This is a genomic window from Fulvivirga imtechensis AK7 (assembly GCF_000331535.1).
GTDB lineage: Bacteria > Bacteroidota > Bacteroidia > Cytophagales > Cyclobacteriaceae > Fulvivirga > Fulvivirga imtechensis.
The window spans coordinates 1-57,671 of the sequence record NZ_AMZN01000070.1; the positions used below are offsets into that span (position 1 = coordinate 1).

Sequence of the window (57,671 nt, forward strand, 5' to 3'; positions counted from 1 at the left end):
AGTTGATTGATTATCAATGTATTGCACAACTTGTCATTGGTAGGGCAACGAGGGATCTTGCTCAGTTTCAAAGGCAGAATTAAGAATCTCAGGAAAGTTCTTCCTTCGTCAGAATGACTATTAAATTAAATTTTTGACTTATAAAACACCTTCTAATTCTTTTTACCTACCAACCTATGTCAACTTTACATTTTTAAATATTATATTTAAAAATTTTAAAGTTAGTCTTTAAATTTACAAAAAAGTGAGACATTGAAGACACCATACCAAGAAAAATAACTCCTGCTCTTCTTAATGCACTAAAAGTAAATCCGGTTATCTTCCTTAATGGCGCCAGACAGGTTGGAAAAAGTACACTTGTTCAGAGTATACGAAACGATATAGGTATTAAAAATACTCCTGCAGATTATGTATCATTCGATCGCCTACTCTAATGGCGGCCGCTGCTACTTCACCTGAATCCTTTCTTACCGGTTATAACAATACTTTAATTATAGATGAGTGCAGATGGTACCTGAGCTATTCAGGGCGTTAAAAACAGTGGTGGACGATTTAAGACTGAATGATCGTTCTCAGGCAAACGGCAGATATTTACTTACCGGCTCGGCCAATATACTGGCCATTCCACAGCTTTCCAATGCCTTGGTTGGCCGCATGAGCGTCATGACGCTTTATCCTTTTTGTACAGCAGAGGCATCCAAAGGAAAGGGGGGCATCATCCATCGCATAATTAATATGGATTTTTCCGGCATGAATGATCGTGGAATAACCACGCTTGAAGCTATTAAACTCGGCACCTTCCCGGAAATATCAGGCAAGACCACAGATGATCAACGCATTTGGTTTGATGGCTATCTCACTACTATTTTACAGAGGGATGTTCGCATGTTAGCTGACTTAGAGAAAATTGCCCTACTTCCCTCCATTTTAAGAATATTGGCAACAAGAACGGGCAATCTAATTAACGACTCTGACATTTCAAGAGATGTAGGGCTCCATTCAGTCACCGGGAAATTTTACCGGAACATTTTGAAAATGATGTTCCTGAACTTTGATATCATTCCCTGGTACAGAAACATAGGAAAAAGGCTTGTTAAATCTCCAAAAGGGTATTTAACAGATACTCTCATGCTATGCCATCTATTGGGTTTGAACATCGACACCCTGATCATTAATAAACCTGACCTCTTTGGACATATTTTAGAAAATTATGTTGCCACAGAACTTGTGAAACAATTATCGTTCAGTAATATAAAAGCCCAACTTTTTCACTTTAGAACAAGTGATGGAAAAGAAGTTGATTTTATCCTGGAAAGACCTGACGGAGGAATATTTGCCATTGAAGTCAAAGCTAAAGAGTCTGTTAGCATACAAGACTTTAAAGGAATACAAGTACTGGCATCATTAATAAAAAATGATTTCAAAGGGGGTATTGTCCTTTATCCCGGCAGGGAATCTATTCCGTTTGTTCAAAATCTTTGGGCTGTACCGCTATATTCGCTATGGCAGTAACAACGAATTTTACATATCAAAATATAACCAAGCCCCCGGATTCATCTATAAACACCAGGCTTCCGGCTTGTATTTTTTTCTTATTTTAGTGATGCCATTGCTCAAGCGGTGGCATCACTTATTTTAAAACATATCAATATGCCAAAAATATTAATTATTGATGATGAGCAGAGCATCCGGGATACACTCAAAGAGATCCTGGAGTATGAAAAGTATGACGTAGCGGAAGCAAAAAATGGAGAAGAAGGATTGAAACTACTTACCAGGGAAAAATTTGATGCTGCACTTTGCGATATAAAGATGCCCAAGATGGATGGGCTTGAGGTACTTGAAAAAGCTGTAGAGCAAGGCGTGGATACCCAATTCATAATGATCAGCGCCCACGGCACCATCGAAACAGCCGTGGAAGCCACAAAAAAAGGAGCTTATGACTTCATACAAAAGCCCCCGGACCTCAACAGGCTGCTTGTAACACTGAGAAATGCACTCGACAAGTCTACCCTTGTCAATGAAACCCGCGTATTGAAAAAGAAAATCTCCGATAAATTTGATATCGTAGGTGAGTCTGGAGCTATCAGGCAGGTAAAAGAAGCCATCGAAAAAGTAGCTCCCACCGAAGCCAGAGTATTGATAACCGGGGAAAACGGAACCGGTAAGGAGCTTGTGGCTCGCTGGATACATGAAAAAAGTGGTCGTGCAAAAGGGCCTATGATAGAGGTAAACTGTGCAGCTATACCTTCCGAATTAATAGAAAGCGAATTGTTCGGCCATGAAAAAGGCTCGTTCACTTCAGCCATTAAGCAACGTATTGGCAAGTTCGAACAAGCACATGGCGGCACTCTTTTTCTGGACGAAATAGGAGATATGAGCTTATCTGCTCAGGCCAAAGTGTTACGAGCGCTACAGGAAAATAAAATTACCCGTGTAGGTGGAGATAAGGAGATAAAGGTAAACGTAAGAGTAGTGGCAGCTACAAACAAAGACCTTAAAGCAGCTATTGAAGAGAATAAATTCAGGGAAGACCTTTATCACCGGCTTAGCGTGATCTTGATCAAAGTACCTGCACTCAGAGATCGTAAAGATGATATACCTTTGCTGGTAGAACGGTTTTTATCCGATATTGCCGCTGAGTATGGTATAAAGCCAAAGAGCATCAGCGACAAGGCTGTCGAATTACTTCAGAAACATGAATGGACAGGAAATATCAGGGAGCTCCGAAATGTTGTTGAACGCTTAGTAATAATGTCCGGGCAGGAGATCACCACTGAAGATGTTACCAAAAACGTAGATATTAGGTAAAATAAAACAGAGACAGGAAAGAAAGGATATTACATTCTTTCTTTCTCACTGGTTACTTCCTTCTTCTTTACATCTTTCTTAGCGTACGTAGGGCAGGTATACTGGCTGCAAGCCGAAAGCCCAAAAACAACTAGAAGAACGACAGCTAATCTTAGTTTCATTGTTAAAGGTTAGGTTAAGTGATTTTTGACAAAATATAATCAAAAGTATTAAACTCAATTCAATTTTTCAAACTTTTTAATCAAATATAACACTTGTAACACTTATCAATTGATCAGAACACCATCAAATTACACCCTCTGATATCCGAGTTATCAAAGCGACCGACAACTTCAAAACCACCTCCTGGGCTCATTTTTCCGACATCTTGCGTCTCTATGAATGCACAGCTATCAATATTTGCCAGATCAATAATATTTATTCCCCCGGATGATTTTCTTACATCCAGGTCAAAAGGGTCATTCACATCCCGCAGAATGATTTTCATCCATTGTGGAGTGTGAAACACTCCCTGATCATGCGAATAGGCTTGAGACAACAGCTCCGTCATCCCATATTCCGAATGAACTTTCTCAACATTCAACCCCTCCTTCAGTTCATTATGCAACTCTTCCCGGATCATTTCCTTTCTTCTGCCTTTCATGCCTCCTGTTTCCATTACTATCACACCTGACAAGTTGGGGTTATATCTTTCCGCCAGGTCCAGCAAAGCAAAAGACACGCCTATCAAGAGTATTTTTCTATTGTCATTGATCCTTTCAATAGTTTCCAGCAACTGATCATGGTTATTGAGGTAAAAGCCACTATAAGATGATCCGGTTAATTCAATGAAATGTTCGGCCATCATCACGAGGGAGGAATTGACTCGCTCCAGATAAGACGGCAAAAGAGCTAATATATGAAATTGACTAAGGTCTCCATAATAGTATCTAAATATGTAATGTGCATTTTTAAGATAAAACTGCTTATCTTTAACAAAATGCTTACTCGTGACTTGTCCTGTTGTGCCGCTGCTTTCGAATACTGCTTCAGCAGCCCAGCTACCCGTGGTCACCTGCTGAGTTTTAAAAAAAGAAATGGGAAGGAATGGGATCTGTTTTACCTCCTTAACATGAGTTGGATTAATACCTAAATTTTCTATGTAGGATCTATATACAGGATTAGCAACAGCCTGATATTGAAAGATGTTTAATGCCAGTTCATCAAAATTTGATTTATTTACATTAAAGATATCCTGATAAAAACTTTTAAAAGAATTCAATCGTTTAATATTTTATGCGTTTCTCCTGTATCAAGTTTCAAACAATGAAGATAAACAGTTTAATACTCTTTATTGCGGGATTGAGCCTGACATCTTGTTTTGATGCTCCAGATTATCCTGATACTCCAAAAATAGAGTATAATGATGTTCTTTTTAAAGTGGTTGGCGACAATAGTGACCCGGATAGTCTGATCATTGTTATCAAATTTGAAGATGGTGATGGAGACCTCGGCCTTAGAGCAACAGAATCAACAGCTCCATACAACCTAAAAAACTATTATAGCAACAAAACCGGTAAACTCTTTGACTTCGCTAATGAAGGCGCTGAAGACCTCATGACTATTGATGACATTGGTGTGATCGATACCTTACCGCCCTTTGAGGGCTTTTATAAATGTATCAGTTGGGATACACAGCCGGAGATTTACTATCAGGATGGCACACAGCTTGAAGATACTGTATACTTTCAATTCAATAAAAGATACCACAACATATATATAGACTATCTGATACTGGAAGCCGGAGAATTCAAAAAATTTGACTGGAGAAGGGAAATTGATTGTAGCATAGACTATAACGGGCGATTCCCGCTATTAAACGATACACCCGACAAAGCACGGGTATTGGAAGGTTCATTACGCTATGGCATGGTATCAACAGGATTCAAACCGCTTTTTACCGGCAAAACCATGAAGTTAAGGATACAGATCATTGACCGTAAAGGCCATTTCAGCAACGTAGTAGAAACACCTGAATTCAGACTAAGCGAAATTCAGGTGAATTAGTATATATCCGGATACTTATCAGGGTTTGCTTCGGCCATCAGGGCATATACCTTATCGAACACCTCTTCTGTGTTTGGCTTAGAGAAATAGTCGCCATCTGAAGCATATGCTGGTCTGTGTTCCTTACCGGTTATGGTTATTGGTTTCGAATCCAGGCATTTGTAACCATTCTGTTCCTCAAGTACCTTCTGCATCATAAATGCACTGGCGCCACCCGGCACGTCCTCATCGGCAAAAACCACCCTGTTGGTTTTCTTCAATGACTCAACAATGGTGTGATCGATATCAAAGGGCAACAAAGTTTGTACATCTATCACTTCACACGAAATACCTTCCTCGTTTAGCTGTTCTGCTGCCTCCATTACTACACGGCACATAGAGCCATAAGTAACAATGGTCACGTCTGTACCGCTGCGTAGTATTTCCGGTTTCCCCAGAGGTACAGTAAACTCACCTATATTTTGAGGTATCCTTTCTTTGAGCCTGTAACCATTCAAACATTCTATGATCAGAGCCGCATCATCAGACTTAAGCATGGTATTATAGAAACCAGCAGCCTGAGTCATATTTCTGGGCACCAATACATAAATACCACGAATGCTATTTAATATCATACCCATAGGTGACCCGGAATGCCATACACCTTCCAGCCTGTGTCCCCTCGTTCTTATGATCAAAGGAGCTTTTTGTCCACCCCGCGTTCTATATTGTAAAGTCGCCAGATCATCCGATAATATCTGGATGGCATACAGCAGATAGTCCAGGTATTGGATTTCAGCAATAGGACGCAGACCTCTTAAAGCAGCGCCTATGCCCTGCCCTACGATAGTACACTCGCGAATACCCGTATCGGTAACTCTAAGCTCACCGTATTTTTCCTGCAGGCCGGCAAATGCCTGATTCACATCACCAATCTTCCCTACATCCTCGCCAAAGGCAAATACCCTTGGATCTCTTGCCAAAGCTGCATCAAAACAAGCCTGAAGCACTTCACGTCCATCCACTACCTTTGCTTCCTCGTCAAATCTGGCCTTAATTTCCTCTACTTTCAGAGCGCTCAGAGCAGATTCACTATACAAGTGAGAGCTAAATCTTTCTAAATTCTCGGCTTCAACACGTTTAACCCATTGCTGAAGTTGTTTCCTTACGGGTATATCCTCTGCCTTTATCAACCTCAAAGCTCTTTTAACAGCTTTAATGCTATCCAGCCTGATAGAATTCAAAGTACTTTCCAGGTTGGTTTTGACAGACCTCAAAGCAGCAGCGTTTTGGCTTTGCTCAATGGCCTGATCTAACAGATCAAGCGCCATTTTCTCATCATCTTTTATGGAAGCCATAAAAGCCTTCCAGGCAGCATTTTTTGCCTCTTTTGCCGATTGCTTTGCCTGCTCTTCGATATTATCCAGCTCCTCAGGCTCTACCCAGCCATTCTCTAATATCCACTCTCTGAACTTAACAATACAATCGTATTCCTTTTCCCACTCCAGTCGCTCCCTGCTCTTATATCGTTCGTGCGATCCACTGGTAGAGTGGCCCTGGGGCTGGGTCATTTCCAGCACATGCACTAGTGTAGGTACATGTTCTTCCCGTGACACACGAGCCGCTTTCTGATATGTTTTAAGCAGGTTTTCGTAATCCCACCCTTTAACAGTGAAAATTTCAAATCCGGCATTTTTCCCATTCCTCTGAAAACCGGCCAACACCTCTGAAATACTACCCTTCGTTGTGTGATATTCTTTAGGCACGGAAATACCATAATCATCGTCCCATACCGACATGAGCATAGGGATTTGCAAGACCCCCGCTGCATTGATAGCTTCATAGAACATTCCCTCAGAAGTGGAAGCATTACCTATGGTTCCGAAAGCCACTTCATTGCCATGTACAGAGAGATTTTTAAAATCTTTTAGCCCATTGTTTTGCCTAAACAATTTTGAAGCATAGGCCAGCCCGACCAGCCTGGGCATTTGTGCAGCAGTGGGAGAAATATCAGAGCTACTATTCCTTTCTTTGCATAGTTCTTTCAATTCACCGGACTCATCGAGCATACGGGTGGCGAAGTGCCCGTTCATAAGCCTACCCGCAGAGGCTGGATCCGCCTCTACATCCGTATGTGCGTACAACTGAGCAAAATACTCCTGCATATTAAGTTCGCCAATGGCGAACATAAATGTCTGATCTCTATAATATCCGGACCGGAAATCACCTGGCTTAAAAGCCTTTGCCATAGCAATCTGGGCCAATTCCTTTCCGTCACCAAATATGCCGAATTTGGCCTTGCCCATAAAAACTTCCTTCCTTCCCAACAAGCTGGCTTCGCGACTCTCACAGGCCAATTTATAGTCCTGAAGTATCTCACTCACGTTTTTAGAAGTTTTCCCGATGGTCTTAGTAGTACTCAAATTGTTTCGGTTTTAATGCATTTTACAATTGATCACTTCTTTGTGAAGGGTAACAAAATTAACGAAAAAGCCCAAGCTTTCAAATTTACTTCAAGTGGCAGAATATAGCGCATTAAACTACAAACGCAAGTTGCAACACTTAATTTTGATAAAATCATAAAGGTTTATGATAAATTCTGCATACCACAAAAACCTAAGAATTTTATTTTTAGCAAAAAAATCATCCATCTAAAACCCGCTTTAAAATTCATTGCAAACGTCTGCATAATGTGTTGTGACTTACTATATTTGTAGCCCTTAATAAAATAACAAGTCATGATAATAGGTGTACCTAAAGAAATTAAAAATAATGAAAACCGGGTGGCACTAACTCCTGCCGGAGCAAAGGAGTTGATCAAAAGAGGCCATACTGTGTATGTACAATCCTCTGCAGGCGAAGGAAGTGGTTTTCCCGATAGTGAATATCAATCGGCTGGCGCTCAAATGTTACCTACCATTGAAAAGACCTATGAGATCGCTGAGATGATCATGAAGGTAAAGGAGCCGATAGAGCCTGAGTACAAGCTCATAAAAAAGGATCAACTGGTATTTACCTATTTCCATTTTGCCTCTTATGAGCCATTAACGAAGGCCATGATGGAGAGCAAAGCGGTATGTCTTGCATACGAAACCGTTGAGAAAGAAGACAGAAGTTTACCGCTGCTTGTACCTATGTCAGAAGTTGCAGGGCGTATGTCTGTTCAGGAAGGTGCGAAATACCTCGAAAAACCGCTTAAAGGCCGTGGAATCCTACTTGGCGGAGTACCTGGTGTAAGGCCGGCAAAAGTACTCATACTGGGTGGTGGTGTAGTAGGTACCAACGCTGCAAAAATGGCCGCAGGGATGGGTGCTGACGTAACTATCATGGATGTTAGCCTGCCTCGTCTGAGATATCTGGATGATGTAATGCCTGCTAATGTGAATACATTTATGTCAAACGAATATAACATAAGAGAGCTTATCGGCAGTCACGACCTGATCATTGGAGCAGTGCTTATACCCGGAGCAAAAGCGCCAAATCTAATCACCAGAGATATGCTAAAAGACATGAGGCCTGGCACTGTATTGGTAGATGTAGCGGTGGATCAAGGTGGTTGTATAGAGACATGTAAGCCGACAACCCATGAAGACCCTACTTATATCATCGATGATGTAGTTCACTACTGTGTGGCCAACATGCCAGGAGCGGTTCCTTATACTTCGACTTTGGCTTTAACAAATGCTACCCTCCCTTACGCTATTCAGTTGGCCAATAAAGGCTGGAAACAAGCCTGTAAGGATAATAATGAACTAAAATCAGGTTTGAACATTATCAATGGAGAGATAGTCTACAAAGCTGTTGGTGAGGCATTTAACCTGCCTTCAACAGGGGTAGAAAAATTCTTATAAGATCAGTTTAACTGTTAAAGCTGTGGTCGGTACAGGTTACCATCCACAGCTTTTTTATTTAAAGGCCGGAAAACTATCAATGAATTTCATTTTACCGGCACCATGATCAAACTCACAGCAATAATGGATTAACCCGTTGGAGACCATGGCGAATTGAGCTCCCAACTGTTTATTATATATCGACACCTGATTAAGCGTAGCCTGACTTATACTAACATCATAGGATTTGCATTCAACAACGAGAAATGGCCGTGCCATTCTGTTATAAACTAAAATATCCGAGCGTTTTTTTAACTGGTTGTACTTCAGCCCTGATTCCACTCTAATCAGCGATCTGGGGTAGTCCCGTTGAAAGATCAGAAAATGAACAATGTGCTGCCTCACCCACTCCTCAGGCGTCAGTGCAACAAATTTCTTTCTGATCACATCAAAAATCTCAATTTTCCCCTCTTTTTTTCTAATATTGCAGTCGATCTCCGGGAGATTCAATTCAATCATTTTCAAATGTACTGAATTAGTGTTTGTAAGAAAACTCTATGTGGCTTTAAGAAAACGGCAAGGTCAAGGCTTGCGAAGTGCAAAAAAGTGGAGCGTACTGGGGTACGTGAGCATTTTTGGAGCGAGCGTAACGCAGACATTGGCGTTTTCTTAGAGACACGAATTAGCCAAAACAGATGAACGAATGAGGCTCAAGATTTTTAATCGCACCTTTCACCAACAACAAAAAAGAATTGATTTTCAATAATATCCTTTCATTGAAAGGTGATAATAATTTAATATTTAATAAATGAAGACAAAAAAAGAAATAGTCGATAACTGGCTCCCTCGTTATACCGGTACCCCCTTGGAAGAGTTTGGCAAGTATATTCTACTGACCAACTTCATCAATTACGTTCATATGTTTTCTGAAAAATTTGGTGTGCCGGTGTATGGTTTGGATAAACCGATGCAAACAGCCACGGCAAATAACATTACGATCATCAATTTTGGTATGGGCAGCGCTATGGCAGCCACCGTTATGGACCTGATATCAGCAATAGAGCCCAAGGCAGCCCTTTTTCTTGGTAAATGTGGAGGATTAAAGAAAAAAACCAAGCTGGGAGATCTTATTCTCCCCATAGCAGCTATAAGAGGGGAAGGCACAAGCAATGAGTACCTGCCGCAGGAAATACCTGCCCTCCCATCGTTTAGCCTTCAGCGAGCCGTGTCTTCAATGATAAAGAAACATGAACTGGACTACTGGACAGGCACGATCTATACCACCAACAGAAGAGTATGGGAACATGATAAGGCATTTAAAAAATATCTGCAGGAAATTAGGGTAATGGGTATAGACATGGAGACGGCCACTTTATTTACAGTAGGGTTTAAAAATGAAATACCACGAGGCGCTCTTCTGCTTGTTTCCGATAACCCAATGATACCCGAAGGTGTTAAAACCTCTGAAAGTGACAAAAAGGTAACAAATCACTTTGTTAATAGTCACTTACAAATTGGTATTGATGCACTGATGGAGCTTATCAACTCCGGTGATTCGGTAAAACACCTTAGATACTGAACTGTATGAATTTTATACCTTCGGATGTCCAGCCTTATCTAGTACTCGGCATTATTCTGTTATTATTTATCTCCATCTATAAAGAGTGGTTTAAGCCAGCAGTAAGCTTTTTATTTGCTGCCCTGCTTCTGGCTCTTTTTGGCGTAATAACTCCTCACGAAGTACTGGAAGGTTTTTCAAACCAATCCATTGCCAGTGTGATATTGCTCATACTGATTACGGCTGGTATCAGAAGTAACTTTAATGTGGAGGTGTTCCTTGACAAGGTATTCGGAAGAACCAAAACTTATCGCGGTTTCCTCATTTCAATGATGAGCAAGGTCGCTGTTATGTCATCATTTGTCAACAACACCCCGGTAGTAGTATTGATGACACCCTATGTATTTAGCTGGGGAAAGAAGAACAACATTTCGCCTTCCAAACTATTGATACCGTTATCGTATGCCACCATTCTTGGCGGGATGATCACGCTTATTGGTACCTCCACCACACTGGTACTAAATGGATTTATGCATGAGCAGGATTTGGGAGGTATCAAACCTATTGACTTGCTTATTACCGGATCGATCGTAGCAGTGGCATGCCTGATATTCTTAATGTTATTCAGCAACAAATTACTCCCTAACAGAACTGATATCATTGATAAATTCGAAGCCAATAAACGAGAGTATCTTATAGAAAAACGACTGAGTGAAAATAGCCGCCTGATCGGAAAATCTGTTGCCCAAGGGGGGCTTAGAAACCTCAATGGAGTGTATTTGGTAGAGATAGTCCGGGATGATATGCTCATTTCACCGGTTGGTCCCAAAGAAATTATTCAGGCCAATGATATCCTGATCTTTGCGGGCAACACAGATAATATTGTAGACCTTACACTTACTGATATCGGGGTGGAGTTGCCAGGACAAGTTAACCCCGTCTACCAACGGCAAGCTACGGGTTGTTGAAAGTGTGGTTAGCGCTAATAGCAGCCTGATTGGTAAGACAATAAAAAAATCTAACTTCAGGGAAAGATATGATGCAGCCGTCATTGCCGTTCACCGTAATGGAGAAAAATTAAGCGGTAAGATCGGCCGCATTACTATTAAAGCAGGGGACGTGCTGTTACTTTATGTCGGAGACGAGTTCAAAGACCGCGTTGACCTTTATAAGGATCTCTACATTATTACAGGTGCCAACAAGGAGATAGAAAGGGGAAAGAATAGCATATACAAGCTCTATATTGTACTGGTCCTGGCAGCAGGTCTTGTAGCCAGTCAGACCTTCAGCTTATTTGTTGCATTGTTGATCATATTTACCGCCATGGTAGGGATGAAGCTTATTACTATCAAGAATATGAAACGCGATCTGGACGTCAATCTGGTCGCTATTCTGGTACTATCTCTTTCTGTTGGCGAGGCAATGATCAATACAGGTGCAGGACAGTTGGTGGCAAAACACGCTTTAAGCCTTCTGCAACCTTATGGCCCGATTGCTATTTTAGGTGGGCTAATGCTGATTACCACATTACTCACATCATTCATTACCAATGTAGGAGCAGTAGCTATTGCCTTCCCTTTGGCGCTTGCAGTTACTGCAGGGCTGGGCATTGATGGCTCACCCTTCTATCTAGGTATCGCTTTCTCTGCTTCTGCCGCCTTTTTGACCCCTATAGGTTATCAGACTAACCTTATAATATACGGCCCGGGCGGGTATACGTTTAAAGATTTTGTAAAAATAGGCCTCCCGGTAACACTGATCTATCTGACGTTAACACTGCTCACTATTATTTTTCTATATAGAGAGGTATTTATTTGATCTGGCAGGATCTACCATCTTAATTTTTACTTCTGAGATATGGCATAGTTTTCATGTACATCATGCCCAGTGTGTACTTTAATCACCCTATGCAGAGGCACTCTGATCAACAGCAAAAAGCCTAACCCTACCATGAAAAAGAGCATAAGGGCAAGGGTACTATTACGCATGTCGCCGGTAAGCTGTTCTATAAACCCATAAGCGAAAGTACCTAAAACGATGGATATATTGTAAGTGACGTCATAGAAGCTGAAGTAGGAGGCATGGTCAATACTTCCCGCAGGTATTAGCTTTGCATAGGTAGCACGTGAAAGTGACTGAATACCTCCCATCACAAGCCCCACCACAAAGGCCAACACATAAAACTCATATTCATTATACACGAAGTAGGCTCCCAGACATATTAGTATCCATATAAATACCATTATCAGTAAAGAAGTCTTATTTCCTCTCAACTTGCTGACATACGCGAAGAAATAGGCTCCTGCTACCGCTACCAGTTGTATTATAAGAACAGTCAGAATAAGCTTATCATCAGCCAACTGCAACTCTTTAGAGCCAAAAGTGGCCGCCATGTACATAACAGTCTGTACACCCATATTGTAGAAGAAGAAGGCCACTAAAAATAATTTCATCACCTTTAGTTTGCCTAAACTTGACCAGACCTTTTGCAATTCGTTGTAGCCTTCGGTAAATATATTCCCTTTTGGTTGTTGGTTATATACATTATCCGGTACCACAGCAAACGTGATCTGAGAAAAACCTATCCACCACAAACCTACAAGTAGGAAAGAAAATCGTGTGGCTACAGCTTTATCTTCAAAGCCGAACCATTCAAATTTTTGTATCATCACAAGATTGACAACTAGAAGAATGACGCTGCCTATATACCCCAGGGCATACCCCTTGGCACTGGTCTTGTCGAACCTGTCTTCTGTAGTAATTTCTGGTAAAAATGCATCGTAAAAAACAAGACTACCGGAATAGCCTACACTTGCCAGCACTGAACAGATTATGGCCCACTCCACATCTTCAGGGCCTGTAAAAAAGTACAGGCCAATGCAGGACAGCGCCCCCGTATACATGAAGCACTTCATAAAGAACTTCTTACGCCCGCTGTAGTCAGCTATTCCTGATAGTAAAGGCAAAATAGCAGCAACGAACAAAAACGAAAACGACAATGAATAAGAGTATAGTACAGAGTTAATAACCTCTATACCAAAAAAATCAACCATGTCTGACCCGGAGGCACTCGTTGTTATACTATTATAGTAAACAGGAAAAATCGCTGATGTAATTACCAGAGAGTAAACAGAATTGGCCCAATCATACATGCACCATCCGTTAATAATCTTACTACTGTTGATCTGCATTTAGGAACTATTAAATAAAAAAGGGCTTGCTGCCGTAACAGAAAGCCCTTTTATCTATTAATTTACATTATGCGCAAGTTATTCTTCCATTTCCTGAAGAGTGGTGTAGAGCAGTTTTCTGGCATTGGCCTTTCTTAATTGCAACTCTACATCTGAAACCAGTCCTCTTTTTGCTTCTTTATCCACTTTCATGGCAACAGTAAGCTGGTCTCTTTCTACTTCATTCAGTTTGTCTTTCTCCTGATTTACCCAAAGTATCACATCTTTAGGCTCAATGAATACATCATTTGCCTGAATTCTCGGCTCTGTACCCCATTGAGCTGTTTTCTTCGGCTCACCAATATACAGGTAGCTCACCAAAGATTTTCTCTGCAGCTTTCTAAGCTGTGTCGCATCAGGAATCCTCTGCTTAACATTAATAGTCACCTCTCTCAATACCGTAGTCACCATAAAGAAGAATAACAGCATGAAGATGATATCAGGTAAAGCAGATGTAGGGATATCCTGCTTGGTATTTGCTTTTTTCTTAAACTTTGACATCGTTAACCTCCAATTTTAGATGGTTCTGCGATAGAAATGTTCATTGGAAATTCCAATTGACCATTTTTCAACCCTCTACCCAAATCATACAGTCGCCTATTCTCAGGGTCGGAAAGATCGTTTGCTATCTCTCTCCATCGCTTATTTGTAACTCCGACTCTTTCGGCATACATATCATAGTATGCGCCTTGAATCTGATCCAGTACCTCGATAAATCTATCCTGGCTGGTTCCTCTGTCAGTCTTAAATGATACAATAGCATCTTTAGGACTGTCAGAACTCTCAGGGTCACGACCGTTGTTCAACACGAACTCTTTGATCATAGATTTAATTTTACTTACATCCTCCAACGGCTCCCCCTCTACGAGCAACTTATCAGCGGAGTTTACCTGGATCTTAAAGAGGTTCCTTTCAGGGATCTTTATATCCAACTGCTCCATTTGATCGGGGTCAGGTGGCAGCAAAAGGCTTAGACCACGGTCGTTGGCAATTGTAGTCGTTACCAGAAAGAAGATCAACAGCAGAAAGGCTATATCCGCCATCGAGCTGGAGTTAATTTCCGGTGTATCTCTTTGTTTGTTTCGAGCCATTACCTAATAGCTTTATTGATCTCAGAAAATACTATACCTACGATAGCAAGTACAAATAAAACATACATTGTTCGCAGACATGCACCTACCACTTTAATGGTACCTGGAGTTAGGCCTGCCTCTACCAGCCCACGAGATGTATCGGAGTCGGCAGTAGCATATGTTATCAGGAACAAAACTCCCAAAACAGCTACCCCTATACCTGCTTTTATAAGGCTTTTAGGGTGACTGAGCGAGTTGATCAGCGGCATAATGATTGCGGCTAAGCCGGCAACTACTACCATGCCCATCGCAACCCATAATGCTATATTTATAAAACTTTCCATATCGTTAATTTATATGATCTAAAAAATTGATTAAGCTTTGCCAGTTAATTTGTGCTTAACAAGCAGGTCCACCAAAGTGATGGAAGCATCTTCCATTTGGTTAACCAATGAATCAATTTTAGATACAAGGTAGTTGTAGAATACCTGAAGGATGATACCTACTATAAGACCGGCAACAGTTGTTAACAAGGCCACTTTAATACCGTTGGCAACAATCTGAGGAGAAATATCACCCGCTGCCTCGATAGCATCGAAGGCGTTGATCATACCAATTACTGTACCCATGAAACCAAGCATTGGAGCAAGAGCGATAAACAATGATACCCATACCAATCCTTTTTCCAATCTACCCATTTCTACAGATCCGTAAGCTATGATAGATTTTTCTACCATTTCTATACCCTCTGACATTCTCATAAGACCTTGAGTAAATATGGAGGCAACAGGACCTCTTGTATTTCTTGTAACTTCTTTCGCAGCTTCCACACCACCTGTTGCAAGCGCATCCTCTACGTTAGCTAAAAGCTTATCAGTATTGGTGGTAGCAAGATTTAAAGTAATAATTCTTTCGATCGCAATAGCCAAGCCTAAAATAAGACAAATAAGTACTGGCGTCATAAACGTTACATCACCTTCGATGAACTTGTCTTTTACCACCTGGTGAAAAGATCTATCCCCTTCCATATCTTCAACAACCGGCTCCTCTTCCGCTACCGGAGTCTCTTCGATTGCAGGCTCCTCAGTGGTTGCAGCAGCAGTATCACTCTCTGTAGTTGTAGTATCAACAGACTCATCCTGAGCCACAGACTGATATCCAAGGGAAAGAACCCCTACAAGCGCCAATAATGTAAATAGTTTTTTCATAATTCAAGTTTTAAGTATTTCTCAGTTAGTTGTGTTTGAGATTATTAAACGATTAAAATTTATAGTTAAAATTAATTTAAAAGTTTCTAATTCAGTGGTTCAGGTGTTTCCGTAATCGTTTTCATGGCCATCACTCCCTCTCTGCCAAGCAACAACCTTGTCTGCTTATATACGTATTAATCTATATAAAACGGAGAGAAAGGATTACTCATACGTACCGTCATACCGCACTGCCCATAAGTCCCGATGGCTATCGGGATCGAGCCCCGGCCTGCCCTTTGTTCTCATCCCTTCAAGTGGTTTTGCCAACTCAAAGAGATCTTCCTCTCTTCTTTCTCCTCTTTACCATGTCAAGCGGAGAGGAAGGGATTACTCGTACGCGCCTTCATGCCGCACTGCCCCTCGTGAATTCACAATGTTCATTTCGAACCCCGGCCTGCCCTTTGTTCTCATCCCTTCAACCGGTTTTGCCAACTCAAAGAGATCTTCCTCTCTTCTTTCTCCTCTTTACCATGTCAAGCGGAGAGGAAGGGATTCGAACCCCCGGTACCCTTTTGGGGCACACTCACTTTCCAGGCGAGCACCTTCGACCACTCGGTCACCTCTCCGAATTTGAAGCCTTCGCTTCACAGCAAGCACAAATAAATCAATAAAAAACACTTTATGCAAGCATAAAATAAATTTAATAGACATTAATTCAGCGTCAATTCCCCACATATGGGCTGTATAAGCCTTTTTTTAATTGCCCCTACGTGTTGTTCCTCTCCTAGTATTAGCATCAGCTTCGTAATAGCAGCCTCCAATGTCAAATCAGCACCCTCTATAACACCTAAGTCGTTTAATTGTTGACTTGTATCATACCGGCCTTGTATAACCCGGCCTCCCGGACACTGTGATACATTCAAAATGATGATCCCCCGCTCTATTGCTTTTTTAATTAGATCAATAAACCAATCGGAGGTTGGTGCATTGCCAGAACCAAAGGTTTCCAGCACCACCCCCCTGAGATCCGGTATTTCCAGTATTGCCCTCACCGCCTTTTCAGTAATGCCCGGATATAGCTTGAGGATAACGACATTCGTATCAAAATTACTATGCAACAGGAGGGGTTTTGCATCTTCTATTTTACGAATGGCATCAATATTATAGTTAATGATCACCCCAGACTCTGCCAACAAAGGATAGTTTTCTGACTGAAAGGCATCAAAATGCAGGCTCTCGACCTTTTTTGACCTGTTTCCCCTGAGCAACACGTAGTCAAAATAAATGCATACTTCTGGTACAACCGGTCTTTCCGTGCTATTCCCTGATGCTATTTCAAGAGCTGTGATAAGATTTTCCCTTGCATCTGAGCGCAACGATGATATTGGAAGTTGAGCCCCGGTGAAGATCACGGGCTTAGATAAATTTTCTAACATAAAACTCAATGCCGAAGCTGTAAAAGCCATCGTATCCGTACCATGTAATACTACAAAACCATCGTAATCATTATAGTGATCACGAATAATTGCCCCTATCTTCACCCAGTCTTCAGGGTTGATATTGGATGAATCTACAGGGTTATCAAATGCTATAACGGTGAGATTTAGTTCTAATTGCCTTAATGAAGGCACATGATTCAAAATAGATGCAAAATCAAACGGGATAAGCGCTCCCTTTTCATCGTGAACCATGCCTAGCGTACCTCCTGTATATACTATTAATATGGACGATTCGGGTGTCTTTGGAGAGGAGGTGATAATGTTTATCTGGGAGTAATTGCTCATTTATGAAATAGGATTTGTGCATTGTCAGTTGTCAGCCTGGCCACTTCTTCTATCTCTATCTTTTTCAGATCAGCTATTCGCTCGGCAACAATAGAAATATATGATGGTTTGTTTCTTTTACCACGATACGGCACGGGGGCAAGATAAGGACTATCAGTTTCCAATAAGATATGCTCCATAGCAATCTCGGGTATCACTGTATCCAAACCTCCATTTTTAAATGTAGCCACCCCTCCTATTCCCAAATAAAATCCCAGGGAGATGATTTTCTCGGCTTGTTTTATATTCCCTGAGAAACAATGAAATACACCCGTCAACCTATCGTCCTTCAGTTTTTCGACCAGTTCGATAGTTTCATCGATTGACTCTCTGCAATGTATCACCACCGGCTTTTTATACTTCTTAGCCCACTCCACCTGTATCTTAAATGCTTCCTGCTGCTGAGGCCAAAATGTTTTATCCCAATATAGATCGGTGCCGATTTCCCCAACTGCCACGAAGTCTTTTTTTTCTAACCACTCTTCAACCAAATATAGCTCCTTCTCAAACCCCTTTTTCACCGAACACGGGTGCAGCCCCATCATTGATATACACTGTTGCGGCCACCTGCTCTCCAACTCAAGCATAGCATCAATGGATGTATGGTCAATATTTGGCATGTAGATCTTTTTTACACCTGACTCCTGCGCTTCTTCCAGCACATCACTTATATCATCTTTAAACTCCTTTAAATATATATGAGCGTGGCTGTCAACTAAATTCATCATCTACCTGAATAATTCCTGTTAGGTCAAAAAGTCACAAAACGTTCAAAGTTAATATTTCCTTCCTTTCCACATAATTTTCACTGGAATTAAAAAGAAGATCGAGCTGAGAAGGGATAATATCAAGGAGTAAAATTCATAGAGCAACAGTGCCCCGTAAGCAATTCTTATTTTTAGTCTTCGGTGTAGCAATACTATGAAACAATCCTGTACCAGCACCTTTACCACGAAAATTGCTGTAGCCAGGTAAGGATCTAAAAAAAGCAGGGACAGTACGGCAGGAAAGTAGAAAGCCTGAAATGTAAGAAGGCTAACAATTGGCCAGGGTAGTTGCACAGCTCCATGCATCCACCTCTTCCTCTGGTTGAGAAGATTAAAAAAACCCTTTACACCTTTTGACCAGGCAAGCACATTATTATTATATAGTTGCACCACATCATAGCCCTCTTTTCTCACTTGTTTAAAAAGTTCAAAATCCTCGGTAATGGAGAACGGAATAGTCTCGTACCCACCTACTGACTGATAAGCTTCTTTTGTCACATACATGTTGTTACCCATGGTGGTAACGGGATATTTCAAATCAGTAATAACCTTTACCATTCCAAGAGCAAATAACCAATCGATGTGCTGCATTTTATTGTCTGCTACTCCCGTTAGCCCTGTCACAATGCCAACCCCTGGTCTGGCTCCCCGGAGCATTCCTTTAATCCAGCCGGGAGGCACTGACACATCTGCATCTGTAATAAAGTAGAGATCACCGGTAGCCTCTTTCGCCAACCGGGCAAGTACATTTGCCTTCCCCCTCGCATTTCCCAGTTTTTCTTTAATGGGAAGCACTTTGATGCGGGTATTATTTCTTGCAAAATCAACGGCTATTTGACAGGTATCATCCTCAGAAGCATCGTCACCAATTAAGATCTCCAGCTTATCGGCAGGGTACTCCAATCTCGTAAGGCTATCCAGGCAACGTATAATATTAGGCGCTTCATTACGTGCAGCGACTAATATCGAAACCGTGGGCCAAACACCAGGCCCTGTACTTTCCACCTCCTGTTGGCCAAATAACCAGGATATTAGTAAAAGCACATCTATAACTAATGTGGTCATGCAAACAAAAATCAAAGCAGTGGCCACCGACATCATAATGTCTTAAATTGGTATCCGGCGCGCTTAAAGTGCTGCAGGTAGCGCGGTAATGTATATTTCAGGTTCTTTTCGGCCTTTATATTATCGTGAAACAAGACAATGGAACCTGGCCTGGTAGCTTTAATAGAATTTTGTAGACAGCTTTGGGGATCGATCTTTCGGCTATAGTCGCCTGAGAGAACATCCCACATAATAATATCATACTCCATTTTTAAGCGGGAAATTTGCTCACGCCTTATTTTCCCGTAAGGGGGCCTTAATAACTTCTTCTTTTGCCCAAGCTGGAGCAACTGTTCGGTGCATTTTTCTATATTTTGTAGGTATTCACAGGTATTTGTGTCCCATCCATTGAGGTGATTATAGGTGTGATTGGCTAGTAGGTGTCCCTCATTTATGGCTCTTTTAGCTATCTGTGGGTGTTTTTGCAGGTTATCACCTACACAAAAAAAAGTAGCGTTGGCTTGATGCTCCCACAGACTATCTAGTATAAAATCGGTTATCCCGGGTATCGGGCCATCATCAAAGGTTAGATGGATGATCTTTTCATCGGTCGGCACCGTCCATTTAAGCTGAGGGTAGAGCCATCTGATAACAGTGGGCGTTTTATGAAGAAACATATTATGGCTCTATTTTGCATGACAATATAGTAATGTCATCCTTATATCCATTTCTTCCCTTAAACCCGTCCAGTTCGATAATGATGTCCTGATGAATGCGCCTCAGGTCTTTATCGCTGTTTTTTTCAAAATATTGCATCAGTCTGTCCAGTCCATATTCTTCTCCGCTTTCACTTTCGGTTTCTGTGAGACCGTCGGTATAGCAGAACAAAAGAAAGTCGTCCAGGTCGGTAATAAATCCTTCGTTGATGAATGGCAGCGGGTGTATCGCACCCAACACCGTTGACCCCTCCTCCAAAAGTTCAATGTGCCCATTCCTTTTAATCAGCAAAGGGGGATTATGCCCGGAATTCACATACACCAGTGTTTTCAACTGATGGTCATAAATGGCTGCAAAGCTGGTAATGAATTTCTCACCCTTGGCATTTTCAAGCACATGATAGTTCAACTCTTCCACTATCTCCTTTAAATTTGGCGTTTGCCTTACCAGTGTGCGTAGTGAAGCCTGAAAATTAGACATCATTAGCGCAGCCGGAATTCCCTTTCCGGAGACATCAGCTATACATATAAGAAACTGGTTCTTATTAATTGGAATATAGTCATAGTAGTCTCCCCCTACCCGATCATGAGGCAAATAGCTTGCTTCTATCTTCAAGCGCATGCCATACGGCAAGTTTTCGGGAAAAAGGAACTGTTGTACATCGCTGGCAATTTCAAGCTCTTTCCTTAAAGCTTCCTGTTCCAATTGCTTACGCGCCAACTTCTTATTTTCTATCGCAACAATAATAATATTGCTAAGGGCCTGGATAAATCGCATGCTGCTTTTCCGCATCTCATCATCCTCTTCCTCTACATCCCCTACAAAGACCATGGCCAATACTGAGGATTTATGAGAAATAGGTACTACACAATCAAACTCGCCAAAAACGTCAGTACGACCATTATTAATAGTAGAAATAGATGAGCTTTCAAAAAAACTGGGGTCTATCGGTGTCTCAAAACAGTTCATATGGGTACCGTAGCTCACCTTACACTCCCAATACTCATCAAGCACATATAAGGCCAGCCTCTTGATATTGAGATTGGCTCTAAGCGTAAACTCATATATTTTATACAATGAAACTTCAGGCAAATTATTATTTATCGCCTGGGTAATCTCCAGGAGCGCATTCAGCTCGAGTTCCTTTAATTTATACTTATTTTGTAACGATAATGTCTCCATAAATAAACCTCCACACCTTTTACAATATAATAAATATTTGTGTAAGAAAGTAGCATCAGTTTTTGCGTCCTTTCCAGGTGTACTTCCCAAAGTTAGCTGCTATCCCGCATATAATCACATAAAAAGGATAGGTAAATTGAAGGAAAATAAAAAGGGAGACAGATAGCCTTTTTTTAAGAAATTTTAAAATCAGACTCAAAAATATGCCCTCAACAATACATTTGAACATAATGCTGATCAACAGCGGAAGATAAAACCCGGCATCAAAAATGACTAACCCAACTGCCATAATGAAAGCCAAATTGAACATCAAGATAAATACGGCCAGAAAACTTGCTTTTAGATTTGAATAATGACGCCATTTGCTAGCCCATCTCTTGCGCTGTTGGAAAAAATCTTTCCAGGTGGTTTGTGGCTTTGTCGCTACTGTTCCATCCTTTGATGTATTGAAAAATACTTGCCCCGGGAATTGTCGACTGAATTTATGCATTAAAAACTCATCATCACCACTAGCTAAATGCTCGTTATCAGAATACCCTCCTACAGTAAAGAAAGCCCTCTTTCTAAAGGAAAAATTAGCCCCATTGCACATATTCGGTATACCCAGCGCCAATGATGCTGCACCTGTACCTATCAGGCTGGCAAACTCAATGGTCTGCAATTTTTTAAAGAAAGTATTTTCTCCATGAAATGTGACCCCTCCAAAAACCATTTCCGCTTCTTGCTGCTCATAATACCCGCTAATACTTCTAAGCCATTGCGGAGAAAAAATACAATCAGCATCAGTGGTAATAATAACATCACCTTTCGATGCGTTTATACCCTGGAGTATGGCAGATTTTTTCCCCACTCCGTCCCTCAGGCTTAATAAGTCAATATTTATCCCAAAACCATGCTGCTCAATAAAGTCTTTAACCCGCCCACCTGTAGCATCTTCCGAGTGATCATCTATCAAAATAATTTCATAGCGGTGTTTCGGAAAATCAAGCTGAAGCAGGCTTTGGCACAATACAAAAACATTTTCAGCCTCATTCCTTAAAGGTATGACCACTGAGTAAAATAGCTTTATTTCTGATCCTTTCTGAGGTATTGAAGGCAATGACAACCAACCGCAGATCAATGCAAGCACAAAAGCACAGTAAATTGTGAGAATGATGGTGAGTATGGCCGTCATTTGGTCTGTAGTTTCATTTTTAATGAAAATGGAGCTCCTACAATGGATGGAATCAATATATTAATAATCCAAATAACAAGGCTGGCGCTTATCACCGATATTAAATCGACCTGGTAGATATCAAAAAAGTAAACCGCAGAAAACTCCCGCACCCCCAAATCGCTTAAAAAATTAAATGTTGGAAGCACCGATTTCATAAAGAGGATCCAGGTAACACCGGCAAAGCCTACCCAGATATTAAGGTCTGGCAAAAAAAGCTTGAGTATAATCAGAAACTGAAATGCAAATACCACGTATCGCGCCATTGACAGGCCAATTACCTGAATAATAATACGTGTTCTGTATTCAGTAATCATACCTGTGTAGAAGCGTAACTTTCTGAAGAAACCCAGGGAGTTATTCTTTTTTGACAGACTTTTAGCGATCATGTATAAAATTATGGATATGAATAATGTAGCAAGTGTAATGTAAAAAACTAACTTGAGATCCTTAAAAAAATAGTAAATACCAATCAATCCGAACAACGCTGTCGGTATCATTTGGCAAATTCTCCCGAGCATGACTGCACCTATGAGCCTAAATCTTCCTTTCGCATCGTTTTGCATGATGCGGCCCAAATAGTCTCCAATACCGTGTGGTGTAATGAATCCCAAACTCAGGCCTGTTAATACTGCTTCAAGGGCTTTTAAGAACTTCATTTTTATGAGTGGACTGGTCAGTGCTTTCCATTTTACAGCTTCCAGTCCCCAGTTAAAAGGCATGAGCAGTATAACGAAGAGCAACGTTTTATGTTCTTCCCGGAAGACGCCCCAGATCCCCTGCCACATCTCCTCATGAACATTTCGGCTTTTATTTAACTTCAGGCAGATAAAACCCACCAGCAATACCAGTACTACCAGTTTGATGGTTATCCAAAGCGGTTTATTGAGAGAAGCTTTTTTTAGACTCGGCATATTTCTAAATTGCACGGGTGGGCAAAATAGATAAAAAACCTCAAACGGAAAGGATTATTTTAGGGCTGGATCCTGGAACTAGTGTAATGGGTTATGGGTTGATTTCCGTGCAGGGCCAGAAGCTGAATTTAATCCAGTTTGGTGTGATCCACCTCAGTAAGTACTCAGGACATGAGTTGAAGCTAAAAAAGATATTCGAACGCGTTCTTAGCCTGATTGATGACTATCATCCTGATGAAGTAGCATTGGAAGCTCCTTTTTACGGGAAGAACGTACAGTCTATGCTTAAGCTGGGTCGTGCGCAGGGTGTAGCCATGGCTGCCGCATTGTCCAGGGAGATACCCATCACTGAATATGCACCTAAAAAGGTAAAGCAATCGGTGACCAGTAATGGAAATGCCTCCAAAGAGCAGGTGTCGCAGATGCTGATGACACTTCTGAGCTTCAAAGAGGCCCCCAAACTACTGGATGCTACGGATGCTCTTGCAGTGGCGGTATGTCACCACTTTCAGAATGGAACAAAACAATTGAAAGGGGCTAAAAGCTGGAATGCTTTTGTGAGTGAGAATCCGGGGAGGGTGAAGTAGGAAATCATTGTATCCTAAATAAAAAAGATACTTTAGCTGATGTTGTTGATAAAAATACATGCTTATGATAAAGTGTTCATTACACTTCTGCCCCATGCTTTAGCAATAACTTGCGATTTATAAAATAGAAATGAGGAAAAATAAATTATTACACAAACGATACGAAAAAACGTTGGCTTTTTTAAAACAACATTTAGATAAAGGCGACAAAATTTTAGACCTTGGAACAAAGAACCCCTTTTCAGGTATAATGAAGGCAAATGGGTTTGAGGTTTCGAACACACAGGGAGAAAATCTCGATATCGATTATCAAAAATATATTGACTATGAAGTTGATGCAGTTACCGCATTTGAAATATTTGAGCACATGCTTGCTCCATCAAATATACTACGAGCGTTAAAGGCTAAGAAATTAATTGCATCAGTCCCCTTAAAATTATGGTTTGCCAATGCGTATTGGAATGAAAAAGACGATTGGGATAAACATTACCATGAATTTGAGAAAAAGCAGTTTGATTTCCTTCTGGACCAAACTGGCTGGAAAATTAAGGACAGCCAAACATGGATGTCCTCTGATTGGAAAAAAATTGGGATCAGGCCTATTCTAAGACACTTTACGCCAAGGTATTATATAGTTTATTGTGAACGAAGAGTCTCTTAAACTGATTCACTTAATTAACCAAGTTTACATCACAATCAGTTTAGCTACAATCATATAGAAGATGAATGTTTCATAAATTTGTACAACCTTTGATCTAGTAACGGTCCAGTAAACAGTTCGTTTTATATACAGATGGTACGCGCTTTCACGCTTATTGTGGTTGGTTATAGTTGGAATGATTAACAACCACATAAAATATTTTTTTTGTGTTCAAAATAGACTTAGGCCTTTCTAAAATTTCTAACTTGAGGATATTATAATGACATAATTGAAAAATGCAAACTCGGCAGTTACCAAATGAATCCGAATTGTATTGAGAGTGAAGATAATTTCATTTAAATTTCGTCAATGAATAACTTTATTTATATTTTCATATTGATATTATGCGCTTCCACATACAGTTCCTCCCAGGACATTACGAATGGAAGAGTGGCCTATTATCCCTTCAATGGGAATGCTGATGACGATATTGGCATAAACCATGGCACAGCTTATGGGGTCACTCTTGCGCAAGATCGATTCGGAATAGAAAACAATGCTTTTTATTTTGATGGTATGAATGATTTCATAGAAATTCCTCACAGTGAGGTATTTAATTTTGGTGTAAGCGATAGTTTTTCAATTTCATTTTGGATTAAAATAGAAAATCAGGTTGATCTAAATGGCAATAATGACATAATTAGTAAATGGAATGCCTACAATAGTTCAGGGTACCCATATGCTATTCGCTTCAACAGCGAAACTGCCCCCGCAGGCTTACAACGCCAAATTCTTATCAGACGGTATGATAGTCAAACTTGCAATAATGTACCATTAGTTCATTCTACTTGTGAACTTCCTTACAATGAATGGTTACATGTCGTCTATGTTAAAGCGGAAGGAGAATTATTGATGTATGAAAATGGTACATTGGTAAGCTCAGAAAATGATTATACAAACTCAAACTGCAATACCAAGAACACTCACCCAGTACTTATAGGTAAAAGAGCCCTTAACCAACGACATTTCAAAGGTTATATAGATGACATAGCATTTTATGACAGGGCGATATCCTTCGAAGAAATTCAACTTCTTTTTACCGAAAACAACTGGTCAGCTACTCACTTGGGAGAGGCTAATATTTTATCTTTTAGCCTACCTGAACAAACCAAGCCTGCTTTCATTAACAAAGAAGATCACTTGGTTACGGTTGAGATTCCTTGTAAAGATATTACACAAGAGATTGCTTCCTTTAATCTTTCGGAGGGAGCTATCGCACATGTAGATGGAGTTGAACAAATAAGCGGCGTATCAGTCAATGACTTTTCCCAGCCCCTAACTTACTCCATATATGGACAAAACTGCAGTAAGCAGGAATGGATTATTGAAGTAAAACTTCAGGATCTAACTCTGGAAGAAATAAATTCCAAAACACTATTTCACTCATTTGCTTTTACAGAACAAGTTCAGCCATCAGTAATCGACTCCTTAAATAGTACCATTAAAATTTGGATGCCATGTAATATTGACCTGACTCAACTTACAGCCAATTTCACAACGTCTTCGGAAACAACAGTCTTTGTTGGAGGTATAGAGCAATTTAGTGCTTTATCATCAAACGATTTCAGTGAAGACATCATTTATACCGTTGTGAATCGCGATAGTTGTGCTATGAGAGATTGGATAGTTCAAGTTACGCATGATCGAATTGATTACAATGAAGAAAAAAAGCAGTTAATTTTTGAAAGCTTTAATATTCTTGAACAAGTCGGCATCTCCGTTATTGATATCAACGAGAAAATGGTTAAAGTCGAGGTGTCATGTAATGTAGATGTATCTAAAATCAATGCCATGTTTAAGACGCCGGAAAATACATACGTTACCGTCAACGACAAACTACAATCTAATGGAATTACAACAAACGATTTTTCTGAATCAGTGATTTATGTTATACATTCAGATAACAATTGTTTTACACAAGAATGGATTGTTTCAGTTTTTCAAGAAAAAGTTAATATGACGTTAACTAAAAATTCAATTCCTAATATTGTTACCCCAAATGAAGACGGAAAAAATGACACATGGCAATTGCCAACTCCTTATGTAACTAATTTTAATGTACATATATATAATCGATGGGGTAATTTAGTTTTCTTCCAATATGGTTATGACAACAACTGGGGAGGAGAAAATTTAAGCCCTGGCCTTTACTTTTATTCCATCTACCATATATGTGATATCAATACTAATATAAAGGGGTGGTTAAATATTGTAAAATAAGAATGGAAATTACTTACCATAATAAACGATATTTTTGATGAACATATTAATGGTACTTGAAGCACCTTATCCAATGGATATTCGTGTTAATAAGCAAGCAAAGGCGCTGATAAGTGCTGGGCATCAGGTATATCTACTATGCACCCGAAGGAAGGGCCAACCAAAAAGTGATAAGGTAGATGGCATCCATATCTACCGCATTAATGTAGGACAATCCGATTATGTATTAGCCTTTTGGGATGTTATTAATTCAATAAATTTCTATCATCCAAAATTCGCCAGGATCATTGCTAACCTAGTTAAATTTCATAAGATACACGTGATTCATGTACATGATTTACCTTTAGCAGGTACCGCATTGAAACTAAGAAAAAAATTAGATGTAAAAGTAGTTGTAGATCTTCATGAAAATTACCCAGAAGCCTTAAAGATATGGCATCAATGGAAAAAAAACCCTATAGCCCAACTAAAAAACAAACTATTTCTGAACTATCAAAAGTGGATCAAGTATGAGAGATATGCCGTTACTAATAGTGATTTAATAATATCTGTCGTAATGGAAATGCAACAGAGACTAACTACTCTGCATAAAGTCTCTCCGGATAAAATAGCAATAATAACCAATACCGAAGAAAAAACATTCATTAAACAACCGACCAATAAAGGCATATATGGTAGGTATAAAAATGACTTCATTATTACTTATACAGGTGGTATTGGTCCTCATCGTGGTGTTGACACTCTAATAGAAGCTATGAGTATGTTGAAAAAGTATAGTGATATTGTTTTATTTTTAGCGGGACAGAGTAGCAAAAGTGTCAGACGACACTTGCAAGCCCTTATTAAAAAATATTCATTGGTAGACAGAGTATTCCTGTTAGGCTATCAACCTTTTTTAAATTTTTATTCTCTTATGAAATTTTCTTCTGTAAACGTTATCCCTCATCATAGCAATGAGCACACAAATAATACTATTCCTCACAAATTATTTCAGGGAATGATGAGCGGCAACCCTCTACTTGTAAGTACAAGCTCAGCAATAAAACGCGTTGTTCAAGAGACTAATAGTGGCCTTATTTTTGAGGCTGGGGATGCAATAGATCTTGCAGGTAAATTGGAAGAACTTTATCAAAACGAATCGTTAAGAAAGCAATTAGCAAAGAATGGAATTACCGCTACAATAAATGGGTCATATAACTGGGAGCATACCAGTGAGGAATTGGTCAAAGCTTATGATAATTTAGCCTGTACTATTTAACATGGCATTTCATTTTTTCTCATTCTAAACTCCTTATTTAATCCTTTAAAAGTGATACCCTATGTTTAAAATAGTTTTTTATTAGGTGGGAATAGTTAGCAAAACCAGTATTAAATTTTCCATTATTTTATTTGTGGGTATTGCTTTGGGCTATATCAATACGGTATTGATATTTCCAAATGTCCTAACCGAGGAAGAGTTCGGACTGACAAGAATCCTGATGTCTGCTTCTGCAGTGATAGCACAGCTAGCCCAGCTTGGTTCTCCCAATATAATTGTTCACTTTCACCCTCATTTAAAGGGAGATAAGAAAAATATCACTTTGTCCATTGGACTCCTCATCTCATTGGTAGGCCTCTTTTTGGCACTGGTCTTTCTTCTAATTTTCGACAATTACGTTATTTCGCTCTATCAAGAAAAATCAGAACTTTTTGCACGATATTTTTACCTGCTACTACCTTATATAACCTCATTAATTTTTTATAACCTTTTTGATGCCTATCTAAGAGTGGTCTTCAAAAACAATGTCTCTGCTTTTCTTAATTTTATTCTGCTTCGTATTCTATGGCTAGCAGTTGTAGGGCTCTATTATTTTGAGTATTTAAGCACTGCCTCTTTTATAAAAGTGTACGTTGCGTGTCAATTTTTCATAGCACTCACAGCATTAGGGTATATAATTCACCTTCGTAAATTGCATATCTCTTTCCGGTTTAATCGAGAACGATTTCAGCTCCTTAAGAAAATGTATCACTTTGGTGTTTTCACAATCATCAGTGGTATATCTATATTTCTGATCAATCGTATCGATATACTTATGGTAGGAAAATATGTCGGACTTGAGGGTGTTGCTATATATTCGATAGCATTCTACATTAGCTCAGTTATTATGGTGCCAGCCCAATCCATATCAAGAACCGCCATTGTGTTGGCGGCCAATGCAGCCAAAAATAACGATTTAAAAACAGTGGCTAGCTTATACAAAAAAACCGCGCTTAATCAATTGCTTTTCTGTTCGATAATATTTATTCTGATTGTAATCAATTACAAAAATTTGATGTACTTTCTACCCGTAATATACCGCGACAGCTTCTTAATATTCTTACTACTTGGGCTTGCAAAGGTAGTAGAGACTGGATTCGGCATCAACGGAGGTATAATCATTAATAGCAAGTATTTTAGAGTCGATACATTTCTCTCTATTATTTTGTTATTACTTACTGTTGCATCCAACCTATATTTTATTCCCTCCTTCGGTATACAAGGAGCTGCAACGGCCACAATGATTTCAATAGTTATATTCAATGTATTGCGGTACCTCTTCCTCAAGATAAAACTAAATCTTGACCCTTTTACATGGCAATATTTAGGGGTTATATTTATATTGAGTGGATCGGCAACTTTAACTTACATCGTCCCTTCTTTATCTTCTGTATGGACAGATATGATCACGCGGAGCATTCTCTTTTTAATACTCTCTGTACCGACCATATACCTACTTAAGCTATCTCCTGAACTTAACAAATTAGTCAATAACGTCCTACCTCTTTAAAGTAGCTAGAAATTATTAGTATGTCGAGTGTTAATTATAATTAAACGAAAAGAACAAGATTAGACCTGGCTAAAGCATGTTTGACACTACACTAGCAAGTGTCCTAACAACATATTCAATCTCTTCATCCGTCAACTCAGGAAACACCGGCAACGAAAGCACTGAAATCGCAGCGTTGCTTGAAACAGGGAACATGTCATCGGACAGCCCTAAGTGACCATAGGCTTCCAACTGATGTAGCGCCTTCGGATAATGTATGGCTGTGCTTATTCCCGCGTCCAGAAGGTATTGCTGAAAGACATCACGCTTTGATAGCTGTACAACATACATATGATAAACATGGCTGCGTGGCCCAGTTACCACAGGAGGTTTTATATTAGTGTTTCTTAGTGCATCGGAGTACTTACCGGCTGTTCTTGTTCTTATCAGGTTCCACTGATCCAGGTATTTTAGTTTAACATCTAAAATGGCTGCCTGTATAACATCCAGTCTGCTGTTCCTTCCTTCAATCAGATGCGTATCTCGCCTTGGCTGCCCATGATTGGCAAGCAATCTAACCTTTTCGGCCAGGGCTGTATCGTTAGTAGTTATTGCTCCCCCATCTCCGTAGGCTCCTAAATTTTTAGTAGGGTAAAAGCTAAATGCCGCGGCATGGCCTAGTGTACCTACTTTTCTGCCTTTATACGTACCACCTGGTGCCTGGGCACAATCTTCTATTACTTTAATATTGTACCTGTCAGCAATAGCCATTATTTCATCCATACGGCATGGCAGCCCATAGAGATGTACTGCAATAACTGCTTTTGTTCTTGGTGTGATGGCCTCCTTTACCTTCTCCGGATCAATAGTCAGTTCACCTGGTAGTACATCTACAAATATTGCTTTACCTCCAACAGTAGTTACAGCTTCTGCATCAGATATCCAGGTAAAATCAGGAACAATTACTTCATCGGCTGGTCCTATATTCCAACCCCTTAATATTAACTCAAGTGCATCGGTGCCACTACCGCAACTGATACAGTAATCCGAGCCTGTGTAATTGGCAAATTTCTGCTCAAAACTATTAACCCGCTCCCCGCCAATAAACCACCCACTGCTCAATACCTGCTCAATCGCATCATCTATTTCCCTTTTAAGTCGGGTATATTGTCGCGCCACGTCTAAGAAAGGAATTTTCATAGGGTTTGTAGAATATGGGATAGTTTTTGTGTCAACTGTATTCGCGAGAAGGCCTCAATATTTTGATTCCTGTTAAATTCCTTTGCTTCAAACATAGTGTAAATAGCTCTAATAGCACCTTTTATTCCCTCAACATCTCCAGCCTCACAAACAAACCCCGAACCGGTGCTTTGAATGATATCGACAGAATCTCCCGCCGGGCCTATGTACAAGATGGGCCTCTGTGCTGCTAAATATTCAAACAACTTGCCGGGAATATTGCCTTTCATATCCCGAAAAGGCAGTAACAATAAGCCTGCAGACGTTCTGTATAGATCAAACACCTCGCTATGAGCTACATAGGGTTTAAAACTTACTACCTTTTTAATGGCTTCATCTGCAGCTATGTAATCTCTTAATGTAGCGTTAACGTTACCAATGAATTCTACCTGAATATCATAATCTTCTTGTTCTATCAATGCTGCTACAGCCCTAAGCAGAGGTCTGGGATCTCGTAATTCATCCACCACTCCCACGTGTCTGATCACAAAATTTTCAGGCATTACGTCCGTTGTAGTACTAAATTCTGCCGGATCATATCCATTAGTTATCACCTCTACTTTCCTGCCTCCAATTTGGGCCAGCTCATTGGCGTAGATACGACTAGCGGCTATAACGACATCTGCCTTTTTCAAAACTTTTCGCTCTAATATCTTATGGAGTCTCCGTACGGGTTGCGAGAGATAAAAGCTTTCATACATCACCCAGGTGGTCCATGTATCTCTAAAATCCGCTACCCAACTGACTCCCAACTTTCTTTTTAGCTTTAAGCCAATCAAATGCATACTATGCGGCGGTCCGGTAGTAATAACTACATCAATACCATTGGCTATAATCAGGTCTTGCAGTATCCTGCTGGCAGGTCTAACCCAAAACACACGGGGATCAGGAATAAACAAATTTCCCCTGATCCATAGCAGTAGTTTTCCAAAAAAACCCGCCTTTTTATTGATCAGATCACTCTGCTGATTGCTTTTTTCAGCTTTTATCCTTTTAAAAAGGCGGTATGGTTCCCATATTGGCAACTTGATTATTTCTGTATCAGGAGATATTTCTGCCTCCAGGCTAAGATCTTTAACATCAAAAGAAGGATTTTCGGGAGTAAAGACAATTGGTTGCCAACCAAACTCAGGTAAGTATTTCACAAACTTCAACCACCGCTGCACACCACTACCTCCGCTGGGCGGCCAGTAATAAGTAATGACCAAAACTTTCTTCATCGCCACAAATATAACAACCCCGGCAAGAGCAACATTCATTATCTTTAAAACTACCATATCAAATGTCAAAAATTATGTATTTCGGTAAACCATATTTTTCCGTTCTTTTATATACACCATTACCAGAAAATGAAACATATGCTATAATATCTGTAAACCAGACCTCCTATTTTTATCATGAAAACAAATTGATTATAAATAATCTAAGGTAGTCAGCTTTATCACCTCAAATGCTGACGGTGAAAAACAAACCATAAAAGGAGGAGCGCCCGAAACTGTATACTCAGGCTGCCCACAGTCTTATGCACGCCCCACCATTGATGACTGCTCCTTTCCGGGATCATGGTTACAAACTCCGGTCCTGGCAGAAATACAAATAACGAGCAGGATAGAGAAGAACAAGGTTCATAGAGACTATTGAGAAAAAATCCATTTAATGGCCTAGAATATAAGAAGAGTACATTTTTGACACCATAATACCAGAAGCTGGAACACCTGTTATAACCAACGTATTAATTGTTTTTCTTAAATTTGATTAACAATCAACTAACCTAATCCCCTAAACCTATGAAAAAGTCTAAGCTTATTATAAGTGATCTGAAAGTGCAAAGCTTTGTCACTTCCCTTGATTCAGCCAGAGAAAAAACTGTAAAAGGTGGTATATCAGGTTCTGTTTGTACCATTTGTGACTGGACTAATAACTGTTCCCCTCCTACTGAAAACTGCTTCACCGCTGATACCTGCTCTTTCCCCGGCGTGATTTGTAACACTAATCCGGGACCGGGAAGAAATACCAACAATGAACAAGTGGGAAACCAACAGGCAGGCACCAAGTAAGCAGTATTTAAGACAGGATGTAAATAGCATGGCGGGATACAGGGTCTTGGCTGGGGTATCCTTTCCATGCTTAATAATTCTTTGAATAAACCTGTGACCGATTTTTTGTAATTTAATAAGTGAGAAGCCGTTTTTAAACAGCATATTCACAAACCACTCAGATAGATGCTACTGAGATTGATCCTCATATTCTTCACCTGTATTTACAGTTCTACTGCCACGGCAGTCATTTCCCTACAACCTCAAAATACATACGGACTACCACACATTCAAAACTACCTGCCAGCAGACCATCAGGGGCATCCACAGTCATGGTGGATAACGCAGTCCCGGGAAGGGCTCATGTATTTTGCCAATAATATGGGGGTGTTGGAATTCGATGGGGTTTCGTGGCGCACCTTGGCTTTACCCGATCAAAAAAGGGCCATAAATGTCGCTATTGATCATGAAAATAATATTTATACCACCACTATTGACGACTTTGGACGTTTCATTAGTGACTCCAAAGGGAAACTGGTCTACAAATCTCTATTTGCCGACATAAAAGCCTCATATAGTGATTTTGGGTGGATGATTGACACCTGGACTACCGATGACGGAGTCTATTTTATTTCAGCCAAGTATATTTTTCTTCTTAACAGATACGGTGAATATCGAGTATGGGGTGCGGAAAAACAATCATTCTACAAATCCTTTTTAGTTAACGATCAACTGTATGTACTCAAATCCGGAGAAGGCTTACAAATCATAAAAAACAATGTACTCATACCACTTTCCGGTACCGATATTTTCTCTAAAGACAAATCATTGGTTTTGTTTAGCGAGGATGGCAAATCACTGGTCATTGGCAGGGAAAATGGCAACTTCTATAAATACCATAATAGCCAGTTAGTGCATCTCTTTAACCTCAATACCAATTACAAAGTCAATGCTTCATTTCAATCTCTGGCCGTGCTGCAAAATGACTTGTGGGCCTTAGCTACAGATCAAGGCATTGTTTTATTTAATAGTGATGGCAATGTTAAGCAGGTACTTAACGGAGGCGCTGGTTTGCCTGGTTCACTGATTACCGGTCTTTTTTTAGATCGAGACAAAATTTTATGGGCTGTACTTGACAATGGTATCTCCAAAATTCATACCTCATCTCCCTATACATTCTTTGATAAAAAATCAGGAATAAGCGAAACGGCTATGGAGATAATACAGCATCAGGGTATAATATACTGTGCCACTACCGAAGGTCTTCTTTACCTGAACTGCCAGTCGGAAAAAAACACTTTTCATAAGATTCCCGGTTTAAAAACACCTGTATGGGATCTGCATTCTGATGGAGAAATATTATTAGCGGCAACTTCAGAAGGTCTTTTTCAAATTAAAAATAATAAAGCCCATCCTGTGGAAGCATACACAAACAATGCGTTTGTGATTCACCCATCCATGCTGGATCCGAAAATCTTTTTTATCGGTGGCAGCTTTGGACTTATTGTATTAAAACACACCGATAAGGATACCTGGGAAAGGTCAGGCGATATAACCATTAGCAAAACGGCTGATACCTTTTTTTGGCTTTATGAAGAATATCCGGGAAGGCTTTGGGCTAGCGGATGGACAGGAGGTTTATATGCGCTAACGTTTAATAGAGGTTGCACTACAAACCGGGAAGACTGCCTTCGCCCTACTATTGAAAGCTATACGATCCGTAACGGGCTTGAGCGCGGCCAGGAAAATCAGATGTTTCGAGTTAAAAACCACCTCGTATTTGCTTCCAGCAGTAAAATACTAAGATTCAATAAGGAACAGAATCGCTTTCACCCGGACCAATCATTTAATGGCATTCCTTTAGATTCCACATCATTGATCCTCGCTCTTAAAGAGCTGCAAAATGGGCAGGTGATAGTCTGCTCCGCTTCTCCTGATGAATGTTTTTTAGGCACACCGGATGAGAATGGAAAATATCACTGGGATAGTGATTATTTCTTTCGGCTTGTCAACAGCCCTATCTACGATATTTACAGTGACGGTTATCACATATGGATGTCAGGGGCAAATGGAGTGGCACATTACGACATGCAAAAAGAGGTGCCGAAGGATGCAAATTTTAATACACTTATCCGTAAGGTAAGCATTAATAGTGATTCTACTCTATTCTTTGGACAGGATCTTAATTATCAACCGCCAATACTAAGCTATGGCATAAACAAATTGCGGCTGGAGTTTTCCGCCACCACTTATACCGACCATTATTCCACTCAATTTAGTTATTGGCTGGAAGGGCTAGATGATGAATGGTCTGACTGGACAATTGAAAACCAAAAAGACTATACTCATCTTCCGGAAGGCGACTACACCTTTTACGTAAAAGCCAAAAATGTATATGGATCCATAGGATCAACAGACATGTATTCCTTTACAATATTGCCACCCTGGTACCGTACCTTGTGGGCGTATATTTCCTATGTAGTAATTGTCTCTTTCATGATTTTCGGAATTGTTAAATGGAGATCACAACAGCTCGAAAAGGATAAAAAGAAATTAGAAAATATCATTCAGGTACGCACAGCGGAACTGGCCAGGAAGAATGAACAGCTTAAGGAGCTGGACCAGATGAAATCCAGATTCTTCGCCAATATTTCTCACGAATTCCGAACTCCACTTACACTCATATTAGGGCCATTGGAGCAATTTTTGGCAGATCGTGACGTCAGTTCTGCTGACTACCTTCGATGGCAGGTGATGACCAAAAATGCAAAGAGGCTTCAACAACTCATCAACCAGCTATTGGACCTTTCAAAGCTTGAAAGTGGCAAGCTAACGCTACATTTAAAAAAAGGAGATGTTTTTCGATTTGTAAAAGCAATAGCAGCCAGCTTTTCCTCAATGGGCCAAAGCAATAGGATCCAATACACACAAAACATACCAGATGAAAGCATACTTGCTTATTTTGATCCTGACAAGCTGGAAAAAATAATCAGCAATCTTCTTTCTAATGCCTTCAAATTTACTGAGAGCTATGGAAAGGTGATCATCGAAGCGTATGTGTCGTCTTCCCAACAGGAAATGCAGCCTGGCAGCAGCAAAAATAACGCTAAGGAGCATGGTTGGCTTCATATTCACGTACAGGATACGGGAAAAGGTATAAAAGCGCACCACCTTTCAAAGCTTTTCGATCGCTTTTACCAGGCCGATGACTCCGACACCAGAGAGAAAGAAGGCAGTGGCATTGGTCTGGCGCTAGTAAAAGAGCTGGTTGATCTTCATGGAGGAACAGTAGAGGTAGAAAGTGAGGAAAATATTGGCACTATTTTCAAAATAGCCCTGCCAATTGGCAAAAAATATTTTACCGAGGAACAGGTATCAGAAGAACTGCATAACGCGTATGAAGCAACTGCGGCTTTAACAGAAGAAATTACTGAGGACATTTCCATAGAAACCGGAGAGAAACTATTGCCTCTGGTACTCATAGTTGAAGACAATATCGATCTGAGAAATTATGTTAAAGAATGCCTTGGCCATGAGTATACCTATGTAGAAGCTATGAATGGAGCAGAAGGTTTAAAAAAGGCTCAAAAACACATGCCTGATCTGATCATTACAGACCTGATGATGCCAGGCATGGGCGGCACAGCTCTTTGTAAAAAGATCAAATCTGACGGGCTATTAGGCCATATACCCGTGATTATGCTTACCGCCAAATCTGGTGTTGGAGAAAAAGTAGATGGTTTAAAAACCGGGGCCGATGACTATATAACCAAGCCTTTTAATGTAGAAGAATTGAAAGTGCGTGTAAAAAACCTAATGGAGCAACGAAAAATGCTTCGTGAGAGGTATCAGAAAGAGATTCGCGTACTGCCGGGAAATGTTACTGTTAATTCCATGGATGAGCAATTCCTGAAAAAAGCGCTGGCGGTAGTAGAGAGAAGCATGTCGGATCCTGATTTTGGTATTGACCATCTACTCGATGCGCTGAATACCAGCCGTACACATCTACATCGTAAACTTAAAGCCATTACCGGCCAATCGGCTTCCGAATTCATCAGAACGATACGGCTCAAACGTGCCGCTCAACTCCTGGAAAAAGATAGCAATGTTATCTCACAAATAGGCTACGAGGTAGGTTTCAATGACCACTCCTATTTCACTAAATGCTTTAAAAAATATTTCAATATGTCCCCCTCAGAATTTGCCGCACAAGCAAAAATAAAACACCAACAAACTGAGAATAAAGGAACAAAAACAACCGACTAACTGAGAACCGAAAGCTGAGAACTATCAAAGGCACCTCAGTACCAGTTTTTGGAACATTACTCCAAATTAATAGGGGTGATTTATTCCACCTTTACAAACGAAAATCATGAGTACTTTGTCTGAGTATTGAGTAGAAGAACTCCAATATTCATGACAAAACAAAATGAGATTATCTGGTCTCCTATACTAATACTAAATCTGTGTATTAAATCTTTAAACCAACAAACCAATTAATTTTATGAAAAAGAACAAATTAAACCTAGCCGAATTAAAGGTAACCAGTTTTATCCCTGCTCAGGAGCCTCTGAACACCGAGACTGTTAAGGGGGGAAGGCCTGTATCATACTATGAGCCCTGCAGTGTTGTAAACTGTACGCACGGTTGCACCAATTATATACTTTGTGCAACCGAAATACCAAAATTCTGCTAAAAAGAAGTCTATCCCGGCTAACGCAGCTTACCCCACCGGTCGTGGGGTAAGTTTCATCTGTCTTTTTATACCTCCCAGAAATACTAAAAATAATTTCATAGCCTTCGCAACCTTTGATCAAAATTGGTTGTCTTAGTATTAAATATCATAATTCCACGGTTTTGTTCAGAATCGAACATATTGAGAGTACGGTTTTGTTCAGAATCCGTAACAAAATAGCTCAAATACAATAGAAAAACAGATGGTATCAATTTTGCGAAGAGAACAACGCTATGAAATGGGTTAACAGAAGAACACTGACAGTCATTATTGGAGTAATAGTTGCTATCATTATTATCATTACTTCTACCTCAATGACGCATCCTGTTACTCCTGCTCCCGGCCCCAATAGTTCGTCTGTTGATATGGATGAAGTCCATGATTTACGCGCCAGGAAGATCGATAACCTTCTGCTGCCCTTACCAAAATTAGTCGATGTTCTATATCAGCAAATAAAAAAATAGCCAACTAACGAGAAAAATCTTTTCTCGAATTCTATTTGAATTCTTATCGTCTGGTGCTAAGCAAAATCGACTCCTGGCATACATTTTGAGCGATTTTGAACGTTAATCAACAATAAATCTAAAATGTAAAAGAAAGGAACGGCATGAAGGTCCTGCAGTCTCTGATGCTATTTGTCCTATGCTTCACATCACTTGAAGTAACAGCCCAGTATTTTGGAAGGAATAAACCAAAATATGACAAGTTTAATTTCGATGTAGTTAAAACTCCTCATTTCGATATTTACCACTACTTTGACAATCCATCTCTGGTATATCAACTATCTGAAATATCCGAGAGCTGGTACAAAATGCATCAGGAGGTGCTGAAAGATACCTTACAGCCCCATAACCCCATACTTTTATACCGTAACCATGCTGATTTTCAACAAACCAATGCCATATCTTCCGCGCCTGGTATTGGAACAGGCGGTGTCACGGAGGCTTTTAAAAACAGGGTGATTATGCCGGTGACGGAATCGAATGCCCAAACCGACCACGTCCTGGGTCATGAACTTGTCCACGCCTTTCAATACAATATGATCATTCGTAGTGATGATCCGGAAATAAATATCAGAAGTCTTGCCAATATACCGCTATGGATGGTAGAAGGCATGGCTGAATACATGTCAATAGGTAGCAAGGACCCACACACCGCAATGTGGATGAGAGATGCCGTTATTAATAATGATATTCCCTCTATCAGGGACCTTACCATTTCCAATAAATACTTCCCTTATAGGTATGGTCAGGCATTTTGGGCCTTTCTCGCCAATACTTGGGGTGATACTATCATCAAACCGGTATTTATTGAGACGGCACGGCTGGGATACGAAGCAGGTATTCAAAAAGTATTCAACTTCGACCATGCAACCCTTTCTGAAATGTGGAAGCAAAGCCTCAAAGATTATTATCTAAAATATAAGGAAGAAAATAACGGTCCGCTTATCGGCCATAGGATACTATCGGAAAAAACCGCTGGAAGAATAAATATTTCTCCTGCTGTAAGCCCGAATGGGCAATATCTTGCCTTTCTTTCAGAGAAGGACCTCTTTACTATTGATCTTTTTCTTGCAGATGCTCGTACCGGAGAGATCATAAGAAAGCTGACCACCACTTCCCAAGCAAGCCATATAGATGCCATTAGCTTTTTAGAATCCGCCGGAGCATGGTCTCCTGACAGCAGACAGTTTGCATATGTTGTGTTCGACAACGGAAAAAATCAAATTGTGATCACCGATGTAGCCAGCAGCAAGATCGTAAAAAAATTTGCGGTGCCCGGTGTACCCGCTCTGAACAACATCACCTGGTCTCCTAAGGGTGACAAACTGGCATTTACAGGCCTGGTCAATGGACAGAGTGACCTGTACGTGTACCACTTTCAAAACGGCAAGGTAGACCAGATCACCAACGATTATTATTCTGACATACAGCCCTCCTGGCTGCACGACAACGAATCTATTCTTTTTACTACCGACAGGAAAAGGACACCAACTAATAAGTATACCTATGGTAGCTACCAACTGGCTTTTATAAATACTTCCAATAAAGAAGTTCAAGTGGTCAATCTTTTCCCTGGGGCCGATAATTTCAATCCTGTTGTTTCTCCCGATGGAGAGTCCATCTACTTTGTATCAAACCGTGATGGTTTCAGGAACCTGTATAAGTATGAAGTAGCCAACGATAAGGTGTACCGGCTCACTAATTATTTCACCGGCATAAGCGGAATAACTCCGTCAGCTCCTGTACTGAGCATTGCACGTGAGAAGGACCTGTTGGCTTATGTGTACTACAGCAAAGGCCAATATGCGATATTTTCTGCCCCTCTGGGAAATTTTATTAAAAAAGAAGTAAATCCACAGGCGGTTGAAATGTCTGCGGCTTACCTGCCTCCGTACAATCCTGCAAAACTGGATATAGTAGACCAAAATCTGCAGAAGCGATTCGCTATGAGGGATTCCATGGATGTTACCATCAAACAGGTGCCTTATAAACCAAAATTTCAGTTGGACTATATCGGCAGTACCGGTGTGGGTATTACCACGAGTCGTTTCGGCACAGGCATGGCCGGGGGCGTAGATGCTATATTTAGCGACATACTGGGTGACAAACAGCTCTATACGTCACTGGCACTTAACGGAGAAGTATATGACTTTGGTGGACAGGTGGTTTTCCTCAATCGGGAAAGACGATTGCAATGGGCATTTGGCGCATCACATATCCCCTACCGCTATGGATGGTATACTCTCGAGCAAGATTCGCTGATTATCCAGGGAGATACCGTGCAGGTTGAAAATCTCGCTATCAACATCAGGCGGATTTTTGAGCAGGAGTTGAGTGGCTTCCTATTCTACCCTATTTCCAAAACCAAACGGCTCGAGTTTCAGGGTAGTCATGCATGGTACAGCAACAGACTGGACAGGATCAATAACTATTACTACCGAGGCTACAGGGTGGGAGAAAAGCAGGAGAAAGACCTGCCGGCACCATCAGGATATACCATCCAGAGAGTAAATGCAGCGCTGGTAAGCGATAATTCCTATTTCGGACTCACAGCGCCACTGAAAGGGCACCGCTACCGCCTGCAAGGTGAGCAGTTTTTTGGAAAACTGGAGATATTTACCACACTGGCAGATTATCGAAAGTATGTCTTTGTAAAGCCGTTTGCTGTAGCCTTTCGAGGTTATCATTATGCTCGCTACGGTCGTGATGCCAATAGCGATCTTTTACCTCCTATCTTTCTTGGAGCGCCCGGGGTAATTCGGGGCTATTCAACCAATACCTTTTATGATCCCGGAAGTGATAATCTGAACATCAATGACCTGCTGGGAAGCCGCGTGGTGGTAGGAAATTTGGAAATTCGCCTGCCCTTCACAGGCCCCAGGCAAATTGCTATGATTGAATCCAGGGTACTATTTACTGACCTGAACCTGTTTTTTGATGCAGGATATGCCTGGAATGAGCATAGCACCTCCAACTTTGGAGAGGGAAATATTACCGAGGTAGAGGATAGAAAACCCATTTTTAGCACCGGTTTCTCATTAAGACTTAATCTATTCGGAGCGATGGTAATAGAACCGTATTATGCATTCCCGCTGAGTAGAGAAAACATCCGGGGGGAATTTGGCATTAATTTTCTTCCGGGTTGGTAGAGTTTACATCTGAAAAATTTCCTTTATGAAGAATAATGTCTCGTTCGGCTTTAGACAGCCGTATGTCACTTACATATTTTTGTGGTGTGGGCCGGTTTAATGACATCAGAAACAGAAGCAATACATAACCAACAATAAAAATTGCGGAAGTGGTAAGATACAGCCCGCCTACCAAAATGACAGAAGCAAGCTCAATGAACACATAAAACAAGATGCTGTTCTTAAAATATAACGAAAGGCGTTCCTGCAGGAAGTGCTGACTATTTACAACTAATAGCTGCTTTTTGAACCAATAATATGCTCCTGCCACTATCATCGCTGCAACGACTGGTAAAAGGTAACGTAATATGTCTACCAATCCCCCATGTGTTAAAACAGGTTCCAGCGCTCTGTGCCTGATTTCCAAAAACAGATATACGAAAACCGCCAGTGGCAAAGCCAGCATGGCATGAAAAATAAAACCCAGCTTATTGTGGAAATCTTCGGATGTTTTGAAGGTCATCTTATACAATTTAGAGCCAAAACTAAGAAAATACTTCCTTTGAAAGCAATAATCATTATTTTTGTAAAGATGGTTGGTGTGGAAAATTTAAGCCGAAAAGAACAGGTAATCAGAGCTGCATCGGAGCTTTTTAAAGAAAAAGGCTACGCAGCTACCTCTATGCGCGATCTGGCCCATGCATTAGGGATTGAAGCTGCCAGCCTGTATTCGCATATCAAATCGAAAGAGGAGATACTTCAGGCGCTTTGCTTTGAAATGGCCAAGCGCTTCAGGCGATCACTCGAAGAGGTAGAGTCTGCGGATATCAACTTTAGCGAAAAGTTGAGAAGGGGTATCCTCGGGCACATCAGGGTAATGGCTGAGGAGCTTACTGCTTCTGCTGTATTCATGAATGAACACCGGCACCTGAGCCAGCCATACCTCAGGGATTTCCTGCTCATGAGGATTAATTATATCAACAGATTTAAAAAGATCATAGAAAGTGGTATCGCTGCAGGTGAATTTAAGAAAGTAGATACCAAGCTGGCTGTGATGACATTGTTTTCATCACTTAACTGGATGCCACTTTGGTACGACCCATCCGGGATGATCAACCCGAATCAGTTGGGAAATCAACTGGCGGATATGCTTATTGATGGGTTAAAAACCAAATAAGAAAATATTTTGTTGTAAACTTAAGGCAATAAAAAACTAAAAATATGTACGGAGGCGGAAATACATTTGAATCAGTCAAATTTGAAGGACTTGAAAACGAAGATCCTCAGAAACTGGCTGAATTCGAAGCACGCATAGAAAGAGGTGAGAAAATTGAGCCACACGACTGGATGCCTCAGCTCTACCGAAAGCAATTGATAAGAATGATCGAGCAGCATGCTCACAGTGAGATCATTGGCGCGCTACCGGAAGGAACCTGGATCACCCGTGCGCCCGGCTTTAAACGTAAGCTCGCCCTGATGGCTAAGGTACAGGATGAAGTGGGACATGCACAGTTGCTATATAGCGCTGCTGAAACCTTAGGAAAATCAAGAGAGCAGATGATCGATGACCTGATAGAAGGGAAATCGAAATATTCGAATATATTTAACTACCCTGCCTTTACCTGGGCAGACTCCTGTTTTATTTCTTGGCTGGTAGATGCAGGTGCTATCGTTAACCAAATGGCTAACGCCAGAGGAAGCTACGGCCCGTACTGTCGCGCCCTTGAAAGGATCTGTGCTGAGGAATCATTCCACCTGAAGTACGGCCACCACTGTGTGATCCACATGGCTACAGGCACTCCAAAGCAGAGGCAGATGATGCAGGAAGCTATTGACAGATGGTGGGGACCTATGATGCACTTCTTCGGACCGCCCGATAAAGTATCCGTGCATACCGAAGTACTAATGAGATGGAAGGTAAAAATGGCCTCTAATGATGACTGCCGAAATCAATTCCTTGACATGTATGTGCCAAAGATCTGGGAATTAGGCTTAACTATACCTGATCCAAACCTGAGAAAAAACCCTGAAACCAAAAAATGGGAATATACCGAACCGGATTGGGATGAGTTTAAAAGAGTGATCAATGGTGACGGGCCATGCAACAAAGAAAGGCTTGCTGTGAGAAGAGTAGCTGAAGAAAGAGGCAAATGGGTACGTCAGGCGCTGCTTCGGCCTAAAACGGAGTATGTCACGCCTTTGGCATAAGACATAAGCTAATGACATAATAAGGCCGCTTTTTAAAGTGGCCTTTTTGTTTCTTGGGGAGGAATCCACCCCTGCCCCTTCCAGGAGTTCCCGGGAGGGGGCAGGGGGTAAAGTCTCCACGCCTCACCGCCAAACCGCATACTTCTAATACTAAAAAGACAAGAAAATACAATAACCGGAAACGATTGCATAAGCGGCAATAAAGTGGCATCTTTGGGGGTGTCATTTTATTGCTTTTTATAAAGAATACATGGAATCATTAGACCCGCGAGTCAACAGACTCAACATGAAAGGTTTTGAGGGTGACCTGACACGAAAAGTGCCCCTCGATCAATTCGGCACTTTCGAGGTATTTGTGCAGATGAAAGAGGGGAAACCCTATCAGCATGAAGGTATTGTACATGCCCCGAACAATGAAATGGCTTTTGTATTTGCCAAAGAGCAGTTTAGCAGACGCATGACATGCACCGGTATCTTTGTAGTGGAAACCCGCAATGTATTTGTTACGCAATTCACAGAAGGCGAAGACACCGTTTACAACTATGTACCAGACGAATTCCCTCAGCAGGGGGAAAAAGAGCAGTACGAGTTCTTCCACCTGATGAAAAGAGGCAAACAGCATGAGCATGTGGGTGCTGTTGAAGCAAAAAATCCTCAGGAGGCGCTGGCTTTGGCCAAACCTGCTTTTATTAATGAAAAACCGGTATTCAACGTATGGGTGATCAAAACGAAAGACATTTTGTTTACCTCTGAAGAAGACAAGATCATCTGGGATACGCTACCGGAGAAAAAATTCCGCGAAGCGTCAGATTATAAAGCTGGTGATAAACTAAAAGCTTTCAAAGAAAATAAAGCCGCTCAAAACCAAGAGAAATGAACGAGACTGCATTAAAGGAACTTTTATATAAAGTAGCTGACGACCAACTGATCATCGGGCATAGAAACTCCGAATGGACTGGTATGGGACCTCTGCTGGAGGAAGATATTGCATTTTCTTCCATGGCACAGGATAAAGTGGGACAAAGCCAGGCATTGTATCAACTGCTACACGAGCTTGGAGAAAAACAGCCAGATACTATTGCCTTTACACGCAACGCTGATCAGTTCCACAACTGCCAACTGGTAGAGCTGCCTAATGGCGAATATGACTTCAGTCTGATCCGCCATTTCCTTTTTGATACAGCAGAAGCTATCCGTTTCGATATGCTGACTACCTCTTCTTATACTCCGTTGGCTCAATTGGCAAAAAAGATACAGGGGGAGCTAAGGTACCATACCATGCATGCCAATACCTGGATCAAACAGTTGGGCTCTGCAACCGAAGAAAGCATCAGCCGACTCCAATCTTCTTTAGATAAAGCGCTGCCATATGCACTGGGTATTTTTGAACCCTCACCTTATGAGCAGGAGTTGATCGCAGAAGGAATTTTTGCCGGAGAAGAGGCCTTGAAAGCAAAATGGACCGAGAAAGTAACTGAGGTCCTTAGCCAGACACGGCTTGAAATAGGCGATCTGTCTGCCATAGATCCAAAATTCGGAGGCCGGCAGGGTAAGCACACAGAGCATCTGCAACCATTGCTGGATGAAATGTCAGAAGTATTTCGAATAGACCCGGCTGCGGAGTGGTGATTGAACTTCGGGAGAGCGCTTTCTGTTAAGCATGTGAATGGAGATTACTGAGAAAAAAATATTAGAGTGGCTCGAGGAGGTGAAGGACCCGGAGATACCTGTATTATCACTAGTAGACCTGGGGGTGATCACCGGAATCGATATCAACGAACACAGGGTAAGGGTGACTATGACTCCTACCTTTGTGGGATGTCCGGCTATCGATTATATGAAGCAGGATATTATCGATGTTCTCAACAGCTATGGCATTGATCATGTGGACGTAGTGGTGTCTTTCGAGAAGTCATGGAATTCCAATATGATCACCGAAAAAGGGAGAAAAGCACTGAAAGATTTCGGCCTGGCTCCTCCCCCCAAGCACAACCTCATTGTCGACATAGATATCCTTGAACATATTGAATGCCCCAACTGCGGCAGCACAAACACTATTCTAAAAACACCATTCGGTCCCACTGCCTGCAGGTCTATCCACCACTGCAGCGATTGTAAGGAGACTTTTGAGCAGTTTAAACCGGTCTAGAGGAAAAATTGAAGTCCGGCTTTAAAGTTAAAGGAAGAAATATCTACATCAGTGAAAAAATTCTCTTCATAATCAAGCTGGTACTTCTTGTAGAATAGAACTCCTTCTATTGCAACATGATCATTAATAAAATAGGCTCCTCCAAGCCCTCCTGAAAACATACTCGTATTGCCTTTCGCCTTAGCTTCGATTACCTCTCCGACATCCGGTGAAAATATTGATCCTTCAGTAGTATTCCATCCAATGGTATAGCTGACTTCAGGAAAAATTGCCCACCGGCCTGAAGGAAAATAATAGCGTAGTTTGGGTCCGACTGAATAGGTTTTGCTCGCCTGGTCCTGCATAGAGTTAGAATTTTTACTGTAGCTAAAGGGTGTAACAACACCTAATGCCAAATTATCCGCTAAGAAATAAGATATGTCCGGATCAATAGAAAAAGTTAACTGTTTATGATCACTAACATTGGGTCCGTTTTGGGGTAACTCAGTTTTAGATTTTTCAAAACTAATATTTCCACCCACCATGAAATGTCCTTTCTCAAGTTGCGCAAAACCTTTAAAAGTTAGCACGAAAAATAAAATCAATACGCAATAAGCTTTAACAATTCTCATCTTTAAATTTTTATAAAATCAATTATAGCAAAAAGTATTATAATCCGCCAAACATCTCCTCCATCCTCTTCCAATGCCCCTTTCTCATCCAATAGTGTAGCCTACTCCACCACCATACTCTCCATCGAAATATTATGGAGTTTCTTTTCTTCCAATTGCTGGTACACACTTCACCCAGCCATTTCTCATCAAAACCGGCCCATTCTCCAGCCACAGTGAGCAGGTTGGCTTGCAACGTTGGGAAGACTTCATAAAGATCAATTCGCTTAAGTTCTTTCAAGCTTAGGTCAGATGCTTTAAAAACAGAAAAGATCCATTCATAATCTCGATCCTGAAGCTCTGTGTCCAGGTAAAATTCGGAAATGGCTAGCCAGATCTGGCTTCTGTTTTCGGGGGGTGACATCTTTATGAGGGTTTAGTTACTTACCTCTTCCATTTTCGCTACTTCCTCTTCAAAATTAAGATCAAAATGCTCTAAGTAATCTTCAATCGGATCAAGCCCCATAGTTGCTCTTCGTTCGTTGACCGTCTCAGGATCTTCAAGGGCGTACAAGCTGCCATTGGAGATTTGAGAGCCGTAGATCTGCTTGAAGCCATTCCACATCAACAGCCTGTCCTGCATCAGTGCAAAGCTGCTTTTTCTAATATCACCTCGCTCTACAGCCCTTTTAATTTGGGGATAGTAATATGCCATCAGACTGGAAGATGAATGCTGCAGAACGAGAAACACAGTCGTCATGCCTTCCCCTCCCACCTCATCTTTTGTTGGAAAGCCACATTGCTCGATAATCGATACTGTCTGCTGTTGATTAAGCGAATCAATTGCATTCATATCTCCTTCCCCACCGGTGCGAACCGCCTGATCTTTTTCATAAATATCAGCCAAAACACTCATTAAATCACTACAGTCGATATTAACAAGTGTCATATTTCGAAGTGGATTGACCGCCACTTCGCGGAGCATAATCTCAAAAAATTTATCTTCAAGTGCAGGCTCCACCACTCTCACCTCCTTTATTTCATCGTTACTGTCGACATAAAAGTGGCGGGTCATTTTTCCTGAATTTAAAAGATCTCTTTCTTCATCATTTAATGGCTGACCATCTTTATTTTTAAATTCTGCATAGAGGTAGTTAAGGTCGCCATCTTTAGCGAGCGCAATGGCTTCTTCCGGGCTGAGCTTTCGAAGTTCTCCGGAATTGCAGGCAAAGAATAACAACGCCAGGCTTAGGTAGGTTAGGTTTTTCATTCTTAATATATAAGGTTTACGTTTTATATTAATAAATTATAATGCAATTTAAGAGCCACTCATTTTAAAGGCGTTTGTTAGACGAGTAAATTTCTGACAAACTAAAAACTAAATGAAAATGTTATCTTTAGCAAAAAAAGAAGAATATGCCAGCATATACTAATAGGATAGTTTCAAATCCCGATATCATGTTAGGAAAACCTGTGATCAAGGGCACAAGGATCACTGTTGAACTGATACTAAGGAAGTTATCTGAAGGAATGAATATGGATCAATTGCTGCTAGCCTACCCGCAACTTAGCAAAGAAGATATTTATGCCGCTTTAATTTATGCTTCGAATATTATTGCCAATGAAGAAATTATCTTTCCTCAGGCTTCATGATATTAGCTGATGAAAACATCGACACTCAGATGGTAGCTATCCTGCGGGAAAAGGGCATTGAAGTTCAGCATATCAAAGAAGGCAAGGAGAGTTTCAGGCACAAAAAAAGCCCCTGAAGGTCTACTTTCAGAGGCTTTATTTTTTATACCACCAATTCCCATTTACGGAATCCACTTAATATCTTTAAAATTCGGCTTCCTCTTTTCTAAAAAGGCGTTTCTTCCCTCTTTAGCCTCATCCGTCATATAGGCCAGGCGGGTAGCTTCTCCGGCAAATACCTGCTGCCCTACCATGCCATCGTCAGTGAGGTTGAAGGCAAACTTGAGCATTTTAATGGAGGTGGGGGACTTGGCCAGGATCTCCTGAGCCCACTGGTAAGCAGTATCTTCTAATTCAGTATGAGGGATAACGGCATTGACCATGCCCATTTCATATGCATCCTGCGCAGAGTAATTTCTGCCTAAAAAGAATATCTCACGAGCACGCTTCTGTCCTACCATTTTAGCCAGGTATGCAGAGCCATATCCACCGTCAAAGCTGGTGACATCGGCATCGGTCTGCTTGAAAATAGCATGTTCTTTACTGGCCAGCGTCAGATCGCACACTACGTGAAGGCTATGTCCGCCACCTACTGCCCAGCCGGGTACTACGGCAATGACTACTTTTGGCATGAAACGGATCAAACGCTGCACTTCCAGGATGTTAAGACGAGGCATGCCTTCATCATCCACGTAACCCTGATGGCCTCGTGCATTTTGATCGCCCCCACTGCAAAACGAATACACACCGTCTTTAGTGGAAGGCCCCTCAGCGGAAAACAGTACAACGCCAATTGACGTATCTTCCCTGGCATCAAGTAAAGCTTCAAAAAGCTCTCCTACCGTCTTTGGTCGAAAGGCATTCCGTACATTCGGGCGATTAAAGGCGATCCGCGCTACTCCACCTGATTTTTTATATGTGATATCTTCGTATTCTTTTACGGTCTTCCAATTCGGCTGGCTCATAATATTTTTGTTTGTTAAATTATTGCTTGATTTCGCCCCGAAGATAGCAAATTCGAATAAAAATTGTCCTGATTACTATCCACTGATCCACTGGAAAATCATCGATAAATTCGTTAAATTAGAGATGTTGAAATTGGATATAGGGATAATGCAGTTGCTTAATAAATAATCTCACATCTCTCAATACTAGTCAAACATGAACTTCGGTCGCAAACTCGGGTATTTCACAGCATTCATCCTTCCCGCCCTGGTGATCACAGGGTACTATCTGGGTGGGTGGTGGAATTTTATCACCGTGGTCGATGTATTTCTTATACTCCCACTGATCGATCAATCCGTTGGTATTGACACTACCAATGTGCCGAAGGAAAAGGTAAAGATCATCTCCAATGAACTTTACTACCGGTTCGTTACCTATGTATGGACCTGGTTTCAACTGGCATTTGTAGGCTGGGGGTTCTATGTGATCGCCTTTGGCAACATCAGCACATGGTTCGCATGGGCCGGCTTTATTCTTAGTTTTGCACTGGTTACGGGGGGTGTAGGAATTACCGTAGCGCATGAGTTGGGTCATAAAAAATCCTCTTTAGAACGGCTTTATAGCAAAATACTGCTGATGACCGTAAGCTACATACATTTTTATATTGAACATAACAGAGGGCATCATGTGCATGTAGCCACTCCTGAGGATCCTGCTACGGCCAGAAAAAATGAGACTTTCTATACCTTTTGGATACGATCGGTATTTGGCGGCTATACACACGCCTGGAAATTAGAAAATGAAAGACTTCGAAAAAAGGGAAAGCACCCCCTGAACATCGGCAACAATATGATCTGGTTTACGCTACTGCCGCTCATATTTTGCGGGACTATAACTACCGGATTTAGTTTATGGACAGGCCAATTCATTTGGGAAATACCGGTGTTCTTCTTTGGACAGAGCTTTGTTGCCTTTACCCTACTCGAGTTGGTCAATTATGTGGAGCATTATGGCATTCAACGCAAGGAAGTATCACCAGGACGGTATGAGCGGGTTACACCGATTCATTCATGGAATGCCAGCCACCTGATCAGCAATTTTTTCCTCTTTCAGTTGCAACGGCACTCCGATCATCATGCCAACGCTATAAAACGATATCAGGTGCTGGATCATTACGATGAGAGTCCACAACTTCCTGCCGGATATCCAACAATGATTATCATTGCCCTTGTGCCACCACTTTGGTTCGGAATGATGAATAGAAGATTGGAACATTGGCATACGGAACACCAAAACTTAAAAGCTGCGTAAAATGAAGAACAAAAAGACAGACCATACTACACTTATCTGGGAGAAGAAAAACATCTTTGCCGATAAGTACCTTTTCCATGATGGCAAAAAGGGTATTGCGAGTGTGCAGTTCAACTCCATGAGCTTCAAATATAGAAACGCTCATATCTCTTTCCACGATGATACAGCGATCCAACTGGTTAGCAGAAACACCTTTAAAACTTCGATCGATATCATCAAAGACGGAGCCTCTATCGGCAGGTTTTCCAAATCCGGAATGAGTCGTTTCACACTCGAAGTGGAAGGAGAAACTTATAATCTCGTTAAAAAAACCTGGGTGTCGGAATGGACCTGGTACAACGCCAAAAATGAAAGGATACTTTTTCTCAATAAAGAGATTTTCGGTGAAAAGGGAAATATCGTTTTAAAGGGTGATCTGAATTTCTCGAAGTCATTAATGGCGCTATTAGGCATTTATGCAATCAGCCTGGAACAAAAAGAATCAATGGCTACATTGTTTGTGGTTTTTCTGCCTCTCTGGCTTTCAATGATGTCTTAAAATTGGTCCTGGTATCATTTGACTCTGCCATATTTCTTCATCATCTCCACCACCTTGTCAACAGGAAGCGCCTGAATAGTATGTCCGTCTCTTCCCATCATTGTTTCAGCGGCAAAAAGTGAATTCAGAATAGCCTCCTCGGTGGCCTCTATAGTGGCCAAGAACAATGGAGACATAGCATCATTTTTTAAGAACTTTCCCTCCTGCACCGGTGAATCACTTGTGTACGGAACAAAATTCTCTTCAGCAACAGACAGGGCTATCACATAATCACCACTGCCGTTAGAAGCTATTCCACCTGTCTTCGCCAAGCCCATAATCGCTCTTTTGGCCAGTCGTTTGAGATTTCTGGCATCCAAAGGAGCATCCGTTATCACCACGATCATACAGGAGCCATCCACATCATTGAGGATCTTATCTTTAAACGGATAGTTGTTGAGTTCTTTAGCTATGGGAACCCCGCCAATTTCCAAAACACCACCAAAGTTAGTCTGTACCAATACACCCACAGTGTAGCCTCCTTCAGATTTTGGGATCACCCTGGAGGAAGTGCCGATGCCACCTTTATATCCGAAGCAAATGGTGCCTGTACCGGCACCCACATTTCCTTCCCCTACCTCACCTGCCGAAGCTTTTTCAATAGCGCTGATTACATGCTCTTGCTTCACATGTCTGCCTCGAATATCATTGAGCCACCCGTCATTGGTTTCCCCAACTATCGCATTCACAGAACGAACATCTTCATTTCCAGGAGTTTGCAAAGTATAGCTAATCAAAGCATCAGAGGCAATGGGCACACTCAGGGTGTTAGTCAGAATAACAGGTGTTTCAATGTTTCCCAACTCTTCCACCTGGCTGTAGCCGGCCAGCTTACCAAAGCCATTGCCAATATAGATAGCTGCAGGAACCTTCATCTGAAAAATATTACCTTCATGCGGCACAATGGCCGTCACCCCGGTGCGGATACTATCCCCTCCCACTAGTGTGGTATGCCCTACTTTCACTCCATTCACATCTGTTATGGCATTATGCTTCCCTATTTTAAAGATGCCAACCTCAATACCATGATCTCTCAGTCTCATATTTTGAGCATAAAGGTTAACTTGGAGCGACTGAAGCACCAACAAAAAAGCTAAAGTCCTTATGATATTTAATAACATCGATAGTCAAAAGTTTAACGTTACTCGGTTCCACCAGCCTCAGAGATTATTTCTTTGTTCTTGTTTTTGACGTATTTGTCAAGCCACTGATCCTGCTCCCACAATATGTGAAGTATGCTTTCCCTGGCACGGTAGCCGTGGCTCTCCTTTGGCAACATCACCAGTCTGGCAGTTGCACCCAAACCTTTCAGGGCATTGAAGTACCTTTCACTCTGTAATGGATACGTGCCTGAATTATTATCTTCCAGGCCATGTATCAACAGTAAGGGAGCTTTCATTTTATCTGCATGCATAAAAGGCGACATATCATAGTAAGTCTCAGGTGACTCCCAGTAGTTGCGCTCTTCACTTTGAAAGCCAAATGGAGTGAGTGTCCGGTTATATGCACCGCTACGGGCTATGCCGGCAGCAAAAAGATCAGAGTGTGACAACAGGTTGGCCACCATAAAGGCTCCATATGAGTGTCCTCCAACGGCAACTTTCTCCGTATCGATGTAACCAAACTCGTCTACTGCATCTATAGCGGCCTTAGCATTGGCAACAAGCTGCTTTCTGAACGTATCGTTAGGCTCCTCATCACCTTCACCCACAATAGGAAATGCCGCATCGTCAAGTACAACATATCCCTGGGTGACCCAATAGACCGGTGATCCGTAGTATGGATAAATAAACTCGTTAGGATTGGTTGTATTCTGTGATGCACTACTTTTATCTTTAAACTCCCTGGGGTAAGCCCACAAGATCATTGGCATTTTCTCCTTCTTTTCCTTGTCATACCCAATCGGAAGATAAAGTGTTCCTTCCAACTCCAGTCCATCCTCACGTTTATAGGTGATCACCTCTTTATGTACATCCTGAAGACTTTTAAACGGATTTTCAAAAGAAGTCAGCGGAATCAATGCCTTCTTATTTTTAATATTTCTTATGTAATAATTGGGGTATTCGTAGGGTGACTCAATACGAGTGAGTATCTCACCTTTTTTTATATCAATAGCCCAATAGAGCGTTTCCTTTTTATCCTGATAGGCAGATTGGTAGAGGCGCTCTTTGTCTAAAGTTTCGAGGTTAAGCTTGTCTACAAACGGAAATTGCCCTTTGTCGGAATAACCATCGCCCAGGAGAAACAGGTGGTTTTTATCTATTGCCAATACATACTCATTGAACTCATTTCTTCTTGTTACAAAATTGCCGGGGTCATTATAGTTGTCCTGATAATTCCGGTCGGAGATCACACGTGGTTCAACGCTTTTGTCTGACGGATTGAACAGGTAACTCTTTGTATTCCGGTTGTTCCACCAGTAATCGTGCGCAACAGCCGTCTTCTCATCACCCCACTGAATGTACCTATATCGATTTTTGGTTTTCAACAGCGACTTTGCCTCGCCAGTGAAAGGGGCTTCGAGCTGAAATACCTCATCTCTGTATGTTACCTCTTTTTCAGGATCACCCCCGTCCAACGCTTCTACCCAAACCAGCGTTGCAGGCTTATCCGTTCTCCACGCCATACTTCTTTTTCCCTCACGCACTGCCATAAAGCCCTTCGGTAATACTTCAGTCAGCGATACCTCTAATACCTTCTGCACCAACTTCCCCTCTGTATCATATATATTAGTTTCGGAAGGAAACCTATAGTAAGGCACCAGATAAGAAAACGGTCGTTTCAACAAGCTCGCCATTACATATACACCATTGGGTGAAAATTCAACATCATCGTACATACCGGCCGGCAACCAGTTACTTTTTTTACCCTGCAGGTCCACTTTATTGATTTCGGAAAACACCAACTGCTCGAAGTTGTGTTCATCCGTAGGGCTTTTCAACAGGTCCTGGTATGTCCTGTTCTGAGCTTTTTCTCCATCGCTTACAGACACAACAGGTCCCGAGGGAACCTCTTCTGCAGCATCGATCAGGCTTTGACGCCGGGCAGGGATCATTTTAACTAGTAAGGCGCTATTATCTTTAAACCAGACTATAGGATTTCCCAATACGGCATTTACCGTGGCACCTGTCAACCTTTTGGCAGAAGCGCCTTCAACGTCCAGCATCCAAACTTCAACGCCATCTGCTGTGGTGTGGGTAAAAGCCAAAAGTTTTTCGCTGGGTGACCACCTAAAATTGGTTAGCCTGGGGTTTGCCGGTAAACCAACCACCTTTCGTGACTCTTTATCAGTAGCTTTCTTCACTTCCAAATTACTGTAGTAGTTGGTACGACTAGCAATACTCGTCTTTGGGTTGATACGTAGACCTGCAAGGCGCATTTCGGACTCTGAGAGCTCTTCAATAGACTTATAGGCATCGCGGTAGAGCAACACCACATTTTCCCCCTTGCTGTCAACATCTGCAAGGGGTGCCAATGGGGCATCCACTAATTCCAGAATCGCCTGGGGAGGCTTTTGATAACTTAGGTTTTCCTGTGCAAAAGCATGAAATGACAGCACAAAAAAGGCGAAAATCGCAGGTAACTTTTTCATAGTTGGTTTGGTTGGTCGCACTGTAAATAATTACTGAATCTAAATAAAACATCAACCATATTAAATGTTTTCTAATATTTCAGTGCTGCCAGGTATTTAAATGGCTACTGTCAAATGCCAGCGGTGTGAGACAGGATACAAAAAATACTAACGATCACCAAATCTTCTAAGCGTGCTTTTATTGAAAGTCCACTCAGGCGTTTTGAGAACTTCTCCAAAATTTTCAGAATACCAGGGACTCAACGCTTCATTATTAGGATTTTTTAAGATCTGGATCTCCTGTGCAGGCATATAACTCTGAGCCAAAAGAAAAATTTTTTCACCGGTGTTTTCATTTACTGCTACATCTACCACAATCACCGCATGCCCTGGCGAGCCTCCCTGAATAAAGACATCTCCGATTTCAAGATCATTGAGATTTACCGGCTGAAGTTCTTTCTCTAACGACAGGGTACCGGCATAGCTGAAGATGATCTCCAGGTATTTCCAGAAGGTTTCATAGGTATCTGAAGGCCTAGCGGATGCTTTCCAATAAGTTTTGTTGCCATCTACCACAATACGCTGTCCCTTTCTCCACTTTTCGTAATCAACCCGAAAGCCATTGGTAAAATTGAAATGTATCCGATCATACTTTTTCTGACCATACAGGTATTCCGCCCTTAGCCTCATTACCGCATCAGCACACTGATGGAGATCCCGTTTACCGATATCCAGGTCTACAACAGCATCATAAACGTTTCGGTTTTCCTTTACGCGACCGTTATAGTACTTAACGGGGACATTGTGTGCCTTTAATGGCAACTCCCGCAGGTAGCCGCCAAAAGATGCCGGTGATGCTGTTGTTCTTTTGAAGTTCCGGGGTACAAGGATTCGTGTAAGGATCGTAGCCCCATCCGGATCTATAATATTCTGTTTTTCAGTTATCTGGTCTTCAGAATTTGGTCCGTTGTCGACCCTACTACTTTGTGATAGCCCCTGGTCACACGCATACAGACTTGCAACTACTACTAATAAAATACAACCTGATATCTTCATCTGAACACAAATTATAGGAAAATTGCGGGATAACCAATTAAAACAAAGAGGCCGTCTCAAAAGTCTCCTTCTGACGTCATCCTGAACTCGATTCAGGATCCCCTGATTAGATTCTACTCATTTTTAGGGGATTCTAAATCAAGTTTGGAATGACGAACTAACTTTTGAAATGGCCTCTTTTACAATTGTTTTGATTAAAACACTAGCAAGGATTGGCAGAGCCACAGTTCACTGCAGTGCAACCATTCCAGTATGTTGGGCAATAGTTTGGATTATCACTCCAACAATAACCCCACTGCTCCGAATCACAGTGAGTGCCGGTAAGGTTCGCTCCGGCTTTCACGGTATTTTGTAACTCCTCGTCAAAATTGGTAACAAAACTTTGAACCTTAATTTCAGTTAATTTTTTTCTTTTCATAACTTTTAGTTTTTGGTTTTAGATATACTAAAGTTGCTACCATTCTTTGGCAGTCACAACCAAAACTACCTGTTGATGTAAAGAATAATTATCCTTTATGCATTACTGCAAGTCTCACCTATCCTACTGCTGAAAAATCAATGGTCTTCCTCACAACTACACCCCACCTTCATAAGGCTTTCCCCGTTTTCATGCCAGTTAAATGACTGGTTGTAACGATTATTTTCCCAATAAAATTTACTTCTTTTCTCCTCTCTGTTGCCAATCTCGTTCATTGTGTTGGCATCATACAATCTTCCATTAACCATAATATACACCAGGGAATTGGTATTTTGAATATCCACCAAAGGATCTTTTTCCAACACGATCAGGTCTGCGAGTTTTCCTGCTTTCAAAGAACCAATCTGCTCATCCATGCCCAGGTAGTTCGCACCATTTAAAGTGGCCGCTCTCAAAGCTTCCATATTGCTCATGCCACCCTGCTGCAACATCCACAACTCCCAGTGGGCACCAAGCCCCTGCAACTGTCCGTGTGCTCCGAGGTTCACTTTTACACCTTCGTCTGCCAACGCCTTACACACCTCTGACACCAATATGTGTCCATTTTCATACTCCGCATCAGGCGCCATAGTTCTATGTCTGGACCTCGAATCGATAACACCTCTCGGATAGAACTTCAGAAGCTTTTCATCTTCCCATACATTCGTTTTCTGGTACCAGTAATACTCTCCGTTCAACCCGCCATAGTTTACGATCAGTGTAGGTGTATAGCCTGTTTTGCTGTTGCTCCATAGCTCTTTCACATCTTTATAAACTGGTGCGACCGGAATGTTGTGTTCGATCCCCGTATGCCCGTCCATGATCATGGTCATGTTATGATAAAAAGTAGATCCACCCTCAGGCACCACGAGCATGTTCAGCTCTCTGGCAGCCTGAATGATCTGCTGTCGCTGGTCCCTGCGGGGTTGATTATAGCTTTTCACAGAGAATGCACCAAAGGCCTTCGTCCTGCGCAAAGCAGAGCGTGCATCATCCAAACTGTTGACCGTAGCTTTAAAATCCCCATCAGCTCCATACAGGATAATACCTGTGGAGTACAGCCTTGGCCCATTCATTTTCCCGGATTTTATCAGTTCGGAAAGCCCAAAAACTGTTTCTGTATTTGCAGAAGGGTCATGAGCTGTGGTAACCCCATAGGCCAGATTGGCATACAACGGCCAGTGCTTCTGTGGAGTAATTCCATAGCCAAATGCACTCACATGGGCATGAACATCGATTAGTCCGGGCATAATCACTTTGCCAGAAACATCATATACTTTGGCATTCGATGGAATTTGTACCTCACCTGCCGACCCTATGGCCTCGATGGTATTATTTCTAATAACAATGGTTCCGTTTTCAACCACCTCGTCACCCTCCATGGTAATGATCTTTGCTCCTGTAAAAGCAATGACTCCTTCCGGCTTATAGGTTTCGGCTACCAAACCCATTTTTAAGCCCACGGTATCCACCAGAGGAATACTGTCAGGAGAACCTGCCAGAAAGGTAAATCGCTGATTGATGTCATTGGTAAAGTACTCATCACCCAGGGTCCAGTGTATCTTTTTACTGTCGGCAGACCAATGTAGATTAATACCTGCATCTCTGGTTATCGCTGCTACAGGGAATGCTTTGGTGTTGGCATCCAGGTCTACTTCTTTGCCTGTAGCCGGTAGCGGAGCTATGTATGCCTTATGCAGGTGGATAAACGCCACCCATTTATTATCCGGGCTAGGTACAAGGCGATTAGCATACTTTGATTTCAGGTGTGTCTGCTCATCATTACCGGCAAGATTCACACTCT

At 41.3% G+C, this 57,671-nt stretch carries 54 protein-coding genes and 1 tRNA gene (1 of these 55 running past the window's edge); 26 read left to right on the forward strand and 29 right to left on the reverse strand.

Annotated elements, in window-relative coordinates; genetic code table 11:
- Positions 1 to 317: 317 nt before the first annotated feature.
- The 3 genes from C900_RS31060 to C900_RS19665 all read left to right on the forward strand — a co-directional run bounded on the left by C900_RS31060 (position 318) and on the right by C900_RS19665 (position 2,811).
- On the forward strand, positions 318 to 434 hold the full coding sequence (locus C900_RS31060) for a hypothetical protein (RefSeq protein WP_425401999.1): 117 nt from the start codon (positions 318 to 320) through the stop codon (positions 432 to 434).
- Between the two features lie 73 nt (positions 435 to 507).
- Entirely contained in the window at positions 508 to 1,512 is a 1,005-nt protein-coding gene (locus tag C900_RS19660) for an ATP-binding protein (protein WP_051052921.1), read from the forward strand.
- Between the two features lie 138 nt (positions 1,513 to 1,650).
- A complete protein-coding gene (locus tag C900_RS19665; RefSeq protein ID WP_009581935.1) occupies positions 1,651 to 2,811 on the forward strand; it encodes a sigma-54-dependent transcriptional regulator in 1,161 nt (386 codons plus the stop codon).
- Between the two features lie 29 nt (positions 2,812 to 2,840).
- Here C900_RS19665 and C900_RS30880 read toward each other — a convergent pair whose 3' ends face one another.
- Both C900_RS30880 and C900_RS19670 read right to left on the reverse strand, forming a co-directional pair.
- Positions 2,841 to 2,972, reverse strand: a complete 132-nt coding sequence (locus C900_RS30880; RefSeq protein WP_009581936.1) for a hypothetical protein — start codon at positions 2,970 to 2,972, stop codon at positions 2,841 to 2,843.
- A 113-nt stretch (positions 2,973 to 3,085) separates the two neighbouring features.
- On the reverse strand, positions 3,086 to 4,072 hold the full coding sequence (locus C900_RS19670; RefSeq protein WP_009581937.1) for a LuxE/PaaK family acyltransferase: 987 nt from the start codon (positions 4,070 to 4,072) through the stop codon (positions 3,086 to 3,088).
- Between the two features lie 44 nt (positions 4,073 to 4,116).
- Between C900_RS19670 and C900_RS19675 the strand changes: the two genes are divergently transcribed.
- Positions 4,117 to 4,857, forward strand: a complete 741-nt coding sequence (locus C900_RS19675) for a hypothetical protein (protein ID WP_009581938.1) — start codon at positions 4,117 to 4,119, stop codon at positions 4,855 to 4,857.
- Here the strand turns inward: C900_RS19675 and C900_RS19680 are convergent.
- Positions 4,854 to 7,259: an alpha-ketoacid dehydrogenase subunit alpha/beta gene (locus C900_RS19680; protein WP_009581939.1), complete on the reverse strand. Its 2,406-nt coding sequence runs from the start codon at positions 7,257 to 7,259 to the stop codon at positions 4,854 to 4,856. The two genes, C900_RS19675 and C900_RS19680, sit on opposite strands and share 4 nt — an antisense overlap.
- Before the next feature lie 315 nt (positions 7,260 to 7,574).
- Here C900_RS19680 and ald point away from each other — a divergent pair, with 315 nt between their 5' ends.
- Positions 7,575 to 8,687, forward strand: coding sequence for an alanine dehydrogenase (gene ald, locus C900_RS19685; RefSeq protein WP_009581940.1), 1,113 nt, complete (start codon positions 7,575 to 7,577; stop codon positions 8,685 to 8,687).
- A 54-nt stretch (positions 8,688 to 8,741) separates the two neighbouring features.
- On the opposite strand, the gene C900_RS19690 is transcribed toward ald, so the two are convergent.
- A complete protein-coding gene (locus C900_RS19690; RefSeq protein WP_040497152.1) occupies positions 8,742 to 9,185 on the reverse strand; it encodes a type I restriction enzyme HsdR N-terminal domain-containing protein in 444 nt (147 codons plus the stop codon).
- A 289-nt stretch (positions 9,186 to 9,474) separates the two neighbouring features.
- Here C900_RS19690 and C900_RS19695 point away from each other — a divergent pair, with 289 nt between their 5' ends.
- From C900_RS19695 to C900_RS28705, 3 genes are read left to right on the forward strand one after another with little or no spacing between them, the layout of a single operon-like run.
- Positions 9,475 to 10,245: an AMP nucleosidase gene (locus tag C900_RS19695; RefSeq protein WP_009581942.1), complete on the forward strand. Its 771-nt coding sequence runs from the start codon at positions 9,475 to 9,477 to the stop codon at positions 10,243 to 10,245.
- Between the two features lie 5 nt (positions 10,246 to 10,250).
- A complete protein-coding gene (locus tag C900_RS28700) occupies positions 10,251 to 11,192 on the forward strand; it encodes an SLC13 family permease (RefSeq protein ID WP_009581943.1) in 942 nt (313 codons plus the stop codon).
- Positions 11,193 to 11,196: 4 nt separating this feature from the next.
- Positions 11,197 to 12,042 carry an SLC13 family permease gene (locus C900_RS28705; protein ID WP_009581944.1) on the forward strand — a complete coding sequence of 282 codons (846 nt, stop codon included), beginning with the start codon at positions 11,197 to 11,199 and terminating at the stop codon, positions 12,040 to 12,042.
- 26 nt (positions 12,043 to 12,068) lie between these two features.
- Here the strand turns inward: C900_RS28705 and C900_RS19705 are convergent, their stop codons facing one another.
- From C900_RS19705 to C900_RS19765, 13 genes are all read right to left on the reverse strand, one after another.
- Positions 12,069 to 13,415 carry an MFS transporter gene (locus C900_RS19705; RefSeq protein WP_009581945.1) on the reverse strand — a complete coding sequence of 449 codons (1,347 nt, stop codon included), beginning with the start codon at positions 13,413 to 13,415 and terminating at the stop codon, positions 12,069 to 12,071.
- A 78-nt stretch (positions 13,416 to 13,493) separates the two neighbouring features.
- Positions 13,494 to 13,955 carry an ExbD/TolR family protein gene (locus C900_RS19710; RefSeq protein ID WP_009581946.1) on the reverse strand — a complete coding sequence of 154 codons (462 nt, stop codon included), beginning with the start codon at positions 13,953 to 13,955 and terminating at the stop codon, positions 13,494 to 13,496.
- Between the two features lie 2 nt (positions 13,956 to 13,957).
- On the reverse strand, positions 13,958 to 14,545 hold the full coding sequence (locus C900_RS19715; RefSeq protein ID WP_040497153.1) for an ExbD/TolR family protein: 588 nt from the start codon (positions 14,543 to 14,545) through the stop codon (positions 13,958 to 13,960).
- Positions 14,545 to 14,871 carry a hypothetical protein gene (locus C900_RS19720; protein WP_040497154.1) on the reverse strand — a complete coding sequence of 109 codons (327 nt, stop codon included), beginning with the start codon at positions 14,869 to 14,871 and terminating at the stop codon, positions 14,545 to 14,547. The genes C900_RS19715 and C900_RS19720 overlap by 1 nt, the downstream gene beginning before the upstream one ends.
- Before the next feature lie 30 nt (positions 14,872 to 14,901).
- Positions 14,902 to 15,735 carry a MotA/TolQ/ExbB proton channel family protein gene (locus C900_RS19725; RefSeq protein WP_009581950.1) on the reverse strand — a complete coding sequence of 278 codons (834 nt, stop codon included), beginning with the start codon at positions 15,733 to 15,735 and terminating at the stop codon, positions 14,902 to 14,904.
- A gap of 520 nt (positions 15,736 to 16,255) precedes the next feature.
- A tRNA-Ser gene (locus C900_RS19730) sits at positions 16,256 to 16,343 on the reverse strand.
- A gap of 84 nt (positions 16,344 to 16,427) precedes the next feature.
- A complete protein-coding gene (locus tag C900_RS19735) occupies positions 16,428 to 17,501 on the reverse strand; it encodes an asparaginase (protein ID WP_009581951.1) in 1,074 nt (357 codons plus the stop codon).
- The gene (locus tag C900_RS19740) at positions 17,498 to 18,268 is read right to left on the reverse strand and encodes a TatD family hydrolase (RefSeq protein WP_009581952.1); all 771 of its coding nucleotides are present in this window, start codon (positions 18,266 to 18,268) and stop codon (positions 17,498 to 17,500) included. Before C900_RS19740 ends, C900_RS19735 begins: the two co-directional genes overlap by 4 nt.
- Before the next feature lie 48 nt (positions 18,269 to 18,316).
- Positions 18,317 to 19,372, reverse strand: coding sequence for a glycosyltransferase (locus tag C900_RS19745; RefSeq protein ID WP_157494090.1), 1,056 nt, complete (start codon positions 19,370 to 19,372; stop codon positions 18,317 to 18,319).
- A 32-nt stretch (positions 19,373 to 19,404) separates the two neighbouring features.
- Positions 19,405 to 20,028, reverse strand: coding sequence for a polysaccharide deacetylase family protein (locus tag C900_RS19750; RefSeq protein ID WP_009581954.1), 624 nt, complete (start codon positions 20,026 to 20,028; stop codon positions 19,405 to 19,407).
- A 1-nt stretch (position 20,029) separates the two neighbouring features.
- Positions 20,030 to 21,250, reverse strand: a complete 1,221-nt coding sequence (locus C900_RS19755) for a GAF domain-containing SpoIIE family protein phosphatase (protein WP_009581955.1) — start codon at positions 21,248 to 21,250, stop codon at positions 20,030 to 20,032.
- Positions 21,251 to 21,305: 55 nt separating this feature from the next.
- A complete protein-coding gene (locus tag C900_RS19760) occupies positions 21,306 to 22,424 on the reverse strand; it encodes a glycosyltransferase (RefSeq protein ID WP_009581956.1) in 1,119 nt (372 codons plus the stop codon).
- The gene (locus C900_RS19765) at positions 22,421 to 23,377 is read right to left on the reverse strand and encodes a lysylphosphatidylglycerol synthase transmembrane domain-containing protein (RefSeq protein ID WP_009581957.1); all 957 of its coding nucleotides are present in this window, start codon (positions 23,375 to 23,377) and stop codon (positions 22,421 to 22,423) included. Before C900_RS19765 ends, C900_RS19760 begins: the two co-directional genes overlap by 4 nt.
- A 17-nt stretch (positions 23,378 to 23,394) precedes the next feature.
- Between C900_RS19765 and ruvC the strand changes: the two genes are divergently transcribed.
- From ruvC to C900_RS19790, 5 genes are all read left to right on the forward strand, one after another.
- Positions 23,395 to 23,964 carry a crossover junction endodeoxyribonuclease RuvC gene (ruvC, locus tag C900_RS19770; RefSeq protein ID WP_009581958.1) on the forward strand — a complete coding sequence of 190 codons (570 nt, stop codon included), beginning with the start codon at positions 23,395 to 23,397 and terminating at the stop codon, positions 23,962 to 23,964.
- A 130-nt stretch (positions 23,965 to 24,094) separates the two neighbouring features.
- Positions 24,095 to 24,625 (forward strand): class I SAM-dependent methyltransferase, encoded by a 531-nt coding sequence (locus tag C900_RS19775; RefSeq protein ID WP_009581959.1) that lies wholly within the window; start codon positions 24,095 to 24,097, stop codon positions 24,623 to 24,625.
- Positions 24,626 to 24,973: 348 nt separating this feature from the next.
- Positions 24,974 to 26,884, forward strand: a complete 1,911-nt coding sequence (locus tag C900_RS19780; RefSeq protein ID WP_009581960.1) for a LamG-like jellyroll fold domain-containing protein — start codon at positions 24,974 to 24,976, stop codon at positions 26,882 to 26,884.
- A gap of 37 nt (positions 26,885 to 26,921) precedes the next feature.
- A complete protein-coding gene (locus C900_RS19785) occupies positions 26,922 to 28,142 on the forward strand; it encodes a glycosyltransferase family 4 protein (protein WP_009581961.1) in 1,221 nt (406 codons plus the stop codon).
- A gap of 85 nt (positions 28,143 to 28,227) precedes the next feature.
- Positions 28,228 to 29,691 carry a lipopolysaccharide biosynthesis protein gene (locus tag C900_RS19790; RefSeq protein ID WP_009581963.1) on the forward strand — a complete coding sequence of 488 codons (1,464 nt, stop codon included), beginning with the start codon at positions 28,228 to 28,230 and terminating at the stop codon, positions 29,689 to 29,691.
- 69 nt (positions 29,692 to 29,760) lie between these two features.
- On the opposite strand, the gene C900_RS19795 is transcribed toward C900_RS19790, so the two are convergent.
- Together C900_RS19795 and C900_RS19800 are read right to left on the reverse strand one after the other, a co-directional pair.
- Positions 29,761 to 30,870 (reverse strand): DegT/DnrJ/EryC1/StrS family aminotransferase, encoded by a 1,110-nt coding sequence (locus C900_RS19795; RefSeq protein WP_009581965.1) that lies wholly within the window; start codon positions 30,868 to 30,870, stop codon positions 29,761 to 29,763.
- Positions 30,867 to 32,186 carry a glycosyltransferase family 4 protein gene (locus tag C900_RS19800; protein WP_083867538.1) on the reverse strand — a complete coding sequence of 440 codons (1,320 nt, stop codon included), beginning with the start codon at positions 32,184 to 32,186 and terminating at the stop codon, positions 30,867 to 30,869. The genes C900_RS19795 and C900_RS19800 overlap by 4 nt, the downstream gene beginning before the upstream one ends.
- A gap of 510 nt (positions 32,187 to 32,696) precedes the next feature.
- On the opposite strand from C900_RS19800, the gene C900_RS19805 reads away from it, so the two are divergent.
- From C900_RS19805 to C900_RS19825, 5 genes are all read left to right on the forward strand, one after another.
- Positions 32,697 to 32,966: a pinensin family lanthipeptide gene (locus C900_RS19805; RefSeq protein ID WP_009581968.1), complete on the forward strand. Its 270-nt coding sequence runs from the start codon at positions 32,697 to 32,699 to the stop codon at positions 32,964 to 32,966.
- A gap of 165 nt (positions 32,967 to 33,131) precedes the next feature.
- Entirely contained in the window at positions 33,132 to 37,211 is a 4,080-nt protein-coding gene (locus tag C900_RS28710; protein WP_009581969.1) for a hybrid sensor histidine kinase/response regulator transcription factor, read from the forward strand.
- Between the two features lie 238 nt (positions 37,212 to 37,449).
- The gene (locus C900_RS31065; RefSeq protein ID WP_040497156.1) at positions 37,450 to 37,641 is read left to right on the forward strand and encodes a pinensin family lanthipeptide; all 192 of its coding nucleotides are present in this window, start codon (positions 37,450 to 37,452) and stop codon (positions 37,639 to 37,641) included.
- Between the two features lie 272 nt (positions 37,642 to 37,913).
- Positions 37,914 to 38,144, forward strand: coding sequence for a hypothetical protein (locus tag C900_RS19820; RefSeq protein ID WP_009581970.1), 231 nt, complete (start codon positions 37,914 to 37,916; stop codon positions 38,142 to 38,144).
- 143 nt (positions 38,145 to 38,287) lie between these two features.
- A complete protein-coding gene (locus tag C900_RS19825) occupies positions 38,288 to 41,332 on the forward strand; it encodes a peptidase MA family metallohydrolase (protein WP_009581971.1) in 3,045 nt (1,014 codons plus the stop codon).
- Here the strand turns inward: C900_RS19825 and C900_RS19830 are convergent.
- A complete protein-coding gene (locus C900_RS19830) occupies positions 41,310 to 41,834 on the reverse strand; it encodes a hypothetical protein (RefSeq protein ID WP_009581972.1) in 525 nt (174 codons plus the stop codon). The genes C900_RS19825 and C900_RS19830 overlap by 23 nt on opposite strands.
- Positions 41,835 to 41,873: 39 nt before the next feature.
- Between C900_RS19830 and C900_RS19835 the strand changes: the two genes are divergently transcribed.
- From C900_RS19835 to paaD, 5 genes are all read left to right on the forward strand, one after another.
- On the forward strand, positions 41,874 to 42,488 hold the full coding sequence (locus C900_RS19835; RefSeq protein ID WP_009581973.1) for a TetR/AcrR family transcriptional regulator: 615 nt from the start codon (positions 41,874 to 41,876) through the stop codon (positions 42,486 to 42,488).
- A 44-nt stretch (positions 42,489 to 42,532) separates the two neighbouring features.
- The gene (paaA, locus tag C900_RS19840; protein ID WP_009581974.1) at positions 42,533 to 43,519 is read left to right on the forward strand and encodes a 1,2-phenylacetyl-CoA epoxidase subunit PaaA; all 987 of its coding nucleotides are present in this window, start codon (positions 42,533 to 42,535) and stop codon (positions 43,517 to 43,519) included.
- 286 nt (positions 43,520 to 43,805) lie between these two features.
- Entirely contained in the window at positions 43,806 to 44,396 is a 591-nt protein-coding gene (locus C900_RS19845; RefSeq protein WP_009581975.1) for a Phenylacetate-CoA oxygenase, PaaH subunit, read from the forward strand.
- Positions 44,393 to 45,148 carry a 1,2-phenylacetyl-CoA epoxidase subunit PaaC gene (gene paaC, locus C900_RS19850; protein WP_009581976.1) on the forward strand — a complete coding sequence of 252 codons (756 nt, stop codon included), beginning with the start codon at positions 44,393 to 44,395 and terminating at the stop codon, positions 45,146 to 45,148. The genes C900_RS19845 and paaC overlap by 4 nt, the downstream gene beginning before the upstream one ends.
- Before the next feature lie 37 nt (positions 45,149 to 45,185).
- A complete protein-coding gene (paaD, locus tag C900_RS19855; RefSeq protein ID WP_009581977.1) occupies positions 45,186 to 45,668 on the forward strand; it encodes a 1,2-phenylacetyl-CoA epoxidase subunit PaaD in 483 nt (160 codons plus the stop codon).
- Here paaD and C900_RS28715 read toward each other — a convergent pair.
- Genes C900_RS28715 through C900_RS28720 form a run of 3 tightly spaced genes read right to left on the reverse strand, consistent with a single transcriptional unit; the run spans position 45,665 to position 47,528 of the window.
- Positions 45,665 to 46,279, reverse strand: coding sequence for an outer membrane beta-barrel protein (locus C900_RS28715; protein ID WP_009581978.1), 615 nt, complete (start codon positions 46,277 to 46,279; stop codon positions 45,665 to 45,667). The genes paaD and C900_RS28715 overlap by 4 nt on opposite strands.
- A gap of 37 nt (positions 46,280 to 46,316) precedes the next feature.
- Positions 46,317 to 46,682, reverse strand: coding sequence for a DUF7079 family protein (locus tag C900_RS19865; RefSeq protein ID WP_009581979.1), 366 nt, complete (start codon positions 46,680 to 46,682; stop codon positions 46,317 to 46,319).
- Between the two features lie 12 nt (positions 46,683 to 46,694).
- Positions 46,695 to 47,528, reverse strand: a complete 834-nt coding sequence (locus C900_RS28720) for a DUF6624 domain-containing protein (RefSeq protein WP_009581980.1) — start codon at positions 47,526 to 47,528, stop codon at positions 46,695 to 46,697.
- Positions 47,529 to 47,674: 146 nt separating this feature from the next.
- On the opposite strand from C900_RS28720, the gene C900_RS19875 reads away from it, so the two are divergent.
- Complete coding sequence (locus C900_RS19875; RefSeq protein ID WP_040497158.1) at positions 47,675 to 47,911, forward strand: DUF433 domain-containing protein; 237 nt, start codon at positions 47,675 to 47,677, stop codon at positions 47,909 to 47,911.
- 161 nt (positions 47,912 to 48,072) lie between these two features.
- On the opposite strand, the gene C900_RS19880 is transcribed toward C900_RS19875, so the two are convergent.
- Entirely contained in the window at positions 48,073 to 48,915 is an 843-nt protein-coding gene (locus tag C900_RS19880; protein WP_009581983.1) for a 1,4-dihydroxy-2-naphthoyl-CoA synthase, read from the reverse strand.
- Between the two features lie 196 nt (positions 48,916 to 49,111).
- On the opposite strand from C900_RS19880, the gene C900_RS19885 reads away from it, so the two are divergent.
- Positions 49,112 to 50,206, forward strand: coding sequence for an alkane 1-monooxygenase (locus C900_RS19885; RefSeq protein ID WP_009581984.1), 1,095 nt, complete (start codon positions 49,112 to 49,114; stop codon positions 50,204 to 50,206).
- Position 50,207: 1 nt separating this feature from the next.
- Positions 50,208 to 50,744 carry a hypothetical protein gene (locus C900_RS19890; protein WP_009581985.1) on the forward strand — a complete coding sequence of 179 codons (537 nt, stop codon included), beginning with the start codon at positions 50,208 to 50,210 and terminating at the stop codon, positions 50,742 to 50,744.
- A 14-nt stretch (positions 50,745 to 50,758) separates the two neighbouring features.
- Here the strand turns inward: C900_RS19890 and C900_RS19895 are convergent, their stop codons facing one another.
- From C900_RS19895 to C900_RS19915, 5 genes are all read right to left on the reverse strand, one after another.
- Positions 50,759 to 51,904, reverse strand: a complete 1,146-nt coding sequence (locus C900_RS19895; protein WP_009581986.1) for a DmpA family aminopeptidase — start codon at positions 51,902 to 51,904, stop codon at positions 50,759 to 50,761.
- Positions 51,905 to 51,924: 20 nt separating this feature from the next.
- Positions 51,925 to 54,375, reverse strand: a complete 2,451-nt coding sequence (locus tag C900_RS19900) for a S9 family peptidase (RefSeq protein ID WP_009581987.1) — start codon at positions 54,373 to 54,375, stop codon at positions 51,925 to 51,927.
- Positions 54,376 to 54,522: 147 nt separating this feature from the next.
- Positions 54,523 to 55,410 (reverse strand): DUF4846 domain-containing protein, encoded by an 888-nt coding sequence (locus C900_RS19905; RefSeq protein ID WP_009581988.1) that lies wholly within the window; start codon positions 55,408 to 55,410, stop codon positions 54,523 to 54,525.
- A gap of 202 nt (positions 55,411 to 55,612) precedes the next feature.
- Positions 55,613 to 55,828, reverse strand: a complete 216-nt coding sequence (locus C900_RS19910; RefSeq protein ID WP_009581989.1) for a pinensin family lanthipeptide — start codon at positions 55,826 to 55,828, stop codon at positions 55,613 to 55,615.
- A 137-nt stretch (positions 55,829 to 55,965) separates the two neighbouring features.
- Positions 55,966 to 57,671, reverse strand: partial view of an amidohydrolase family protein gene (locus C900_RS19915; RefSeq protein WP_040497159.1) — the 3' portion only. It continues 1,579 nt past the right edge of the window; only the last 1,706 of its 3,285 coding nucleotides appear in the window; its start codon lies beyond the right edge, outside the window; its stop codon occupies positions 55,966 to 55,968.

Coding starts and splice junctions, on each gene's coding strand:
- C900_RS19795 (WP_009581965.1), bottom strand. CDS start 30,870: ATGAAAATTCCTTTCTTAGACGTGGCGCGACAATATACCCGACTTAAA.
- C900_RS19755 (WP_009581955.1), bottom strand. CDS start 21,250: ATGGAGACATTATCGTTACAAAATAAGTATAAATTAAAGGAACTCGAG.
- C900_RS19715 (WP_040497153.1), bottom strand. CDS start 14,545: ATGGCTCGAAACAAACAAAGAGATACACCGGAAATTAACTCCAGCTCG.
- C900_RS19845 (WP_009581975.1), top strand. CDS start 43,806: ATGAAAGGTTTTGAGGGTGACCTGACACGAAAAGTGCCCCTCGATCAA.
- C900_RS19890 (WP_009581985.1), top strand. CDS start 50,208: ATGAAGAACAAAAAGACAGACCATACTACACTTATCTGGGAGAAGAAA.
- C900_RS19745 (WP_157494090.1), bottom strand. CDS start 19,372: ATGACCACATTAGTTATAGATGTGCTTTTACTAATATCCTGGTTATTT.
- C900_RS19900 (WP_009581987.1), bottom strand. CDS start 54,375: ATGAAAAAGTTACCTGCGATTTTCGCCTTTTTTGTGCTGTCATTTCAT.
- C900_RS19720 (WP_040497154.1), bottom strand. CDS start 14,871: ATGGAAAGTTTTATAAATATAGCATTATGGGTTGCGATGGGCATGGTA.
- C900_RS19760 (WP_009581956.1), bottom strand. CDS start 22,424: ATGACGGCCATACTCACCATCATTCTCACAATTTACTGTGCTTTTGTG.
- paaC (WP_009581976.1), top strand. CDS start 44,393: ATGAACGAGACTGCATTAAAGGAACTTTTATATAAAGTAGCTGACGAC.
- C900_RS19710 (WP_009581946.1), bottom strand. CDS start 13,955: ATGTCAAAGTTTAAGAAAAAAGCAAATACCAAGCAGGATATCCCTACA.
- C900_RS19665 (WP_009581935.1), top strand. CDS start 1,651: ATGCCAAAAATATTAATTATTGATGATGAGCAGAGCATCCGGGATACA.
- C900_RS19905 (WP_009581988.1), bottom strand. CDS start 55,410: ATGAAGATATCAGGTTGTATTTTATTAGTAGTAGTTGCAAGTCTGTAT.
- C900_RS19695 (WP_009581942.1), top strand. CDS start 9,475: ATGAAGACAAAAAAAGAAATAGTCGATAACTGGCTCCCTCGTTATACC.
- C900_RS31065 (WP_040497156.1), top strand. CDS start 37,450: ATGAAAAAGAACAAATTAAACCTAGCCGAATTAAAGGTAACCAGTTTT.
- C900_RS19895 (WP_009581986.1), bottom strand. CDS start 51,904: ATGTTATTAAATATCATAAGGACTTTAGCTTTTTTGTTGGTGCTTCAG.
- C900_RS19750 (WP_009581954.1), bottom strand. CDS start 20,028: ATGTTTCTTCATAAAACGCCCACTGTTATCAGATGGCTCTACCCTCAG.
- C900_RS19875 (WP_040497158.1), top strand. CDS start 47,675: ATGCCAGCATATACTAATAGGATAGTTTCAAATCCCGATATCATGTTA.
- C900_RS19675 (WP_009581938.1), top strand. CDS start 4,117: ATGAAGATAAACAGTTTAATACTCTTTATTGCGGGATTGAGCCTGACA.
- C900_RS28720 (WP_009581980.1), bottom strand. CDS start 47,528: ATGAAAAACCTAACCTACCTAAGCCTGGCGTTGTTATTCTTTGCCTGC.
- C900_RS28715 (WP_009581978.1), bottom strand. CDS start 46,279: ATGAGAATTGTTAAAGCTTATTGCGTATTGATTTTATTTTTCGTGCTA.
- C900_RS19690 (WP_040497152.1), bottom strand. CDS start 9,185: ATGATTGAATTGAATCTCCCGGAGATCGACTGCAATATTAGAAAAAAA.
- paaA (WP_009581974.1), top strand. CDS start 42,533: ATGTACGGAGGCGGAAATACATTTGAATCAGTCAAATTTGAAGGACTT.
- C900_RS28710 (WP_009581969.1), top strand. CDS start 33,132: ATGCTACTGAGATTGATCCTCATATTCTTCACCTGTATTTACAGTTCT.
- ald (WP_009581940.1), top strand. CDS start 7,575: ATGATAATAGGTGTACCTAAAGAAATTAAAAATAATGAAAACCGGGTG.
- C900_RS19825 (WP_009581971.1), top strand. CDS start 38,288: ATGAAGGTCCTGCAGTCTCTGATGCTATTTGTCCTATGCTTCACATCA.
- C900_RS19765 (WP_009581957.1), bottom strand. CDS start 23,377: ATGCCGAGTCTAAAAAAAGCTTCTCTCAATAAACCGCTTTGGATAACC.
- C900_RS19880 (WP_009581983.1), bottom strand. CDS start 48,915: ATGAGCCAGCCGAATTGGAAGACCGTAAAAGAATACGAAGATATCACA.
- C900_RS19805 (WP_009581968.1), top strand. CDS start 32,697: ATGAAAAAGTCTAAGCTTATTATAAGTGATCTGAAAGTGCAAAGCTTT.
- C900_RS19800 (WP_083867538.1), bottom strand. CDS start 32,186: ATGGTAGTTTTAAAGATAATGAATGTTGCTCTTGCCGGGGTTGTTATA.
- C900_RS19830 (WP_009581972.1), bottom strand. CDS start 41,834: ATGACCTTCAAAACATCCGAAGATTTCCACAATAAGCTGGGTTTTATT.
- C900_RS19705 (WP_009581945.1), bottom strand. CDS start 13,415: ATGCAGATCAACAGTAGTAAGATTATTAACGGATGGTGCATGTATGAT.
- C900_RS19885 (WP_009581984.1), top strand. CDS start 49,112: ATGAACTTCGGTCGCAAACTCGGGTATTTCACAGCATTCATCCTTCCC.
- C900_RS19910 (WP_009581989.1), bottom strand. CDS start 55,828: ATGAAAAGAAAAAAATTAACTGAAATTAAGGTTCAAAGTTTTGTTACC.
- C900_RS19865 (WP_009581979.1), bottom strand. CDS start 46,682: ATGTCACCCCCCGAAAACAGAAGCCAGATCTGGCTAGCCATTTCCGAA.
- C900_RS19785 (WP_009581961.1), top strand. CDS start 26,922: ATGAACATATTAATGGTACTTGAAGCACCTTATCCAATGGATATTCGT.
- C900_RS19775 (WP_009581959.1), top strand. CDS start 24,095: ATGAGGAAAAATAAATTATTACACAAACGATACGAAAAAACGTTGGCT.
- C900_RS19740 (WP_009581952.1), bottom strand. CDS start 18,268: ATGATGAATTTAGTTGACAGCCACGCTCATATATATTTAAAGGAGTTT.
- C900_RS19820 (WP_009581970.1), top strand. CDS start 37,914: ATGAAATGGGTTAACAGAAGAACACTGACAGTCATTATTGGAGTAATA.
- C900_RS19660 (WP_051052921.1), top strand. CDS start 508: ATGGTACCTGAGCTATTCAGGGCGTTAAAAACAGTGGTGGACGATTTA.
- C900_RS19725 (WP_009581950.1), bottom strand. CDS start 15,735: ATGAAAAAACTATTTACATTATTGGCGCTTGTAGGGGTTCTTTCCCTT.
- C900_RS30880 (WP_009581936.1), bottom strand. CDS start 2,972: ATGAAACTAAGATTAGCTGTCGTTCTTCTAGTTGTTTTTGGGCTTTCG.
- C900_RS28700 (WP_009581943.1), top strand. CDS start 10,251: ATGAATTTTATACCTTCGGATGTCCAGCCTTATCTAGTACTCGGCATT.
- C900_RS19735 (WP_009581951.1), bottom strand. CDS start 17,501: ATGAGCAATTACTCCCAGATAAACATTATCACCTCCTCTCCAAAGACA.
- C900_RS19780 (WP_009581960.1), top strand. CDS start 24,974: ATGAATAACTTTATTTATATTTTCATATTGATATTATGCGCTTCCACA.
- paaD (WP_009581977.1), top strand. CDS start 45,186: ATGGAGATTACTGAGAAAAAAATATTAGAGTGGCTCGAGGAGGTGAAG.